26 protein-coding genes, 2 tRNA genes and 1 pseudogene are annotated in these 41,961 nt (G+C 64.7%); 8 read left to right on the top strand and 21 right to left on the bottom strand.

The genetic code is table 11. From position 1 onward, the window contains the following. Positions 1–518: 518 nt before the first annotated feature. From PO768_RS12695 to PO768_RS12675, 4 genes and pseudogenes are all read right to left on the bottom strand, one after another. Positions 519–1,451 carry an ABC transporter permease gene (locus PO768_RS12695; RefSeq protein WP_272646355.1) on the bottom strand — a complete coding sequence of 311 codons (933 nt, stop codon included), beginning with the start codon at positions 1,449–1,451 and terminating at the stop codon, positions 519–521. Beyond that, positions 1,441–2,517: an ABC transporter permease gene (locus PO768_RS12690; protein ID WP_272646354.1), complete on the bottom strand. Its 1,077-nt coding sequence runs from the start codon at positions 2,515–2,517 to the stop codon at positions 1,441–1,443. Before PO768_RS12690 ends, PO768_RS12695 begins: the two co-directional genes overlap by 11 nt. Further along, positions 2,507–4,214 (bottom strand): annotated as a pseudogene (locus tag PO768_RS29270) (ABC transporter ATP-binding protein). Before PO768_RS29270 ends, PO768_RS12690 begins: the two are co-directional and overlap by 11 nt. Then, positions 4,211–5,218, bottom strand: coding sequence for a BMP family protein (locus PO768_RS12675; RefSeq protein ID WP_137942631.1), 1,008 nt, complete (start codon positions 5,216–5,218; stop codon positions 4,211–4,213). The pseudogene PO768_RS29270 and the gene PO768_RS12675 overlap by 4 nt, the downstream one beginning before the upstream one ends. Before the next feature lie 173 nt (positions 5,219–5,391). Here PO768_RS12675 and purB point away from each other — a divergent pair, with 173 nt between their 5' ends. From purB to PO768_RS12660, 3 genes are all read left to right on the top strand, one after another. After that, positions 5,392–6,771: an adenylosuccinate lyase gene (gene purB / locus PO768_RS12670; RefSeq protein WP_272646352.1), complete on the top strand. Its 1,380-nt coding sequence runs from the start codon at positions 5,392–5,394 to the stop codon at positions 6,769–6,771. Between the two features lie 13 nt (positions 6,772–6,784). Further along, positions 6,785–7,612: an orotidine-5'-phosphate decarboxylase gene (gene pyrF / locus PO768_RS12665; protein WP_272646351.1), complete on the top strand. Its 828-nt coding sequence runs from the start codon at positions 6,785–6,787 to the stop codon at positions 7,610–7,612. Between the two features lie 141 nt (positions 7,613–7,753). Further along, entirely contained in the window at positions 7,754–11,038 is a 3,285-nt protein-coding gene (locus PO768_RS12660) for a PAS domain S-box protein (RefSeq protein WP_272646350.1), read from the top strand. 15 nt (positions 11,039–11,053) lie between these two features. Here PO768_RS12660 and PO768_RS12655 read toward each other — a convergent pair whose 3' ends face one another. The 9 genes from PO768_RS12655 to PO768_RS12615 all read right to left on the bottom strand — a co-directional run bounded on the left by PO768_RS12655 (position 11,054) and on the right by PO768_RS12615 (position 31,283). Then, positions 11,054–11,434, bottom strand: a complete 381-nt coding sequence (locus tag PO768_RS12655; protein WP_336297767.1) for a tetratricopeptide repeat protein — start codon at positions 11,432–11,434, stop codon at positions 11,054–11,056. Between the two features lie 73 nt (positions 11,435–11,507). Continuing rightward, positions 11,508–11,912, bottom strand: coding sequence for a hypothetical protein (locus PO768_RS12650; RefSeq protein ID WP_272646349.1), 405 nt, complete (start codon positions 11,910–11,912; stop codon positions 11,508–11,510). Positions 11,913–12,022: 110 nt separating this feature from the next. Next, positions 12,023–12,097 (bottom strand) — tRNA-Thr (locus PO768_RS12645). Positions 12,098–12,102: 5 nt separating this feature from the next. Then, positions 12,103–12,178, bottom strand: a tRNA-Gly gene (locus PO768_RS12640). A gap of 672 nt (positions 12,179–12,850) precedes the next feature. Continuing rightward, entirely contained in the window at positions 12,851–25,414 is a 12,564-nt protein-coding gene (locus tag PO768_RS12635) for a calcium-binding protein (protein WP_272646348.1), read from the bottom strand. A 2-nt stretch (positions 25,415–25,416) separates the two neighbouring features. Then, positions 25,417–26,136 (bottom strand): hypothetical protein, encoded by a 720-nt coding sequence (locus PO768_RS12630; protein WP_272646347.1) that lies wholly within the window; start codon positions 26,134–26,136, stop codon positions 25,417–25,419. A gap of 127 nt (positions 26,137–26,263) precedes the next feature. Then, positions 26,264–27,583, bottom strand: a complete 1,320-nt coding sequence (locus PO768_RS12625) for a glycosyltransferase family 4 protein (RefSeq protein WP_272646346.1) — start codon at positions 27,581–27,583, stop codon at positions 26,264–26,266. 26 nt (positions 27,584–27,609) lie between these two features. Then, positions 27,610–29,055 (bottom strand): HlyD family type I secretion periplasmic adaptor subunit, encoded by a 1,446-nt coding sequence (locus tag PO768_RS12620; RefSeq protein ID WP_272646345.1) that lies wholly within the window; start codon positions 29,053–29,055, stop codon positions 27,610–27,612. After that, positions 29,052–31,283: a type I secretion system permease/ATPase gene (locus tag PO768_RS12615; protein WP_272646344.1), complete on the bottom strand. Its 2,232-nt coding sequence runs from the start codon at positions 31,281–31,283 to the stop codon at positions 29,052–29,054. Before PO768_RS12615 ends, PO768_RS12620 begins: the two co-directional genes overlap by 4 nt. A gap of 644 nt (positions 31,284–31,927) precedes the next feature. On the opposite strand from PO768_RS12615, the gene PO768_RS12610 reads away from it, so the two are divergent. The 3 genes from PO768_RS12610 to PO768_RS12600 are packed head-to-tail and all read left to right on the top strand — an operon-like array spanning position 31,928 to position 33,647. Then, a complete protein-coding gene (locus PO768_RS12610; protein ID WP_272646343.1) occupies positions 31,928–32,383 on the top strand; it encodes a hypothetical protein in 456 nt (151 codons plus the stop codon). Further along, positions 32,380–33,174 carry a StbB family protein gene (gene stbB / locus PO768_RS12605; RefSeq protein ID WP_272646342.1) on the top strand — a complete coding sequence of 265 codons (795 nt, stop codon included), beginning with the start codon at positions 32,380–32,382 and terminating at the stop codon, positions 33,172–33,174. Before PO768_RS12610 ends, stbB begins: the two co-directional genes overlap by 4 nt. Next, positions 33,174–33,647 carry a hypothetical protein gene (locus PO768_RS12600; RefSeq protein ID WP_272646341.1) on the top strand — a complete coding sequence of 158 codons (474 nt, stop codon included), beginning with the start codon at positions 33,174–33,176 and terminating at the stop codon, positions 33,645–33,647. The genes stbB and PO768_RS12600 overlap by 1 nt, the downstream gene beginning before the upstream one ends. 210 nt (positions 33,648–33,857) lie before the next feature. Here the strand turns inward: PO768_RS12600 and PO768_RS12595 are convergent, their stop codons facing one another. From PO768_RS12595 to PO768_RS12585, 3 genes are all read right to left on the bottom strand, one after another. Continuing rightward, positions 33,858–34,916, bottom strand: coding sequence for a FecR family protein (locus tag PO768_RS12595; protein WP_272646340.1), 1,059 nt, complete (start codon positions 34,914–34,916; stop codon positions 33,858–33,860). A gap of 62 nt (positions 34,917–34,978) precedes the next feature. Continuing rightward, positions 34,979–35,464 carry an RNA polymerase sigma factor gene (locus PO768_RS12590; RefSeq protein WP_272646339.1) on the bottom strand — a complete coding sequence of 162 codons (486 nt, stop codon included), beginning with the start codon at positions 35,462–35,464 and terminating at the stop codon, positions 34,979–34,981. A 17-nt stretch (positions 35,465–35,481) separates the two neighbouring features. Then, positions 35,482–36,270 (bottom strand): transposase, encoded by a 789-nt coding sequence (locus PO768_RS12585; RefSeq protein WP_272646338.1) that lies wholly within the window; start codon positions 36,268–36,270, stop codon positions 35,482–35,484. A gap of 63 nt (positions 36,271–36,333) precedes the next feature. On the opposite strand from PO768_RS12585, the gene PO768_RS12580 reads away from it, so the two are divergent. Both PO768_RS12580 and PO768_RS29210 read left to right on the top strand, forming a co-directional pair. Then, positions 36,334–36,594, top strand: coding sequence for a helix-turn-helix domain-containing protein (locus PO768_RS12580; RefSeq protein ID WP_336297766.1), 261 nt, complete (start codon positions 36,334–36,336; stop codon positions 36,592–36,594). Positions 36,595–37,441: 847 nt separating this feature from the next. Beyond that, complete coding sequence (locus PO768_RS29210) at positions 37,442–38,620, top strand: TIR domain-containing protein (protein ID WP_336297765.1); 1,179 nt, start codon at positions 37,442–37,444, stop codon at positions 38,618–38,620. 269 nt (positions 38,621–38,889) lie between these two features. Here the strand turns inward: PO768_RS29210 and PO768_RS12565 are convergent, their stop codons facing one another. The 5 genes from PO768_RS12565 to PO768_RS12545 all read right to left on the bottom strand — a co-directional run. Then, on the bottom strand, positions 38,890–39,261 hold the full coding sequence (locus PO768_RS12565) for a DUF7673 family protein (RefSeq protein WP_272646336.1): 372 nt from the start codon (positions 39,259–39,261) through the stop codon (positions 38,890–38,892). Positions 39,262–39,266: 5 nt separating this feature from the next. Next, positions 39,267–40,160: a relaxase/mobilization nuclease domain-containing protein gene (locus PO768_RS12560; protein ID WP_272646335.1), complete on the bottom strand. Its 894-nt coding sequence runs from the start codon at positions 40,158–40,160 to the stop codon at positions 39,267–39,269. Between the two features lie 177 nt (positions 40,161–40,337). Beyond that, a complete protein-coding gene (locus PO768_RS12555) occupies positions 40,338–40,505 on the bottom strand; it encodes a hypothetical protein (RefSeq protein WP_272646334.1) in 168 nt (55 codons plus the stop codon). A gap of 41 nt (positions 40,506–40,546) precedes the next feature. Beyond that, the gene (istB, locus tag PO768_RS12550; protein ID WP_272646333.1) at positions 40,547–41,359 is read right to left on the bottom strand and encodes an IS21-like element helper ATPase IstB; all 813 of its coding nucleotides are present in this window, start codon (positions 41,357–41,359) and stop codon (positions 40,547–40,549) included. Further along, a partial coding sequence (locus PO768_RS12545) for a Mu transposase domain-containing protein (RefSeq protein ID WP_442953222.1) occupies positions 41,352–41,961 on the bottom strand: 610 nt, incomplete at its 5' end. The genes PO768_RS12545 and istB, both read right to left, overlap by 8 nt.

Genomic DNA, 41,961 nt, shown 5'->3' with positions numbered 1-41,961 from the left:
GCTGAGTACCCCGCGCATCTCAGCCTCTCCGGGCTGTGGACTTACACCACGCGCCGGGACATCACCACCCAACGGATAGCATTCATCTGCCGAGCACGAATGCCCACTACGGACGCGGCTGCATACCGAGGCAAATAAACCGTGTTGAACTGAACCATCACGCCGTCCCTGGCCCCCCGTGTTGGCCTTTTGTGCTCGGAACCTTTTGGGGGATTGGATCGCCCCGGGCTCGCTGTTTACGAGCATTATGGTTCGGCATTCGCGAGCATAAAGCCCGTGCTTTCACGGTGTGTCGTGCGCGGGAGCTTGTGGGGTGACGCGCCGTGGCGCTGCCGGCGCTGACCGTGCCATGCATGGCCCGCCCCCAGCACAAGCGCATCCCGCACGGCCCGGCTGCCGCGTTTTGGGAAGCGGGAAGAAGGGGGCCGTTGATCTCATGGCGGTGCCTGCGGCTGCGCCGGGGTGCGGAGTTCATGGCCGGGCGCCGGCAGGGTGCGCTGGCTGTTCAGGTTCCAGCCTCACCGCTCCCCCTTGCGATACGGCTTCATCAGCGCCTGCGGATAGGCCGCCTTGCGGGCCACCAGCACCAGGGCGACGATAGACAGCAGATAGGGCAGCATCAGATAGAGCTGGTAGGGCAGCACGGCGCCGCCGCTGCTTTGCTGCAGGCGCAGTTGCAGCGCATCGAAGAAGGCAAACAGCAGCGCGCCCAGCAAAGCCTTGCCGGGCCGCCAGGAGGCGAACACGACCAGGGCCACGCAGACCCAGCCGCGGCCGTTGACCATGTTGAAGTAAAAGGCGTTGAAGGCCGCCAGGGTCAGGAAGGCCCCGGCCACGCCCATCAGCGCCGAGCCGGCCATGATGGCGCCAATGCGCAGTCGCACCACCGACAGGCCCTGGCCCTCGGCCGCAGCCGGGCTCTCGCCGACCATGCGCACCGCCAGGCCCAGCGGCGTGCGGTTCAGGCCGTAGGCAAGGACCGGCACCAGCAGCAGGGCAAGCAGGGTCAGCGGCGTCTGCGCATTCAGCACCGGGATCGGCAGCCAGGCCTCCATCGTGGCGAAGGGCTGGATCGTCGGCGGGTTCTCGACCTTGGGGAAGCTGACGCGGTAGGCATAGCTGGCCAGGCTGGTGGCCAGCAGCGTGATGCCCAGCCCCGAGACATGCTGCGACAGCGACAGGCTCACGGTCAGCCAGCCATGCAGCAGACCCAGCAGCGCGCCGACCCCGGCCGCGACCGCCACGCCCAGCCACAACCCGCCGCCCTGGTAGACCGTCAGCCAGCCGGCAAAGGCGCCGGCCACCATGATGCCCTCGATGCCCAGGTTCAAGACGCCGGCGCGCTCGCACAGCAACACGCCCAGGGTGCCGAGTATCAGCGGCGTCGCGATGCGCAGCACCGCGATCCAGAAGGCGCTGCCGGACAGCAGCTCGAGGATCTCAGCGCCCATCGCGACTCCTCAGACGGAGGCGGTAATTGACCAGGAGGCTGCTGACCAGCATCGCGATCAGCGCGGTCGCGACGATCACATCGGCGATATAGGTCGGCACGCCGACCGCGCGGCTCATGCTGTCGGCGCCGACCAGCAGGCCGGCGACAAACACCGCCGACAGCAAGGCCCCGAGCGGATTCAGGCCCGCCAGCATCGCGATCACGATGCCGCTATAGCCATAGCCCGGGCTCATGTCCAAGGTCACATAGCCGGTGCGGCCGGCCACCTCGATCGCGCCGGCCAGGCCCGCCAGCGCGCCCGACAACAAGGCCACCTTGATGCTGACCCAGGCCACCGGCATGCCGGCAAAGGCGGCAGCCTGGGCGTTGGCGCCGACCGCGCGGATCTCGAAGCCGGTACGGCTGTACTTGAACAGGGCCCACAGCAGCAAGGCCGCCGCGATGGCCCACAGCAGGCCGGTGTGGACGCGGCTGCGCTCGACCAGCTTGCTCAAGGAGAGCGACTCCTGCAGGCCCACGCTTTGCGGCCAGCCCATCGCCAGCGGGTCCTTCATGGCCCCGTCCAGCATCCACGAAACAAACAGCAGCACGATGAAGTTCAAGAGCAGCGTGGTGACCACCTCGTCCACGCCCAGCCGGCTCTTCAGCAGCGCCGGGCCCAGCAGCAGCAAGGCGCCGGCCAGCGCGGCGGCCGCCATCATCAGCGGGAACAGCAGCCAGCTCGGCCACTCAAGACCTGACCCGCCATGCAGGCCACCGACCAGCACCGCCGCCAGTGCGCCCATATAGAGCTGGCCCTCGGCGCCGATGTTGTAGAGCCGCGCCTTGAAGGCCACGGCGGCGGCCAGCCCGGTGAGTATCAGCGGCGTCGCGCGGGTCAGCGTCTCGCTCCAGGCAAAGCGCGAGCCGAAGCCGCCTTCCAGCAGCAGCGCATAGGCCTGGCCGACCGGTGCACCGGCCCAGGCCACCAGCAGCGAGCTGACGGCCAGCGTGATCGCCAGCGCCAGCAGCGGCGCGGCCAGGCGCCAGGCCTGCGAAGGGAGTGAACGTTTCTCAAGCCGCATGGGCAGTCGCCTCTCCCGCTGGGCTGCCGGCCATCTCCAGGCCTATGCTGGCCAGGGTCCAGTCGGCACGCGGCTTCGCAACGCCGAGCCGGCCCTCGTGCATCACCGCGATGCGGTCGGCGATGGCAAAGATCTCGTCCAGGTCTTCGGAGATCAGCAGCACCGCCGCGCCGGCCGCGCAGGCGTCCAGCAACTGCTGGTGCACATAGGCGACCGCGCCGACATCCAGGCCCCAGGTCGGCTGGTTGGCAACGATCAGCCGCGGCCGAGTGCCGGCCTTGCCGGCCTCGGGATCGCCGGTCAGCGCGCGGCCCAGGATGAGTTTCTGCATATTGCCGCCCGACAGGCTGCGGGTCAGCGTGTCCAGGCCGCGGTCTTCGAGGCCGCGCACATCGAAGCGCTGCACGATGTCCTGCGCATGAGCGCGTGAGCGCTTGCGCTTCAACAGCCCCCAGCGCGAGAAGGTCGGGGCGCGGTACTGCTCCAGCAGCGCGTTCTCCCACAGCGGCAGGTCGCCGACCACGCCCGCCGCATGGCGGTCCTCCGGGATGCGGGCCACGCCGGCGGCCAGCCAGGCTCCGGGCCTTGGGGCCAGGTCTTGCCCCAGCACCCGCAGCTCGCCGGCCTCCAGGCCCACGAGCCCGTGCAGCAGATCGGCCAGCGCATGCTGGCCATTGCCGGCTACACCGGCCACCGCCAGCACCTCGCCGGCGCGCAGTTCCAGATCGACGCCGCGCAGCCCCGGCTTGGCCGCGAGCGTGGCGCCGCGCAGGCGGCAGACGATGTCGCCGGGCTGCGTCGCCGCGCGCTTGGGGCTTGGCACCGCGCGGCCCACCATGGCCTCGGCCAGATCGGCCTTGGACGCGCCGGCCGCATCCAGCTCGGCGATCAGCCTGCCGCCGCGCAGCACCGCGATGCGGTCCGAGACCNACGATGTCGCCGGGCTGCGTCGCCGCGCGCTTGGGGCTTGGCACCGCGCGGCCCACCATGGCCTCGGCCAGATCGGCCTTGGACGCGCCGGCCGCATCCAGCTCGGCGATCAGCCTGCCGCCGCGCAGCACCGCGATGCGGTCCGAGACCGCCAGCACCTCGTCGAGCTTGTGGCTGATGAAGATGATGGCCATGCCTTCGGCCACCAGCGCCTTCAGCGAGGCGAACAGCGACTGGCTTTCCTGCGGCGTCAGCACCGCCGTGGGTTCGTCCAGGATCAGGATGCGGGCGCCGCGCACCAGGGCCTTCAGGATCTCGACGCGCTGGCGCTCGCCGACCGAGAGGTCGGCGATCAGCGCGTCGGGATCGACCTGCAGGCCGAAGCGCTGCGCGGTATCGAGCAGGCGCTGGCGCTGCGCTTGGCGCCGCGCGAAGGGCAGCCACAGCGGCTCCAGGCCCAGCATCACGTTGTCCAGCACCGTCAGGCGCTCGGCCAAGGTGAAGTGCTGGTGCACCATGCCGATGCCGGCGGCCAGCGCCATCTTGGGCTGGCCCGGCGGCAGCGGCCGGCCGAACACCGTGATCTCGCCGGCGTCGGCGACGTAATGGCCGAACAGGATGGACACCAGCGTGCTCTTGCCGGCCCCGTTCTCGCCCAGCAGGGCCAGGACCTGGCCCTGCTCCAGCGTCAGCGAGATGCCGTCATTGGCCAGCAGCGCGCCGAAGCGCTTGCTGATGCCGCGCAGCTGCAGCGCCGGGAGCGTCACTTGCTGGTCGATTTCGGCTGGCTGTCGTCGACCTTGACGACGAAGCTGCCGTCCAGGATGGCTTTTTCCTTGGCCCTGACCTTGGCGACCACATCGGCCGGCACCTTTTTCTCGAAGGTGCCCAGGGGCGCCAGCTCGCTGCCCTTGTGCTTCATCATCGAGTAGGGGCCGTAGTCCTCGGCCTTGAAGGCGTTGGCCTTGACCGCCTTGATCGCGCGGTCGATGCTGGGCTCCATATGCCAGAGCGCCGAGGCGACCACGGTGTCGGGATACTGGGCCTGGGTGTCGATCACATTGCCGATGGCCAGCACCTTGCGCTCCTTGGCCGCGTCGCTGACGCCGAAGCGCTCCGCGTACATCACGTCGGCGCCCTTGTCTATCATCGCGAAAGCGGCCTCCTTGGCCTTGGGCGGGTCGAACCAGCTGTTGATGAAGCTGACGGTGAACTCGGCCTTGGGGTTGATCTCCTTGGCCCCGGCCATGAAGGCATGCATCAGGCGGTTGACCTCGGGGATGGGAAAGCCGCCGACCAGGCCGATCTTGCCGCTCTTGCTGACGCCGCCGGCAATCATGCCGCTGAGATAGGCCGGCTCCTGGATGTAGTTGTCGAACACCGCGAAGTTGGGCGCGGCCGGCTTGCCGCTGGAGCCCAGCAGGAAGGCGGTCTTGGGATAGTCCTTGGCAACCTTGCGTGCCGCCGCCTCGACCGCGAAGGCCTCGCCGACCACCAGGCCATAGCCCTTCTCGGCGTACTGGCGCAGCACGCGCTCGTAGTCGGCATTGCTGACGTTCTCGGAGAAGGCGTACTCGATCTCGCCGCGCGCCTCGGCCGCCTTCAGCGCCTTGTTGATGCGGCTGACCCATTGCTGCTCGACCGGCACGGTGTAGATGCCGGCGACCTTGAGCTTGGCCTGCGCCGCGGCCGGCAGGGCCAGGGCGGCAAGGCTGGCGGCGGCCAGACCGAGGGTGAGGCGGCGCAGGGCGGAGCTCGGGGCAGATCTCATGGCGTGTTTCCTTGATGTTGAGGTCGACGGGGGCGAAGGGCTCGTTGGCATTAGGCAAGAGGCGTGCCGGCCTGCCAAGCATGGTTTGCCAGAAGGATTTCGGCCGGCTCGGGCCGGCCGGATAAAATCTCCGGGTTTGCCCTCAGCTCTCGCGGCCAGCCCGCGCACACGCCATGACCACGCTCTCCGCCTTCTCCAGTATCAGCGCCCTCTCGCCCCTGGATGGCCGCTATGCCTCGCGCGTGGCCGCTCTGCGCCCGCTGCTGTCCGAATTCGGGCTGATGCACCGGCGCGTGCAGGTCGAGGTGGAGTGGTTCATCGCGCTGTCCGATGCCGGCTTCGACGAGTTCAAACCCCTGTCCGAGGCCGCGCGCGGGCTGTTGCGCTCGCTGGTGACGCGCTTCTCGGAGGCCGATGCCCAGGCCATCAAGGACATCGAGAAGACCACCAACCATGATGTCAAGGCGGTCGAGTACTGGCTGAAGTCGCGCTTCGAGAATGCGCCCGAGCTGAAGGCCGCCGGCGAGTTCGTGCACTTTGCCTGCACCAGCGAGGACATCAACAACACCAGCCACGGCCTGATGCTGAAGGCCGCACGCGCCGAGGTGCTGCTGCCCACCGTCGACCGCATCATCGCCAAGCTCGGCACCATGGCCCACGCGCTGGCCGCCACGCCGATGCTCAGCCGCACCCACGGCCAGACCGCAAGCCCGACCACGGTGGGCAAGGAGATCGCCAACGTTGTCGCCCGCCTGCGCAACGCCCGCGCGCGCATCGCCGACGTCAAGCTGCTGGCCAAGATGAACGGCGCGGTCGGCAACTACAACGCCCATCTGTCGGCCTGGCCCGAGTTCGACTGGGAGGCCTTCAGCCAGCGCGTCATCGAGCAACAGCTGGAGCTGACGTTCAACCCCTACACCATCCAGATCGAACCGCACGACTATATGGCCGAGCTGTTCGATGCGGTGACCCGCACCAACACCATCCTGATCGACTGGTCGCGCGATGTCTGGGGCTATGTGTCGCTGGGCTACTTCAAGCAGCGCACGGTGGCCGGCGAGATCGGCAGCTCGACCATGCCGCACAAGGTCAACCCGATCGACTTCGAAAACGCCGAGGGCAATTTCGGCCTGGCCAATGCGTTGCTGAGCCATCTGAGCCAGAAGCTGCCGATCAGCCGCTGGCAGCGCGACCTGACCGACTCCACCGTGCTGCGCAATATGGGCGTCGCGCTGGGCTACGCGGTGCTGGGCTATGAGTCGCTGCTGAAGGGCCTGGACAAGCTGGAGGTCAACGAGGCCGCGCTGGCCGAGGACCTGGACAGCGCCTGGGAAGTGCTGGCCGAGCCGATCCAGACCGTGATGCGCCGCTACGCCCTGCCCAACCCCTACGAGCGCCTGAAAGAGCTGACCCGCGGCAAGGCCATCACCCGCGAATCGATCCGCGAGTTCATCCACACGCTGGAACTGCCCGAGGCCGAGAAGACCCGGCTGCTGGCGATGACGCCGGGCAGCTATACGGGCAAGGCGGCCGAGCTGGCCGGCAAGATCTGAACGAGGCCATGCGATGAGCTTCATCAGCCAACTCCAGCAGGCCACGCGCCTGAACGACTCCCTGCTGTGCATCGGCCTGGACCCGGACCCGGCCCGCTTCCCCGGCGCCTGGAAGGGCGATGCCGGCCGCATCTACGACTTCTGCTCGGCCATCGTCGACGCCACCAAGGACCTGGTGATCGCCTTCAAGCCGCAGATCGCCTACTTCGCCGCCCATCGCGCCGAGGATCAACTGGAGCGGCTGATGGCGCACATCAAGCGGGTCGCGCCCCATGTGCCGGTGATCCTGGATGCCAAGCGCGGCGATATCGGCTCGACCGCCGAGCAGTACGCGAAAGAGGCTTTCGAGCGCTACCAGGCCGACGCGGTGACGCTGTCGCCCTTCATGGGCTTCGACTCGATCGAGCCCTATCTGCGCTACCCCGACAAAGGCGCCATCCTGCTGTGCCGCACCTCGAACACCGGCGGCAATGACTGGCAGATGCAGCGCCTGGCCGATGTGCCGGGCCAGCCGCGCCTGTTCGAGCATCTGGCCGCGCTGGCGCAGACCGCGTGGAACAAGAACGGTCAGCTCGGTCTGGTGGTGGGCGCCACCTATCCGGAGGAGATCGCTCGGGTGCGCGAGCTCGCGCCGACCCTGCCGCTGCTGATTCCCGGCGTCGGCGCCCAGGGCGGCGATGCCGACGCGACCGTGCGGGCCGGCCTGCGCAGCGACGGCCTGATCATCGTCAACTCCTCGCGCGCCGTGCTCTACGCCAGCGGCGGCGACGACTTTGCCGCAGCGGCCCGCCGCGCTGCGCAGCAGACCCGCGAGCAGCTGAACCAGGCTCGCCCCGCCTGAGCATTAGTTCGCGTTTACCCCGAACTGCTGCGATAAGCCCACGCATTCGGGGGCTGACCGGGTATTCAGGCCGCCGGGTTCTGGCGGAGACTGCGCTCTTCGTCGAAGACCGGCTTCGGCGCGAGCGGAGCGAATGGCGTTGTGAGCAAGGAAACCCTGGACGATTTGAGCAGCCTGGTCGGGCATGATGTCGGCCCCGGCGACGCCGCTGCCGCGCTGGAGCGCAGCGTGCGGCGCCATTCGATGCGCTTGTTCCTGGCCGCCTGCGCGCTGATCTGCGGCCTGGCCGGCAGTCTGCAATGGTTTGGCCGCCTCGGTGGCGAGCCCTTCAACGGACTGATCCCGCCGCTGCTGACCTGGGGCACGGCGGCGCTGGCGGCGCTGACCGTCTGGCAGCCGCCGCAACGCCAGGCCAAGGCCTTCGCGCTGCTGGTGATGAGCCTGGTGATCGCCTCGGCCGTCGCGCTGGCGCTGTCGCGCCAGCTGGGTCTGGCCTCGATCTCGCTGGGCATCATGAGCCTGATGGTGGTGCTGGCCACCGCGCTGCAAGGCGTGCGTGCCGGCCTCTTCATCTTCGGCATCAGCCTGCTGGCCGTGGCCGGCCTGGTGTTCGCCGAGCTGGAGGGCTGGGGTCCGGGCGCGGCCGCGCCTGCCAGCCTGCCCGCCCGCCTGGCCACCCATCTGATACTGCTGGGGTCGGGTCTGGTGATCGGCCTGGGCTGCATGCGCATGCTGCGCCGCTCGATCCAGGCCGCCGGCGAGCGCAATGCCCGCTTTCGCCATCTGCTGAGCATGGCGGCCGACTGGTACTGGGAGATGGACCGCGAGTTCCGCTTCACCCATCTGGCCGAGGACAAGCCCGGCTCCTCCGGCCTGGATCTGGCGGCACGCCTGGGCAAGGCGCCCTGGGATGTCGAGCATCTGGGCCTGTCGGACGAGGATCTGGACGCGCACCGCGCCGACCTCGAATCGCACCGCGCCTTTCATGGCGTCGTCGCGCGCCGGCGCGGTCCGGACGGCGCGGTGCGCTTTGTCTCGATCAGCGGCGAGCCGCGCTTCGACGCCCAGGGGAGCTTCCGCGGCTACTGGGGCGTGGGCCGCGATGTGACCAACGAGGTGCAGGCCGAGCAGGCCGTGGCCGCCACCGAGACGCGCTACCGCGAGCTGTTCCGCCGCTCGCCCAGCCCGCTGGTGCTGCACCGCTGGGGCCGGGTGCTGGACGCCAACCCGGCGGCGATGGCCATGTTCGGCTACACCCAGCGCTCCAGCATGATCGGCCAGGATCTGTTCTCGCACTACGAGCCGGGCGACGACGAACGCGCCCGTCAGCGCGCCGCCAAGATCGAGGCGATGGCGGTCGGCGCGATGTTGCCGATGGCCGAGTTCAAGCTGCGCACCCTGTCGCGCCGGCGCCGCCTGGTACAGGCCACCAGCGTGCGGGTCGATGCCACCAGCGGCCCGGCCACCCTCTCCTTCTTCATCGACCAGACCGAGGCCTCGCGCGCCCAGGACGCCTTGCGCCGCAGCGAGGGTCTGCTCTCGCATCTGGTCGCCACCAGCCCCGATGTGATCACGCTGACCGAGATGAGCTCGGGCCGCTACGCGATGGTCAACAAGACCTTCGAGCGGCTCTCCGGCTACAGCGCCGAGGAGGTGCTGGGCCGCACCTCGGACGAGATCGGCATCTGGCAGGACGTCGAGGAACGCGCCCGCGTGATCGACGGCGTGCGCCAGCACGGCAAGGTCAGCGAGGTGCCGGTCAACTTCATCACCAAGTCGGGCGAGCCGATCGCGATGGTGCTGTCGGCCGCGCCCTTCAATATGGACGGCCAGGCCTATCTGGTCGTCAACGCGCGCGATGTCACCGAGAGCGAGCGCACCCGGCTCGTGCATGCGGCGATCCTGCAGAACGCCTCGATCGGCATCACGCTGACGCGCGACCAGCATTTCGTCCAGGTCAATCCGCTGATCGAGGAGATGTTCGGCTGGCCGCCCGGTGGCCTGCTGGGCCAGCATGGCAGCGTGGTCTGGCCCGGTGTCGAGGCCTATGCGGCGGTGGGCGAGGAGCTGGGCTCACGCCTTGCCGCCGGCGAGCAGGTCGAGATCGAACGGCCGATGCGCCGCCGCGACGGCTCGACCTTTCTGTGCCGGCTGCTGGCCAAGGCGGTGGACCCCAACCACCCGAGCCGCGGCGGCACGATCTGGATCATGGAGGACGTGACCGAGAAGCGCCGCGTCGAGGCCGCGCTGGCCCAGGCCAAGGACGAGGCCCAGGCCGCCAACCGCGCCAAGAGCGCCTTCCTGGCCAACACCAGCCACGAGATCCGCACCCCGCTGAACGGCCTGCTGGGCCTGGCGCGCATGGTGCAGCAGCCCGACCTGGACGAGGCCACCCGGCGCCAGTATCTGGACCAGATGCTGGACAGCGCCGAAAGCCTGTCAGGCCTGATCTCCGACATCCTCGATCTGTCCAAGATCGAGGCCGGCCGCCTGACGCTGGAGTCGCTGCCCTTCGCGCTGCGCGACCTGCTGGGCACGATGCGTCTGGCCTATCTGACGCTGGCGCAGGCGCGCGGTCTGTCGTTCCGCATCGATGTCGACGAGGACGTGCCGGCCTGGGTGGTCGGCGACCCGATGCGCACGCGCCAGATCCTCAGCAACTATCTGAGCAACGCCCTGAAGTTCACGCAGGCCGGCGCGGTGGCCGTGCGGGTGCGCCGGCAGGACGAGGAGCGGCTGCGCATCGAGGTGACCGACACCGGGCCCGGCATCGAGCCGGCCCTGCACGAGCGCCTCTTCCAGCCCTTCACCCAGGCCGACGAATCGACCACGCGGCGCTACGGCGGCACGGGGCTGGGCCTGTCGATCTGCCGCGAGCTGGCCGAGCTGATGGGCGGCACGGTGGGCGTGGACAGCACGCCGGGCCAGGGCTCGACCTTCTGGGCCGAGCTGCCGCTGCCCGGCGCGCCGACGCCGATCAGCACCACCTTGCGCGAGGCGCGCGACAACCAGGACCTGCAGGGCCTGCGCGTGCTGATGGTGGAGGACAACCCGGTCAATATGATGATTGCGGTGGCCTTGCTGGAGCAGTGGGGGCTGGAGGTCTCGCAGGCCAGCGACGGCAGTCAGGCGGTCGAGGCCATCAACGCCCAGGCCAGCATGGGCAAGCCCTTCGACGCGGTGCTGATGGATGTGCAGATGCCGGTGATGAGCGGCCACGAAGCGACACGCCAGGTGCGGCGGCGCTTCCCGGCCACCGAGCTGCCCATCGTCGCACTGACCGCCGCGGCCCTGATCTCGGAGCGAGACGAGGCCTTGGCGGCCGGCATGAACGACTTCCTGACCAAGCCGATCGACGCGCCACGGCTGCGTGCGACCCTGGTGCGCCTGATCGGCCACAAGGACAACGACCAGCACCGCAGCTGAGCGGCACGCGATACTTCAGCCGGGCGGCGGCGCTGACAGGCGTTTGAGAAAGACGCCCATCTCGCGCCCGGCCTGGTGATCGCCCTGGCGCTGCGCCAGGGCCAGACCCTGTTGCCAGGCCGACCCGGCCTCCTGCGCCCGCCCTTGCGCCAGCAGGGCCTTGCCCAGCAACTTCCAGGCGGCCGTGTAGTCCGGCTTGTGCTCGGTCGCCTTCTGCAAGTGCTCGGCCGCCGCCGCCGCATCGCCCTCATCGAGGCAGGCCTTGCCAAGACCGAAGCGCAGCAGCGCATCGTCGCGGCCGCGCGCCAGCAGCGCTTGAAGGCGGGCACGCAGCGTATCGGGCGGCGGCGCGCCATGCGACGCGGCGAGCCGGTCGAGTTTGTCGGGGTCACTCATCAAGCAGGCCCTCCCAGGCATTGTTCGGGCCGGATTATGCAAGGCTCGGCCTGGACGGCGCCGCGCCGAGCGCTCAAACCAGCGCAGCGGCTGCCGGGTCGGGCTCGGGATGGAGGCCGGCGCACAGCAGGGTTGCCAGTTGCTCGGGCACATCGTTGTCAAAGCTCATCAGCAGCTCGGACGGCTGAGCCGCAGCGGCCGCGCCCAGGAGATCGGCAATCCAGGCCTGCAGCGGCTCGCTCGGCGGCCGCTGGAGCCGTTCCGCCACCCGGGCCACGGTGTCGTCGCGCAGGCGCGCCGAGCTCAACACCTGCCAGGCATAGTCGACCTCATAGCGCTCGACCGCATCCCTGAGGCTTTCGCCGTCCAGCCGGGACTCTTCGGCAAACTGCTTCAGCGTGCGGGTGCACAGAACGGCGATCAGCCGGCTCAGCAACTCGGCCTGCGATGCTCGCATGGCGCTTGTCTGGATATTCATCGTCGGTTCCCTGCTCAGAAAGAAAGCCCACGAGAGTTTGATCGGGCCGACGATCCATGGGCGGACCAAGGGACCACATCGCCAACCGTGCAGCAAGACCGCCGAGGTCCTGGTGCCCATGACGCGGATCGAACGCGTGACCTCTCCCTTACCAAGGGAGTGCTCTACCACTGAGCCACATGGGCAAATCTGGAGCGGGATAAGAGACTCGAACTCTCGACCTATACCTTGGCAAGGTATCGCTCTACCAACTGAGCTAATCCCGCAGTGCGATGTCCGACGCGCCAGAGCAGGCGCCAAACAAACAAAAGCCCATCGCTGGGGATGGGCTCTTGCTGTGCTCTTGCACGATGTCTTGGTGGCTGGGGCGGAATCTAACGATTTCTTCCAGACCGCATCAACCAACTTTTTGCCACTTCGCCATTCTAGCGGGTACCCAAATGGGTACCTCAGACTGGTCGGGAGATTCGGAGCAGTTTCTGGAATCCAACCAGGGACAACTCGTACTCTCAGCCGCAATTTTACACCGTTCCCAGCACGGGCGGGGCGCCCGTGATTTCATGCCGTGCGCTGCAGGACAAGCGGCTGAGCGGGTACGCAGTCCATCTGACCTTGTGCCCTCCGAAGGCAGGGGTTGCTGGTTCGATCCCAGCCGGGCGCACCATATAAATCAAAGACTTAGGCTGCCAATGGTGGCCTTTTTCGTTTCCGGTAGGCCAAAAGTAGGCCAAACAGTGCATCGCCAACCTCGTCTTGAAGAGGTCAGATCAGCGCGGTCAAGCCTCCGAACGCTGGGCCTGTGTCGCCAAATCTGTCGCAAAGATCTTGGCAATGCATACCCGCACGAGCGCACGAGGCATTCCTGCCTCGTGACACCCAAGGGTGATGCACCACACAGCCAACTTCTCGCGCTTCGCCACAGAACTACATCAGCTCACTCAACCAAAGGCCGAGACTGCGATCTGCAACTGACGGCTCGATTCCTCGTACGGCACGGATTGCGCACTGGCTCCCGCAGGATTGAACGCAGCCATCGCTCCGACCAAGGATTGCGCCTGAATGTCGGTCAATATCGCCCCACCCGAAAAGCGGAACTCTTCAACGCGGTTCTGCGAACCCAGGTACCAATCCTGAATCGTCAACGCATCTGGCGAGCCCAGAATACTGGCGACCAGCGCATTACCACTGCGAGTGAAAGCCACATCCGACTGGGCAATCCCCGCGCCGAACAGAACCGCATCCTTGACACCGACAGTGGCGTCGTTGTCAGTCACACGGTCGGCGCCATAGCCACGCCCGAAGACGTAGCTGTCGGCGCCGGTACCACCGATCAGACTGTCGTTGCCGGTGCCGCCATCCAGCGTGTCGTTGCCAAGGCCTCCGTCCAACACATCGCCCATCTCGGCACCCACAAGCCTGTCATGACCTTCATACCCGAAGATCCTGTTGACACCCTCCCTGTAGCCGATGATGGTGTCGGCGCCTGAGGTGCCATGAGTGATCGCGCGCGCCTTGATGTCGCCGACGTACCAAGCTTCGTCGTCACCGAAGTCGTTGAAGTAGATGGCCTCAATCGCATAGGCTGCCGAATTGACGGCATCAAAGTAGCCGTCGACCGTGACCTGATCTCCGATGTTCCCATGCTTGATGACGAGATCGCGCCCGCGACGCTCGACCGCTTTCACATCCGTGGACAGCACGTCAAAGAAGCGAAGGATGTCGAACGAACCTGGCGCTGTGTCGTAGTCGATCACGCGATCTGCCCCGTCGCCCCGGCTGAAAATGTAGTTATCCCGTCCCGCCCCGCCGTTCAACAGGTCGTTGCCCGGACCACCGACCAAGTAGTTAGATCCGGTGCCACCAATTAGGCTGTCCGCCCCCTGCTGACCGACTAACCAGTCCGCGCCCTCGCCCCCTTCGAGCGAGTCGTCTCCCATACCGCCATCCAGCATATCAAGGCCCTCTCCGCCAAACAACGAATCGTTGCCAGCGCCACCCATCAGACTGTCATTGCCTCCAAGCCCGGTCAACGAGTCATTGCCATCGCCTCCGTCCACGATATCGAACCGTGCTCCCCCAACGAGCGAATCATTGCCCGCAAATCCGTTGATGCTATTGGAGGCATCGTTGTAGCCCGAGATCGAGTTGGCGGCCGCGTCGCCGTTCAGGTTCGCAGTAAGCCGTGAGGCCACACCCGCAGCATCCACGACCGTGCCGTCGCTGTACCGGAACTCCTCAATGCGATAGCTCGCGTTGGTGAACCAGTCTTTGATCGTGATCTGATCACTGGTGCCAGACACCGACACCACCATGTCGACTCCCACGCGGGCGAACTGTGTCCACTTGATGCCCGCCTCGAATTGGACGACATCCTTGTTGCCGGCAGTGGTGTCGTTGTCGTAGAGGGTGTCGCGGCCAAAGCCGGACCGGAACACATAGGTATCGTTGCCCGGCCCGCTCCCCGGCATGCCGCCGCTCAGTGTGTCGTCACCTGCACCGCCTTCCAAGGTGTCATTGCCTGCGCCCCCCTCCAAAGCGTCGGTCCCCGCGCCACCGTCCAACACATTGGCCACAGCATTGCCAACCAGGCGATTGGCCAGACTGTTTCCGGTGGCGGCGTGAGCGTCAGCAAAGTTGAGTCCCAGCGTCAAGTTCTCGACATTCGGCAGGGCTGCCAAGCTGTAGTCAAACGGTGCATAGACCGTGTCGATGCCCGCGCCAGCGTCTTCGACGATGACATCCCCCTTGCTATCAATGACGTAGAAGTCGTCGCCGCTGCCGCCGATCAAAGAGTCGGTATCCGTGGTGGGCTGCCAGTTGACGCCCCAGGGCTTGTGTCGCCAGTCGGCACCGGCCATCAAGGTATCGTTGCCGGCCAGGCCCCGGATCTGATCGTCGAGTTCGGCGCCTGCCAGCACATCGGCACCGTCTGTGCCAACAATGGGCGGAGCAACCTCCCGAACAGGACCTGACGCCAAGCCCTCCGTGTTCAAGTACGCGCGCAGCGCAGCGGGCGACAGGCCATCCAGTGCCGTGCCGCGACCGTACTGCAGGGCCAAGCCACCGCCCCAGGCCTCGTTCGCACTGTGGAAGACCCGCTGACTTGCCAACTGATCGGCGATAGGCCAAGCCAGCTGCTGCTCGGGTTTCGCCGCCAAGAACGCACGCATGGCGCGTCCGAGGTCATACACAGCAACTCCGGTGCCATCCACGACTTGCAGCAACACCTGGCCATCGCTGCCGGCGGCCGCCCTGTAGACATGCAGTCTCAAGCTGTCTGACTCACCCAAGCCGAGTGTGACGAAGTACGTTTTCTCCCAATCAGCAGTCCTGTCCACGTCGATGATCTGAACATCAGACAACTGGATACCGCCCCCAAGCGACACAACGGTCGGAGTCGCCCAATCCCCCGGCAACAACTCGTCAGCCCCGTCGCCTCGGTTCATCAGCATCAGCAGAGTTCCGGAGAGGTCCGAATAGCCCTCGACCCGATCATTGCCTGAACCGCCAAGGACCACCCTGACCGAGCCCGCCGAGCCCTTGGCCACGATCGTGTCGTCATCGGCCCCACCGCTGAGCAGAGATCGGCTGCTCGGCGAGCCCGAGACGGAGAGATAGTCCACGCCGGCACCGCCACGCAGAATGTCGACGCCACCTTCATCAATGAGAGAGTCGTCGCCGTCCTGACCTTCGAGTAGGTCGTCGCCAGCGCCCCCCGCAAGTTGGTCGCTTCCAGCTGCGCCGATCAGGGTGTCGTTCCCGGTGGCACCATAAAGCGTGTCATTGCCGCCGCTGCCCGTCAGCTTGTTGTCAACGCCATTGCCGTCTACATCCTTGCCGACGCTGCCCGTGAGCACGAACTCCTCGACATGCTCGGCCATCGTGTAGGCGTCCCCTGCTCGCAGGAAACTCAAGCCCGATGTGATGCGGTCATAGCCCTCGAACTCCTTCTCGATGATTTGATCGCCGAGACTGGCCACAAGGTAGCTATCGTCACCGGAGCCACCCAGCATGTAGTCGTCATCAGCCCCGCCATCGAGAGAATCGTCGCCGAGTCCGCCTTCGAGCCAATCCTCACCGCCGTTGCCTCGCAAGGTATCGTTGCCAGCCATGCCGATCAGCCGATCTCCAAGGAATGTTCCGTTCAGTGTTTCGTTCCCAGAAGTGCCGCGAATCGTCCGCGTCAGGCTTTGGAACTGTGCTTCGGTCCACACAGTACCCGAGCCCGCGAACTCGACGCGCTGCAGGGGAGTGAGCGGCGCATCTGCCGGGTTCTCATAAAGAAAGTAGCTCTGGACGATGACCTTGTCTGAACCTCCCGCGATGCGCAGCTCCAGGTCATGGCCGACACGAAAATAGCTGACATCAGCTGGCGCGATGGCGGCCGCGAAACGCAGCGTGTTGATGCCCCGCGATGCGCCCGCCATCTCGATCGTGTCGATGCCATCGCCGCGACCGAACTCAACAAGGTCGTCCCCCTCGCCGCCTTCCAGGGTGTCATTCCCGGCTCCGCCGATCAGCGTGTCATTACCGCCGTAGCCATAGAGTTTGTCGTCACCTCCGTGACCGCGGATGAGGTCCGCTGTCTCGTTACCGTGCAGGCGGTCGTTGCTGCTGCCGCCATCAATCAGCCGGGAGCGACGCTCCAGCTCGGCCCGATTCCACACGGTGCCGTCGACGAAGCGAACAGTCTCTACTGAGTCCGCTCCCGACACGAAGAAGTCGGCGACGAAGACGCTGTCTTCGCCGGCCAGCCAGCTGAGACTAAGACCACTCCCGCTGCGTCGGACTTGCAGCATTTCGACCGTCACCCCTGCCGGAAGTCGTATCTCGTCAGCAATACCGCTCTCATCCCGCACATGGTGATAGCCGTTACCTACCTGGTACTGATCGCTGCCAGATCCGCCGCTCAACAAGTCGCTGCCACCATTGAAGTAGCCACCAACCAAGGTATCGTCGCCGTCGCCACCGAAGAGCTGGTCGTTACCGGCTCCTCCGATCAAGCTATCGTTGCCAGCCTGGCCGTACAGTTCGTCGTTGCCGTCACCCGCGTCAACGAGGTCATCACCCAGGCCCGCGTAAACAGTGTCATTGCCGGCGGCAGTACTCAGCGTATCTGCCCCATGTGTACCGACAAAGCTATCGCCTCCCGGCGTGCTGACATTCGAATTTCCCATGCCCAAGCGGGCTATGACGAATGCGGCCGGCACGGTTTCGCCACTCGCCAAAACCAAGCCCGCAAATGCCCGATGAGGTGTCGTACTCGTTGCATCGGGGAAGAGATTCTCGATCGCCAGAGAGTCATTCGATGCCAACGTCAGGACCAAGGAGGTTCCGTTACGCGCAATGGTCAGATCGGACAGGGTCACACCTTCCCCCAACTGAACCTTGCTTCCGTAATCGGTGCTGTCGGCCTTGAGTACGTCTGAGCCTGAGCCCAGTCCGAACTTCAAGGTCCCGGACGAGAGTCCCCAGATCGTGTCGTTGCCGGCACCGCCGTCCACAATCATGTCGGAACTGCCTGAGCTGAAAACGATGACATCATTGCCTCCACCACCGGCGATCTTCAAGTACTTGCCGCTGGCTGCAATCCGATTCGCATCTTCACTGCCGATGAGCGTCACGCCGTTGCTCTCAATCTCAACGTTCTCGACATTGGCGAATCCACTCGCGAGGTTGATCGTCAGCCCGCCGGCATTGACCAGCCGCAGCGTGTCGACGCCTTCGCCCGCCGCCTCGACGACCATGTCTCCTTGCGTGGCATCAATCACGTAGGTGTCGTCGCCCTTGCCTCCAATGAGTAGATTGGCACTGCTATTCTCGGATCCATCCAATCGATTGGCGCCATCATTCCCACGGCCCGAAATCGCAACTGAGCCTATCAACTTGAGGTTCTCGATATTGGCATCGAGTTGATAGTCGATGGATGAGTTCACTGTGTCCCCATCCCCAATAGACCAATCAGTGACGACATCACGGACGTTCTCGACGACGAAAGTGTCGGCCTCGCCTGCGTTGCCAACCATCGTATCCGCGCCGAGACCGCCATCAATCCAGGTGCCCGACGAGTTCCATCCTGACGACTGATGGTCGATGTAGTTGTCCAGATCATTGCCCTCCAGAATCATCTGAATGGGCTCGCGGGTGTAACCATCGAGCCAGGCGACATCGACAATACTGATCAAGCGCTCAACATTCGCTGTCAGCTTGTAGTTGTAGCTCTTCACATAGACGGTGTCGTATCCGCCATTCGCCGTTTCAACGATGAGGTCATCGCTGCCCCCGATGCTGGGACGCAGCGTCGACTGATAGTTGTCGATCTCATAGGTGTCGTCACCCGCTCCCCCGATCAAGGTATCGGCCCCACCATTGCCGTTGAGCACGTTATTGCCGGCATTGCCTTTCAGCACATTGCCCGAGGTGTTGCCGGTGGCGTTGATATGGAGCGGCCCTGTGAGTGTCAGGTTTTCGACATTCGCTGACAGGCCGAAGCTCACGGAACTCATCACCGTGTCCACGCCCTGGTTGATCCCTTCCACGATCACATCAGCGACGCTGTCGACAACGAAAACATCGTTGCTCGCGGAGCCGCTCTGGGTATTGGCGCGCCCGTTGGCAGCCTTCACCGCTATCGTCGCAGCATCCCAGACCGTCCGATCATCAAACTCAATCGACTCAAGGGTGTTCTGAGAATAGATGAAGTGCCCCGACACGCGCAGCTGCGTCGCTCCGTTGTCGATCACCAACCACAGGTTCGCCCCGTCGCCATACAACTGAACATCTGTGGGGGCAATGCCCGCAGCGAGCTTGAGGCGGTCCATGCCGCCCGCCGCGTCGACAATGATGTCGCTGCCTGCAGCGCGACCAAACAGATAGGTGTCGTTGCCGCCGCCACCGATCAGCGAGTCATCGCCGGCACCGCCCTCCAGCGTATCGTTGCCATCGGCTGCCGTGGCAGCGTCCTGCCTCTCATCGGCGTACAAGGTGTCATTCCCGGCACCGCCGCGAATCACATCATCGCCGAGGCCCCCGTCGATTCGATCAGGGCCGCCCAGACCGTCTATCGTCTCGCCCCATCTGTACCCGGAAATGGAGTCCCCGCCCTCGCTTGCCTGATACCCGTGCCGACGCGCAATCAGGTCTGCGGCAGACCAGACCGTTCCGTCAGCGAACTCAATCTTCTCGATCTGGTTCGCACCGCTTTGCGCAAGCAGAAACTGCTTGAGAATGATCGCAGAGTACTGGCCACGGACCGAAAGCCACAGGTCGTCATAGCCGCCCGTGAGGCTGTTGTACCCTCTCATTGCGACAAGATCAGCGGGATTTACGCTTGCAGGCAAGCGGAGTACGTCGATGTCACCCGCGGTCTCGCCGGCCTCCGAGATCGTCACGTCCCACACAGGCCAATCGCTAAGCTCGTATGTATCGCTGCCAAGGCCGCCCGACATGGTTTCGCCGTTCTGGAGCACGTCGTTACCATCCTCGCCCTTGAGCTCGTCAAGTCCGTCGCCACCCTCCAGGCTGTCATGGCCGGCACCACCGTATAGGCTATCGGCATCATCCCCGCCTGCCAGCGCATCGTTGCCGAGTCCGCCATAGAGCAGGTCACTGCCTTCGCTACCGAACAGCCCGTCGTCGCCTTCGTCTCCATAGAGACTGTCGTTGCCAGCCCCGCCATCCAGAGAGTCTTCACCGCCGTCTCCGAGGAGATTGTCGTTACCGACCCCGCCATCCAGCAAGTCATTGCCGAGGCCGCCAGAGAGGAAGTCGCTGTCGGCGTCGCCACGCAAAATGTCATCACCGTCGCCAGCACTTAGATTGTCGTCGCCGCCGCCGCCCTCCAGCGAATCATTGCCGCCGTCGCCCCAGAGCCAATCTCGGTCTTCATTGCCAAGCAGTACGTCGTTACCCTCCCCTCCATACAGATAGTCATTGCCAACCCCGCCGTCCAGCCAGTCATCGCCGCCATCGCCGCTGAGCTCATCCCGGTCCTCATTGCCGAGCAGCACATCATTGCCACTACCGCCATTGAGTGAGTCGTTGCCTTGAGCGCCGGTCAGGGTGTTGTTTCCGATATTGCCGTGGAGCACGTTGCCCAAGGCATTGCCGGTGACGCGGTAGTCGCCCACACCTTGAAGGCGCCCGGTAATCTCGTTAGGCGCGAGAACAACGTCGCCAGCAGCAGATGTCCTGCCTTTGATGGCAGCCCGGAACTGGTCACCGGTGTAGCTCACGCCAGCAATCACCAACTGGCTCACCTCGACCAGCGCCAATTGCACGCTGTCGCCATTGCTGCCGTAATAGAGCTTGCCGTCAAGGTAGTACAGGCTGTCGAGGCTGGCGTCATGGATCACCAGCACGCTGTCGCCGCCGCTTTCAACCAATGTGTCGTGGCCATCACCGATCGAGAAAACGTAGGTGTCGGCGCCCGCTCCCCCCGCCACGGTGTCGTCACCATGAACGCCGGAGAGCGTGTCATTCCCGCCGCCGCCCACCAGGCTATTTCCAGCGCTGCTACCGGTAAGCTGGTCGTTGCCCGAGCCGCCGGCAGCGTTCTCGATCAGTGAGCCGAAGCCGATAAAGGATTGCCCCTCCGCGAGGATGCTGTCGGCTTTGGCGCCGCGATGATTCCAACTTCCAGGAGCCAGATTGATGGTCACGCCCTGCGTCTCGGAACTCGCATTGAAGGTGTCGCTTCCTGCGGCGTCGCCAATGAAACGGTCAGTGAAGTTGTAGCTGTTGTCAGCCGTATTGCGGCTGCCGGCCACGCCATATAGGTATTGAAGGGCCGCGACGTCAAAAGCTGCAAGCTCTGTGGCGTAGCCTTCGCCAACACGGGTGTAAGACATTACCGAGTTCACGCTGTTGTTCTCAGCAGAGGGCAGCAGCGGGGCTTCGAACGGGTGCTTCAGGCCCAAGGCATGGCCGATCTCGTGAAGCAACGTTTTGAAGCCCGGCTCGCCGGCTTTCAACGAGTCACGCGTTCTCGTCACACCGAACTCATCGGTTCGGGTCTGAGCGTAGAACATGCTGTTCAGATGGATCTCGCCGGTCGCGGCTTCTGCATAGCCGGCAAAGGCTCCCATGCCCACCGACCTCAAGTCATCCAGCATGAACCTCAGGTCCACGCCATCACCATCGGCAGTCTCGGAGAACTGGAGGTCCACGACCGCACTGAAACGAGCCAGAGCATCGCGCACGGCCTGCTTCTGCTCGTCCGTGAAAGGCATAGCCCCACTGATTTCACCGCTGAAGGTGCTGGCAAACGAATAGCTCAGCGAGTTCTTACCTGCAGCCTTGACCTCCTCACGACTGAGCAAGGCGTTCACGAAATACAGCGACTCAAGGCCAGCGAATGGATCAGGCGGCAACTCACCAGGCTCGGGCGCGGGTGCCATCTCAAGAATATCCTTGATGCCCCAGACCGTACCGTCCTCAAAGCGGATCTCGGCCACGCGGGCGTGAGCCCCACCCTGGTCGATCATCAATGATCCCGCGCCCTGATAGCCGAGACCGAAGGCATTGCTGCTGTAGAAGCCCTGCACCCGGACCGAGTCGGAGGCGCCGTAGTCTACGACCAGATCCGCCCCGTCTCTACGTACGGTGCGGACCTCGCCGCGTGCGAGCTTGAAGACAATACTGTTGCGCGAGCCGTCCGAGCCATCGTCCTGCACCGTGTCCTGGCCATCGCCAACACTGAACACGTACATGTCGCCCAGGCCACCGCCGTTAAGCACATCGTTCCCCGCACCGCCTTCCAGAACGTCGGCTCCGTCCTTTCCCTTGCCTCCACTGTCGCCGTACAGATTGTCGTTTCCGCTCCCGCCACGCAGGATGTCGGAACCGTCCCCGCCGGTGAGCACGTCATTGTGGTCGCCGCCATCCAGGATGTCGTCACCGATATCGCCGTCAAGAATGTCGTCTCCGGCCTGGCCATAGACCGCATCGTCGCCCTGTTCACCGTACAACGTATCCTTGTTGTCCCCACCGTCGAGATAGTCGTCGCCCTTGCCCCCTATCAGCAGGTCGGAGCCACTCTCTCCCCATAGGTGGTCGTTATCGAGCCCGCCATACAACGAATCGTCGTCGGTGCCACCGAACAGGAAGTCATCGCCGTTGTTTCCCCACAGCTTGTCGTTTCCCGAGTCGCCGTAGAGAAAATCACCGCCCATGAGGCTTTCATTGGTGCCGGTGGGGTACCAGTTCAGGCCTTCCAGATAGCCGGAATCGCCGAGGAGACGATCCGCTCCGGTGCCGCCATGCAGCACATCCGCACCGTAACCGCCACCCAGATAGTCGTCCGCTTCACCACCGTCAAGGAAATCCCGCCCCGCGCCTGCCGAGAGTTCGTCCTTGCCATCGCCGCCATAGAGCTCGTCGTCACCGTCGTAGCCCACGAGGAGGTCCTCATCGGCCTCTCCGTAGAGCTTGTCATTTTCATTGGCGCCGTAGATCACGTCATTGCCGGTGCCACCCCACAACTGCGCACCTTGGCTACCGGTACCTGGTTTCAACAGGTCCTTGGCATTGCCAAGTAGCAACGAGCCCGAGAACGCATTGCCCAGGTCGGCTGAGGGCGCCGATATGAGGGACTTGCCCCGGGTCATATCCATGTACTTGCCGCTCAGCAGCGTCACATCCAGTGCGGGTTCCAAACTGACGGCGGCTTCCCCCACGTTGTAGAAGTACATGTAACCTTCGTAGGTTGCCGTGACACTCTTCTTGCGCTCAAACTTCAAGTCAAACGCCGCCAACGCCGGATGTGGGATGTAGATCCGCGTCGTCGGGCTGCTGAGCAGGTAGTAGTAGAACCGGGTGCTCGTATCGGTGCCGCCCCCGACCCACGAACCTCGCTCAGCACCGGGCTGTGAAAAGAGTGCCGGTTCACCGGTATCGGGGCGAACGCCGCCCACCACATCAAAGTAGAAACCGGCACGGATGATGTCATCGCCGCCACCGCCATAGGCGACATCCTTGCCATCGCCAGTGAGCAAAATATCGGTGCCACTGCCGCCGTCAAGCCAGTCGTCACCTCCTCGGCCATCAAGGATGTCGTTGCCGCTCCCGCCGGCCAGCACACTCTTGGCATCGGTCCCGTGCACTATGTCATTGCCCTGTCCGCCATCACCAGCATCATTGACAATGAAGTCCACGTAGTTGTTCTCGGCCAGCGAGGTGACGGGCGCCGACGCCACTACGGGCTTCTGTGCCTCTTCGGCCTGGCCGTTCAGCGTGATGCCGAATCGGCCCGGCTGCCAGTTCTTAAGGAAGATAGTGTTCTGGGAATCGCCAGCCGCGCTGATCGCAAGCATCGTGGTAGACCCAAGCGCGTACTTGCGGATCTCGACCCCGCCTGCGCCGATCCAGGCCAGCTTGCCAGTGTCGTAGCTGGCGCTGCCCAGGGTGGTACCGCCTATGGTGATTCCATTGCTCCCATCGGCGTCCTCGATCAGGTCGGTGCCAAAGTCGGTGCTGTCATAGATGTAGGTGTCGTCCCCCTGACCGCCGCGCAGCAGGTCAGCACCGCCACCGCCGGTGATGATGTCATTGCCGCCGCCCGCTTCAATGAGGTCCGCGCCGTCTTCGCCGGGGCCACCCGCGCCGCCATCACCATGGAGGATGTCGGCCCCATCGCCACCCTGGAGAAAGTCATTCCCCTTGCCGCCGGCCAAGGAGTTCAGTTGCGACTGCTTGCTGCCCAGCAGCACATCGTTGCCGCCACCTCCGTCCATGAAGACGAAGCCGGTGCCGCCCCTGACTTCGAGCTGGTCATTGCCGGCGTCACCGTTGAGGTGGTTGGTATCACTGCCCCCTTCGTCGAAGACAACGTCGTTGTCGGCGCCGCCGTGGAGTTTGTCGGCGCCGGTGCCGCCGCTGAGGAAATCGTTGCCGGCGTCGCCGTGGAGTTCGTCGGCATCGGTTCCACCTAGCAACACATCGTCGCCGACGCCGCCGTGCAATGTGTCGTTGCCTTGGCCGCCATGTAGCGTGTCGGCGTGCTGGCCCGCGCCTAGCGGGCCCGAAGTGCCGCCGTCGCCTTCCAGAAGATCGGCGCCAAGGCCACCCTCAAGCCAGTCGTTACCCGCACCTGCCTGCAAGGTGTCGCTGCCGGCGTCTCCATAGAGCCGGTCGATGCCGTTGCTGCCAACGATGAGGTCGTGCTGACGTGAGCCAAAGCCATACACTCGCTCCTTCAAGTTGTTGAGCGTTGTCGCATCGAGCGTCGCTGGAACTACGCGAAAGCTGACTCCGCTACTCCAGTCCTTGAACGTACCCATGAAGGTCGCGGAGCTCGAAGGTACGAAATCACCGTCTATTGGAGTACCTGGCTTGAGCAACCAACTCAGCATCGCGGCACGGTCGTCGATCCATTGCTGGCTCAGGTTACCGGTGCCACTAACGGGATCAACCAGCGACAGTGCTGGCTCGGCCGGAGCTTTGGTTTCGAGCAGGACGGGGGAGAGGCCGGCCAAGGCGGCACGGGCGTTGACGTCAGTGCGGGCAAGGACACGAAGCTCGGCGGCGGTGTGGATACGAGCGGCACCTGTCTTCAGCTGCGCTGCGGTCCATTGTGCAAAGAAGCTGCTCGCGCGGGCATCGAAGGTCTCCTCCGTGGTGGTGCCGATCCGCGCCTGACCATCGAGCGAGCCATGGAGCATGTCCAGGAAGCGCCCTGGGTCTGCGTCGGTGATGACCTGGAAGGAGCTCTTGACCGTGCTGTTGGTGGTCAGATTGACCGCCCACTGGTTCCATGAAAAAGCAATACCGGGCGTAGGTTTCAGCGCGCTGATCGTCGTCCACATCGTTTTCAGATCGCGAACAATCTGCGCCGGTGAGCCGGGCACTGCAGCGCCGGCCAAACCGGCCACCATGGCACGGTGGGCAAACACAGTGTCACGAAGATCACTGAGGGTGTCCATAGCTCCATCTGCGCCTCCGTGGTCGATCAGCCGTCCTGCTTGGTCCGAGCGGAGCAGGCCAAACAACAAGGCGCCGGACCAGCCGGAATTCTCTTCGTCGAAGTCAGCGGAGTCGCCATCGACTCGGCCGGGCAGTCCGCCATTTGGAGAGAACAGGACTTCACCAACTGCCGTGGCATCTGCGCTGGCGATACGGCCAATGTCGGGCACTCGCCCTATGGGCCAATTCGGGGATTCACCAAGCAGGTCCTTGATCAAATTGCCTGCAACCGCGTCAGAGGCGCGCTGCATATCGAAGTCGGTGATGACTTGCCCATAGCGCAAGAGTGCTTGCTTGTCGGTGTACTTTCGAATCAGGGCTGACATGGATCCGCGCCCCGCGTTTGCCTCGGTGGCGCCTCGTAGCCAAAGCAGGGTCGAGTCGGTCGCTTCGACGCCCTTGCTCACCAGTAAGTCGGCCAGCCACTCGTAGATGGGCGCAAAGGCACCGATCGCATTCGGATCGGCCTGTTTCAGGGCAACAGCAGCGGCGCGCTTGGCGGCCAGTTGGGCCTGTTCGTCATCGGTCAGGAAAATTTCCATGGTCACACCTTCTCGGTCAACTCAAGAACTCGGATCACTTCGTCGTAGATCTCGGGCCAGTCTTCGCAAATGTTTCCGGATCGAATAAGAATCTCGACCAGAATTCCCTCTCGCCAAACAAAACCACCTCCGCCTCCAGCGTTCTGAGGGTCTGCAAGATCTGTTCTGCATCGAAGTACTGGAGGCTGCCCCTCCGGATCGCGCCGATCAGTGGCTACGTACTCGGTAAATACGAAATACTTGGAGGGAACTCCGGTGGCTCGATCAACATCGCGGTACTCCAATCGGTCCAGCCCAGGCCGAAGCGTGACTCGGTTACTGACTCGCCCTTCACGTGCGGCTATCTCCAGGCGTCGATGTCCACGCGGCTCTGGAGGAATGTCGTGGGAACGGATCTGCAACTGGACAACCCAGTCGTTAGGATCGTGCTTGGTCGGGTCTCGGCCACTTGTGGTCCTGCTAGGCCACCGGAACTTCATTCCGAAGTGCGCGTCGTAGTCACGCGGCACCAAGAACCAATGGTTATTCCATTTGCGAAGCGCGTGCTTGGTGTAGTCGACCTTCAACCCCACCGGGGGCTTCTCGCCACAGCTGGTTTTATCGCGACACAACTCCTCCTGTCGCTCAGCCTCGGCCTTCAAGCGGGTAGCTATCTTGGCTTCTTCCTCCGCGCTGGGCTTGCAACCCAGCAAGGCGAACAACATCAGCGCGAAGCTTCCCATGAGCAGGTGCGGTCGAAACTGTGATCGAGGATGTGTGCTCATGGAAACAGACCTGCGACTGCAGAAGACGAAAGCGATATGCGTTGAAGGCGTCGATACGCAGCTGTTCCTTGAGAATTCATATCTTTCATACCCGCCGACTTTCCATTTCTGCAATATCGTCCCGCAGCACTTGATGAGTTGACGCGCTCACCCGGTCCTGATCAATTTGATGGGCAAGGAATGCCCGCGCCCAAGGCGCAACACCGCTCATGAAACTTGCTTCCCCGGAATCCCTGGCAAACCCACTACGCACCATTCTTCGGGCCTCGGCTCGCATGCCATCTCGCCGCTCAACCAACCCATGCACGATCTGGTCTGCCAACCGCCGCTCATCCCCAAACGGCTCCATCACCCCATTCACCCCATCCTGCAAGACCTCCCGCACCGGCGCCGTATCCGACCCAATCACCAGACACCCCGACGCCATCGCCTCCAGACAGGACCAACTCAGCACAAAGGGGTAGGTCAGATAGACATGCGCGCTGCTCACCTGCAGCAGCCGCTTGTAATCCCCATAAGCCAGCTTGCCCACAAAATGTGTCCGCTTAGGGTCAAGTCTTGACCCCACCTCAGCCAGCATCTGCTCGCGCCAGTTCTTGTATCTCGGGTCCTTGGGCCGTGAGCCATAACTGACCTCGTCGCCACCGACGATCACCGTGTGGCAAGTCTTGTGCTCCGCCTGGATCGCCGGCAGCGCCCGCATGAAGCTATGAAAACCTCGATAGGGTTCCAGATTGCGCGCCACATAGGTGACCACCGGATCGCCCGCCTTCAGCACCAGACCGCTGGGCAGCTTGATCCGGGCGTTCGGGTCCGGCCCCAGGTTCTCGGTATCGATGCCCTCATGGGCCACGGTGATCTTGTCGAGGTAGGCCTTCGGGTGCTGGGCCTTCTGCCACTGCGTCGGGCTGATCGCCGCGTCGCAGTTCTCCAGATTCAGAAGATGCAGCGCGTTCCAGCTGCGGACGCGCGCCAGGTCGTCGAAGGAAACCGGAAACTCGGGATCGAAACCGATGTCCGCACCCTGGGCGTTGTAGAACCACTCGGCATAGTGAACCAGCCGGGCATCAGGAAACACATCCTTGGCATACAGGGTCTCGCCCCAGCCGGGATGCGCGAGGATGGCGTCCGGCCTGAAGCCCTGAGCTTTCAGCTTGAGCAGCACCCGCGCCACCGCCTGTCCATGCAGCACCGCGTCTTCCATCCGGCGCAGGTAGTGGTGCTGATCCTTGCTGACGCCGCGATGCGGCTTGTAGCGGATCAGCCGCAGCTCGGATACATCCGGCAGCCCCGGCGCCGTGTCGCGCCCAATACCGACCACCTCCCAGCCCGGCCGCCTGGCCCAGTCGGCAGCCATGTGCTTGAACTGGCCGGGGAAGTTCTGATGAATGATCAGCAAGCGCATGGTGCGGGCGAGCGAGTGAACGCGCGTCAGCGCTCTTTGAGGCTCTCATCCACATGCTTTTGCACAGGACTGAGCAGGAAGTCGATCACGCGGCGCTTGCCGGTCTTGATCTCGGCCGTCAGGTTCATGCCCGGCGCCAATCGGATGGTCTTGCCGTCGACGGCCAGGGTGCTTTGCTTGAGCACCAGGGTCGCCGGGAAGATCGCGCCGCGCTTCTCGTCATTGACCGCATCGGCGCTGATGCTCTTGACCTCGGCCGCCACCGTGCCGTAGCGAGTGAAGGGGAAGGTCTCCAGCTTGATCTCGGCCGCCTGGCCCTCCCGCACAAAGCCCACGTCCTTGTTCTCCAGAACCACCTCGGCGGTCACTTCGGCATCGTCGGGCACCAGCACCAAGAGCACCTGCGCCTCGGTGACCACCCCGCCGGCCGTGTGCACCGCCAGCTGCTGCACGGTGCCGGCCACCGGCGCGGTCAGCTGGGTGAGCGCATTGCGCTTGTCCGCCTTGCTGGCCTCCTCGCCGAGCTGCCGGGACTTCAGCTGGGCCTGGGTCAACAGCTCGCGCAGGGCCCGCTGGGTCTCGGCACGGTAGGCACTGCGCGACTGCTCGCTCTCCTTGAGCGCCGCCTGTGTCTCGCTGCGCCGGGCCAGCGCCGTGGCCAGGTCGCGCTCCAGCTCGATGCGTTCGCGCCGACGATCCTGGCCGGCGTGGCCGGCCATGAAGCCCTGCTCGGCCAGGCCCTGGTAATCGCGCTCCCGCTGCTGGGCCAAGGGCAGAGTCGTCTGCAGTTTGCTGACCTGCTGCTCGACCGTGGCGATCTCGGCACGGCGCCGGGCGATCTCGGCATCGAGCTTGGAGAGCTTGGCGCTGATATCGGCCCAGTCGCTGGCGAGCTGGGCTTGGGCGGCCAGGCGCTCCGTGGATGTCAGGTCTTGCGTCTCCGGCAGGCGCGGCATGCCCCCACCGTCCAGGCTCGCGAGCAGGGCCTGTGCCCGCAGCAGATCGCTGACGCTGGCCCCGCGCTCCTGGCCCACCCGGTTGGCATCGGCCTGGGTGGCGGTGGCGTCCAGCGCGATCAGAAGCTGGCCGGCCTGCACCTTGTCGCCATCCTTCACATGGATGGACTTGACCACGCTGGTCTCCAGCGGCTGGATGGTCTTGCTGCGCTCGCTGACGATGATGCGGCCCTGCGCCACAGCGACGATGTCGATCTTGCCGAAGATGGCCCACAGCAGGGCGATCACGAACAGACTGCAGATGACGAAGATGGCCCGGCGCGGCGCCGGATGTGGCGGGGTCTCTTGCAGCGCCAAGGTGGCCGGCAGGAAGGCCCGCTCGTCGGCCAGGCGCTTCGGGCCAGCGAGCTGATCGCGGTGCGCCCAGGCGGCCTTGAAGATGGCGCCGTAACGAGCCAGCAGCTCGCGGGCCGGATGGCGGGCGGCGGTGCCGGTGCTGTCAACTGCCGCGCTCATGCCTCGGCTCCGGTGCCCGCCTGCATGCGCCACAGATAGGCATACAGCCCTTGCGGCTTGGCCAGCAGCTCCTCGTGACTGCCCGCCTCGACGATGCGGCCCTGGTCCATCGCGAGGATGCGGTGGGCGTGGCGCACGGCGCTCAGGCGGTGAGCGATGATAAAGACGGTGCGGCCCTGGCAGATGGACTTCATGTTCTTCTGGATGATGGCTTCGCTCTCGTAGTCCAGCGCGCTGGTGGCCTCGTCGAAGATCAGGATGCGCGGCTGGGTGAACAGGGCGCGGGCGATGGCGATGCGCTGGCGCTGGCCACCCGAGAGGCTGGAGCCCTGCTCGCCGACCACGGTGTCATAGCCCTCGGGCAGCTCGCCGATGAAGTCGTGGGCGCCGGCCAGCTTGGCAGCGTGGATCACCGCCTCCAGCGGGGCGGCCGGATCGGCGATGGCGATGTTCTCGCGCACGCTGCGGTTGAACAGCATGTTCTCCTGCAGTACCACGCCGACCTGGCGGCGCAGCTGGGCGGCGTCGATGGTGGCGATGTCATGGCCGTCGACCTGGATGCGTCCGCTCTCGGGCACATACAGGCGCTGGATCAGCTTGGTCAGCGTGCTCTTGCCCGAACCGCTGCGCCCGACGATGCCGATCACCTCGCCGGCCTTCACATCGAGGCTGATGCCCTTGAGCACCGGCTGGGCATCGGGGCGGTAGCGGAAGGTCAGCTGGTCCAGGGTCACCCGGCCCTGGATGCGCGGCAGCGGGCTGACACTTTGCGGCGGCAGCTCGGTGCGGGTGTTGAGGATGTCGCCCAGCCGGGCCATCGACAGCCCCGTTTGCTGGAAGTCGGTCCACATCTGGGCGATGCGCATGATGGGCTGTGCCACCCGGCCAGCGAACATATTGAACGCGACGAACATGCCCACGGTCAGCGAGCCCTCGATCACCAGATGGGCGCCGTACCAGAGCGTGGCGGCGTTGACGAGCTTGCCGATCAGGTTGACGCCCTCGTGACCGTACTGGGCCAGGGTCTGCGTCTTGAAGCTGGCCGAGACATAGGCGGCCAGTTGCTCGTCCCAGCGCCGTGCCATCTGCGGCTCCAACGCGCTGGCCTTGACGGTCTGGATGCCGGTGACGGTCTCGACCAGGAGGCTCTGGTTCTCGGCGCCCCGGGCGAACTTCTCGTTGAGCCGGCCCCGCAAGATGGGCACGATGGCCAGGCTGAGGATCAGGTACAGCGGCAGCGAGACCAGCACGATCAGGGTCAGCGGGACACTGTAGGCGAACATCACCGCAATGAAGATCACCGAGAACAGCACATCCAGCACCAGGGTCAGCGCGTTGCCGGTGAGGAACTGGCGGATGTTCTCCAGCTCGCGGATGCGGGCCACCGAGTCGCCGACGCGGCGGGCCTGGAAGTAGGCCAGCGGCAGGTTCAGCAGGTGGCGGAACAGCCGCGCGCCCAGCTCCACATCGATGCGGCTGGTGGTGTGGCTCATCACATAGGAGCGCAGCACGTTCAAGACGCTCTCGAACAGCATGATCACCACCAGGCCGATGACCAGCACATCCAGCGTGGTCAGGCCCCGGTGCACCAGCACCTTGTCCATCACGACCTGGAAGAACAGCGGCGAGACCAGGGCGAAGAGCTGCAGGAACAGCGAGACCATCAGCACCTCGCCCAGCAGCTTGCGGTGCTTGACGATGCTGGGGATGAACCAGCTGAAGTCGAACTTGGCCAGCGCGCCGGTCAGGCTGGCACGGCTGGCGATCAGCACCAGCTCTCCGCTCCACTGCGTGGCAAAGACATCCATCGGCTCGATGGTCGGTCGGGCGGGCTGGCCCTCGGCGGCTCCGGCCGGGTCCATGAACAGCACGCGCTGGCCGTCGCACTGGGCCAGCACCACGAGGCGGCCATCGTTCAGATAGGCCAGCGCCGGCAGCGGCAGCAGGCTCAGGCGGTCCGGGCTGCTGTGTGAGGACTTGGCCTTGAGGCCTAGATGCCGGGCGGCCAGCAGCAGATCCTGGCGAGAGACAGGGTCGGTATCACCGAGGCCCAGTTCGTGCCGCAGTGCCGAGGGATCGGCGGCCACATGGTGCAGACGGGCGATGATGGCCAGGGCGGCCAGGGTCGAGTCCGGCTGAGGAGGTGCTGCGGCTCCGGCAACGGCATCAAGCGACGCGCTCGACCCGTTCTCCGGCATGGCGCTGGATGCGTCTGCCGTGATGTTCATGGGACTCCCTGGGCCGCTATCAGCGGCTATCTGTTCTTCTTCACACAACTTAACAGTTGCGGAAGATGGTCGGCGAAACGTTGAACTTCAGGGAATCCCTCTCCTGGGGGGCGGAGGCTTCATCAATCAGTCACGCTTCTTGGTTCAGCACCGCTTCAAACGAGAAACTGCATCGGTATCACCCAGACCCAGTTCGTGCCGCGAGGCCGATGGATCGGAGGCCACACGACGTAGACCGCAGCCACTGATGATGGCTCGGGACCAAAGCGTTGCAAGTGAGCTTGACGGCGGCCTCATCCAGGTTTGTGAGCCGCCGGCACAGCCCATCGCGACGGCGGCGCTGGCCGCCAAATGCTGGCGGCCAGCCTATCCTGCACTAGGTGTCTTTTGTTATACGTTGATTCGGATTGAAGGCCGTTTTCCGCCCCAAAGGCGACGCATAGCCGCCCCCCTAGGCAGCCGCAAGGCGACCGAGCCGACGGGAACCCGGCGCCCATCCGCCGCAAAGCCGACGCCCTCGCCGCTGACCCGCTTCGCAGCCGCCCCAGAGCAGCCTCAAAGGTGCTGATTTTTCGCAGAATTCAGCACGCGACCACGCCCCAACCGCGCCTAAGTTTGTTGCATCACCACCGCGAGGCACTGCCGTGGAACTGCAACCCAAACGCCCGCCCGGTCGCACCGACCGTAAAGCCGCCCGCTACAGCGCCGACATTGCCCGGCTTCGCAGCGCTGGCTACACCTATGAGGCGATCCGAGAAGCGCTGGCCGATGTCGGCGTCTCGGTGAGCACCAGCGCCCTGCGCCGCGAGGTGCGCCGGCTACACCAACGCCCGCCCCAGATCCCCTCGCCTCCGCAGCGCACGCCGGTGGCGCACGCCGACGCGGTGCCCTCGCCTTCTTCGCCCTCGCCATCAGCGGCCGGCTCGCCCCTGCGGCCTTCTCAGGTCGCGCCGCTCCCGCGTGCGCCGCCTCCGCAGATCCCACCGCCCGATGAAGGCCAGCCGACCGCACCGCTCGTCGAGCACACCCGCGCCGCCGCCGAAGCCTTCTTCACCACCCACCCCAGCCGCCTGCTTCACCCCCACAAGGACATCCCATGAAACTCGCTGTCATCAACTTCTCGGGCAACGTCGGCAAGAGCACCGTCGCCCGCCACCTCCTGGCCGCACGCATCCCCGGCTGTCAGGTCATCGCCGTCGAGAGCATCAACGCCCAGGACACCCCCTCGATCACGATCCGGGGCCGTCAGTTTGCCCAGCTGCAGGACGCCCTGCTGACGGTGCCCGACCTGGTCGTCGATGTCGGCGCCAGCAATGTCGAGGAACTGCTGGGCGTGATGCGCCGCTACAAGGGCAGCCACGCCGACTTCGACGCCTTCATCGTGCCGACGGTGCCCGACCGCAAGCAGCAGCAGGACACGGCCGCCACGCTGGCGGAGATGGCGCGCATCGGCGTGCCGCCCGAGCGGCTGCGACTGGTCTTCAACCGGCTGGAGGACGACGAGCCGGTCGAGCGCGTCTTCGAGACCCTGCTCGCCTACTGCGCCGCCTCGGGCGTCGTGCAGCCGCGCCTGGGCGCCTGCTTGCCCTACAACGAGGTGTACGCGCGGGTGCGTGGCACCGACTGCTCCTTGATCGAGCTGGCCGCCGATCCCACCGACTACAAGGCCGCCATCGTCAGCGCGGACAGCCCGGCCGAGCAGGCGGCGCTGGTGCAGAAGCTCGCCAACCTGCGGCTCGCCCAGGGCGTCGTCCCTGAGCTCGACGCCTGCTTCGCAGCGTTGGAGCTCGTGGAATTGGGCCAAGCGGCCCCCAGCGACCAGGCGGCTCTGTTCGCCCCTCGCCGGCCTCGCTCGGACGCCGCGTCCGCTGCAGCAAGACGGAGGGCATGATGGGCACGTCCACCGCCCGCGAGGCGCTGATCATCGAGGCCATCGGCGAGGTGGCCCGGCTGATCAACCAGGTCGAAGCCTTGGCACCGGAGATGCTGAAGACCGGCCAGACCTTGCGCAAAAGCGACGCCCAGTTGCACCAGACCCTGGCCGGCTTCGAAGCCCGCTTGACCGCCATCTCGGAGCGCGCCAAGAACCAGGCCGTGCAGGATCTGCAGACCCACTTGCAAGCCTCCTCGAAGCAGGTGGGGGTACAGCTATACGGAGCCCTGGCTGCGGCGGCGCAGCAGGCCTTTCAGGGCCAAATCGGCGCCACCGTGAAGGGGCAACAGGTCGTCCTGCAAGACCTGCAGGCCCTCCTCCAAGGGCTGACCCAGCAGCGCGCCGAGCGCTGGGTCCCCTGGGCGACGCATGCGTCGGCCGCCGTCCTGGCCTCCATGCTCACGCTCCTGGTGCAATGGCTGGGGCGGTGAATGCCCCGGCGACTCTGAGGCCGGCGTGACACGCACGCTGGCATGGCGCGACGGTGGAGCCGTGGCGATCAGCACCCAGGCGGCCCGGCTTCGGGCGTGGCGGGTGCCAGGGGTGCCGATCTGGCAAGCCAGTTCGGCACGCGGGCCCTTGCCGCGCCAGCGGGAAGGATGAGGCCCGCGCTCCCCTGGCACGGGTACGGGCCGCCTGGACTACCTCGGCAGCAGTTCCACCCGATCCGGAAGTTCTCGAACCCGCAAGTCGTGCAATTTGGCCACCGCCTGCGCAAAGCCCGCGCTGTCGCCGGTCTTGAAAAGGCCGCTGATCCGCAGCACCGCCAGGCTGGGGTCCGCCATGATGGGCGTCGCGCTGTAGCGGTTCATCTCGGCCAGCGCTTGCGGCAGCGACGCGTTGTCGAAGACCGCCTCGCCGCGCTTCCAGGCCAGCACCTGGTCCATGCGCGGCCGGTCCCGTTGGGGCTGCGCTGGTGATGCCCTCGAAGCGTTGCCACCAGTGCCTTGATCGCCTCGCACGCGCAGCCGCTCGCCGGCCGCCATCACGATGGGAGGCACGATCTTGGGCGTTTGGGTGCGGCGCTCGGCCTCGCGCACCACCACCTGGCCTTCCACCAGCGTGACGTCGAGCGCCTCACTCGCGCCGGCAATAGACGGTGTCAGCCGCACGACGAAGGCCGTCCCGGTGGCGGTGACTTCCGTCCCGGCGGCCTGCACGACAAAAGGTCGGCTCGCATCCTTGGCGACCTCGAAGAACGCCTCTCCGCCTTCCACGCGCACGCGGCGCTGGGTCTGGTCGAGTTCCACCTTCACCCGGGTCGAGGTGTTCAGCGACATCCGGGTGCCATCCTTCAGGATCACCAAGCGCTGCTCGCCGATGCCGGTGTCATAGCTGTCGATGTCGCGCCAAGGCTGGCCCACCAGCATAGCGACCACGAGGACCGCCGCTGTGAGCGACAGTGCGAGCGGCCAGGGGCGCGGCCAATGCCATTCTTTGCGGCTGGCTCTCGCGGGGCTGGCGCCCTGCCCTTCCCCACCTTGGCCCTCAGGCCTGCTGGCCGCCGCTGCGCGAGCCACGGCGGCCCGGTCGACACCCGCCGCCTCCATCCACAGATCCGTCCCGCGTTCGAACGCCAGCCGGTGTGCCGCCGAGCGCGCCTGCCAGGCTCGGCACTCGCGTTCCATGTGATTCGATCGATCCGGCCCGTGCAGGCGCGCGATCCAGACCGCCGCCTCGGCCGCGATCTCTCGCGTCACGACGGGCTCGGCCCCCTGCCCTTGCTTCTGCCCGTCCCGCCCCTCCCGCCCCTCTGCGCCATTCACGTTCGCCAGTCCTGCATCCCGGTGATGAGCTGCATCGTAGCCTTGGCGATGTGCTTCTCCACCGTGCTGATGCTCAAGCCGTGCTGATCAGCGATCTCCCGGTAGGTCAGCCCGTCCAGGCGGTGGGCCAGGAAGATGTCCCGACTCCTCTCGGTCAGCCGCCCCAAGCAATAGTGCAGCCGCGCCAGGCGTTCACGCCCCAGCACCACGGCCTCGACAGGCGGCGAGTCATCGACCAGGATCACCTCTTCGAGCACCACCTGCTCGCCGTGGGTGACTCGGCCCCGGTGCTCATCGATCGCCAGGTTCAGAGCGGTCTGCATCAGGAAGGCATCCGAATTCACGACGACCTGCTCACGCTCGTAGCGGGCCAGCCGCACCCAGGCTTCCTGGACGATGTCTTCGGCATCCTGAGTCGAACTGCCGCGCCGCCGCAGGGCGTTTCGGACGCGTGCGAAGACCGGGGGTAGATGCTTCTTCATGGTGAACCCTCCCAGGGTCAAAGGCCGGGCTCCACAAAGCCGGCCGAACTAGAACCGACAAGGCGCAACCGAGGCCGCACCACCTTCGACAGCTTGGAGAACTTGAGCCGCTGCTCTTCCCGAGACAGGGTCTGGGCGACGAACGACACCGCAGACGCGAGATCAGCAAAGGGACCATGGCGAGCCACAGCCCGGCGCAGGCCATGACCCAGTTGCTCCAGGTACTCATCGCCCGCACGCACCAAGGCCCGGCGATGGGGGCGAAGCGCATAGAACGGTCGAAATTGCTCGAGCGCCTCGGGCCAGTTCGGCGACAACACGGTCGACGTGCCCGCCCCTGAAACAGCCAGCAGGCGTTCCAGCGCGAGACGCGCCGCACGAAAGCCCGATGCCTTACGGACTGCACGCCGTACTTCGGCGCGAAGAACACTGACGCTGGAAATGGCCGGCACGAACATCTGGTCGAACACCCGAGGGAACGGCGGTAGCACCTTGATCCCCGGGCACATGGTCCGAGCATCAGGGTCCGACGCACACACCAGCGAAATCTTGTCGACGCCCCGACTATCAAGGTCCTTCCAGACGCCCTGCCAGACCGCACGGCCTACAGCGACTCCAGGCCACGCGCCCAGCACTTCCCAGTCGCCGTCCGCAAGCGTGCCAACCGCCCAGCTCACAGTCAGCTCGTGCATGGTCCCATTCGCCGACACTACCTGTGACTGCTGCTCTCCAAAGTGTCCGCTGAAGTAGTGCCAACAGAGCGCCATTGGCGCATGTGAGTCGACGCTGGTCAGGTTCTTCGTCATCGCATGCTCCTGAAAACCGAGAGGGATGAAGGCGTCAAGTCAATTATATGAATTAGTGTTTATGTGAATTGGAGCATAGCACTGACAGTAGCATGGGTGAGCAACGGCCTAGCAAAACGATTCGGAAAGTGTGTGCGAGAGCTTCGTACTGAGGCGGGCCTTACCCAAGTCGAGTTCGCTGAACGATGCGGCTTCTATCAAACGTACTTGAGCCGAGTAGAGACCGGCCAAGCGAATCCGACGATCAATGCCATTGAAGTCATCGCGAACGGTTTGGGCCTGAGCGTGTTCGATCTCTTTGATCGATTGCGCAGCGTCAAATAGGTCGGCTAGTACAAGGGCAACTGCCAGCGTTGCCGGCTGCACCTTGCCATGACAGATTTGAAATTTCTGCCGCGCCCGGGAGGCGGCCAACTACTCGGATGCCCGTTTCAGGCTGATCAGAGACCTTCACCGACGGGTGGCGAGCACCAGCTCCGCAGCAACAAGCGGTCAATCGGAGTCCGGCTGACTATGTGCGGAACGTGTTCACCCGAATGAACCACGGCCAAGTTGTTGATTGGTCGGTTCGCACGATCGCCCTCGCGTCATGAATCAGCAAAGTACGCATATAGACATCGCCGCGTTTGCTGATGGGCGACCTTAACGATTGGTTTCGTGCCCCAATGTCGCGAGTGTGCCTTGGCGGCACGACTTTCCGCCTCTTTGACAAGAGCGAGACTGCGTGCTGAGACGCGGTACGGATGGGCTGGGCCTCGTAGACTCGCATCTTTGCACGGCGCGACTTCATAGACTTTCCGCTCGCCTAAAGGCGAGGGTTTGAACGCCGAAATTGACAATCATCGTGGACGATGCTGATCGATGAGCTTACTGAAGGATCAGGGCAGGTCCCAGGACTCATAGCCGGTCGCCCTGGCAAGATCCAAGTCAAGCAACATGAATTGCCAGCAGCCCGTGAGGCATGTTATCTGGCCAAGCAAAGGCAAAGAGTTGGAGCGAACGTGGTTTTGCCGGATTGGATAGATAGCGACTGCGACAAGTTCTTGCTTCTCGGCAGCTTGAACGCAAGTCGTCAGGGCAGGGCCGCTGCCAACGCAGCTTCTTACGCCTAGCGCTGAGTCAATGATTACTAAATAAAAAGTTTGATCGCAAAGTATCGGAGGAATTTCGAATGCTGAAAACACAGTCAAATCAGTATGACGCCTTTATGAGCCACAGTTCACGAGATAAGGCTGTGGTGGAGGACCTTGCTCATGCTCTTCAGTCTCGCGCCCCAATACGCACCTTCCTGGACCGTTGGCACCTCACTCCAGGGGAACCATGGCAGGAAGAACTAGAGGCCGCCTTGAGCAACAGTAAATCATGCGTCGTCGCGATCGGTCCCGGTGGACTGGGACCTTGGCAGAATGTCGAGATGCGCGTCGCCCTGGAGCGAAAGGTCGCAGGCAAAAAAGGTGGTGTTATCCCGGTTTTGCTGCCAGGTGCAAACGGAAACGATATAGATGCGCTTCCATTGTTTCTGAAACGACTTCATATGGTTGACCTGCGCGGCGGCTTGTCTGATGAATGGGCGCTAAATCAGCTTGTTTGCGGCATTCAGGGCCGACCACCCGGCCCGGATGCAACCGTGCAGAGCCGCCCAGTCGTGTTTCAAATTGTCATCTCGGCGAAAATCGGAGAGGCCGATTTGCCTTTCCTTCAAGCGTTGACTGAGCATCTCCGAGAAGTCACTGGCGACACCCGTCTAACTATTGTTAAGGTCGAATCTGGCTCAATAGTTCTAACACTCACTGCAGATAGCAAGTCATACGAGCTTCTGCTAGCGCTCTTTCAACAGGGGAAACTGGCTCACCTGGCTGGATTTTCAGTTGCCTCAGTGAGGCTTCGTTCAGAAAGTGGCGCACCTGATGGAACTCCAAGTCCGGGAGCCGATGCCATCTCCGTGTCACATGCAGCCCCATCAAGTCGTCGCAGCGTGAAGCTATATGTCGGAAATCTTTCCTATAGCGTACGCGATGACGCACTGCAAAAGGTCTTTTCTTCTCTTGGCAGCGTGAGTTCTGCAAAGGTAATGATGGATCGGGACACGGGTCGTTCCAAGGGATTCGGTTTTGTGGAAATTAGCCCAAATACCACTCTGCAAGACGTGCTCGACGCGACAAACGGCCAGCCACTTGAAGGTCGAACAATGGTCGTCAACGAAGCCCGTCCGCGTGAAGATCTCCCGGGCAGCTTCCGCTCCGGAGGGGGCGGTGGTTTCGGCGGAGGTGGGAGAGGCTATGGCGGTGGTCGAGGTGGTCGAGGTGGTCGTTTTGGTGGCGGAGGGTATGGAGGCGACCAGTCCGCTTGAGGCGAAAGCTGGTTCGCGCTGAGGTGACTCCCTTCTTGATCTACGACGTTTGAAGAAGCCTATGGTCAGTTCTACGGCAGAACACCTTGTAGTGATGCCATTCAAGCGATCGGCCATCGCCGGACCCGACGACTGCTTGATGCCTGGTAGCGTGAGTGCGGCTGGCTGCGGTCGCCGACGGCAACCGCTGCAAAGGCGCCACGGGTCAGGCACTTCATGCCCATGCACTGCCCGCGCTTCCATTTCCCCTGATCGCCAGAGCCCGGCATTCAGTCGTCCGGCCAGCAAAGGCCCCAGCGCTCGATCACCCCTTGCACCCGGGCATCTCCATCCGGGACCAGCGCGTACAGGTCGGCCCGGCCCCATCTCAGCGCATCCAGACAAGACAGCATGTCGTCACTGATGGCGATGTCAACGGCGCGGAGCTCGAAGGGATCCAGCGCAAAGACCTGCCCGTTGTATGTCGCAGCCAGGAAGCGTGCGACACGGGCGATTTGACCTGAGTCGCGCTCCTCGGCCAACCTGAGCAGCCGCGCAAGAGCCTGAGCGCCTGCTTCCGTCGCCTGCCAGGATCGCGAGTCACAGGCAGCGGTCTCAGTTCCGTTATCGATGTCGGTTGCGTGTAGTCCAGGTCGCTGCATGGCGCTCACCTCTCAATCTCTCGGCCTTGCCGGCCTTTGGAATGGATCGGCTCAGCATGAGACGGCCCTGACCGCTCCAGTACCTCGCGCCGCAGTTGCTGGCCGTGCTCTTTCGCGAAGGCGGATTCCGCGACGAAACTGCTGATGCGCTGCGCCAATTCGCGGTCGTCAGGCTGATCCGATGCCCTGAGCGCAGCCACAATGTGAGCCCAGGCCTCCAATGCACCGACTCGGCTGCGCTGGTAAGCCTTGCCCGATTTCGTCGGCTCCGAGGCTTTGCGCAGGCGGCCGTCCTCCCGGGCCTTGCGCTGCCACAGGTTGTCGTAGCGGCGCACTGCCCCTCGGGTGGCCTGGCGCGTCGCTTCGGCCTCAACCCCATAGCCGCGCAGCCGCTCCGCGAAAGTCTCGCGCCAGCGCTGCAGATCCGCCTTGCGCGGATTCAAACGCCTGCCGCTCATGGACTCAGCACGCACGCTCAGATGCACATGCGGGTTCCCCTGGTGCTCATGCAGCACCATCACATAGAAGTGGTCCTTCAGCTCGGTCTGCGCGAACTCCCGCGCGGCCATCAGGACGATCTGCGCATTGGTGCCACGTGGCATCGACAGCATCAGGTTGAAGGCTTCCCGCCGAGGGCTGGTCTCCTCGATCAGCGAGCCGCCCAAGCGCCATTGCTCGGCCAGGTCGTGCAGCGCTTCCTTGCCCTGCTGGACCATACCTCGGTCGTCCTCAAAGGTCAGCTGCCCGTTCTTGCTGATGTAGCGGAAGTGGGCCGCGATGGCGCCCATGCCACGGCCACCACCGGTGACCTTGACCATGACCTGCGGTGCCCGCCGGGTCACGGTGGCCTCGATGCGCCGACGGATCACCGCAGCCTGGCGGTGCAACAAGACATTCAAGCGCGGCTGCGGTGCCACATTGACGATGCGGTTGCCGGGTGTTGCCGCTGGTGTAAATCCGACTCTATACGCTGGTGAGGAGTCGGATTTGATCGCAGACGCCAGCATGTCACTGGTCGCATATGCAGATGTTGGGTTTGGGGCGACCGATGCTGCCGACCAGCGCCGCGGCAGCGCTCAGAACGGTGCGCCAGGATCGAACTCGGGCGGCGAGCCTGTGGGCATGACTTGCTCGCGCCAGGCCTGCTGCATCTGCGGGCCGTAGAGCAGCCACAGCGCCTCGCGCATGGCCTGCAGGCATTCGGCGACCGCGAGTGCCTGCTCGGGCGTCCAGTGGGCTGGCACCACCATCCCAGAGACCACTGTGGATGATGGCGAACGTCTGCTCATGAGCGGTGCTTGGGTGATCGCGCGGTGCTGGCCTTGGCGGACTTGGCTGCCCGCTCGGCCAGGCGCTGTGCCTCGCGCTCCTGGGCTTCTTTGGCGCGGTAGGACTGGCCGTCGATGCGCACCACTTCGGCACGGTGCATCAAGCGGTCGATCAACGAGACCACGCAGGCGGCATTGGGGAAGACCTCGCCCCAGTCGACGAAGGCTCGGTTCGTAGTCACCACCGTACTCTTGCATTGGTAGCGCCGACTGACCAGCTCGAACAGCAGGTCCGCGTGCCGATTCGAGTACGACAGGTAGCCCACCTCGTCGATGAGCAACACGTCTGGGGCGGCGTAGTGGCGCAGCTTGCGGCGCAGACCCGAGTCGCTGTCGATGGCGGCCAGTTCGCCCAGCAGCTGCCCGGCCGTGGTGAACAGCGCCGTGTAGCCGGCCAGCACCGCCTGGTAGCCGATGTTGCACGCGCACATGGTCTTGCCCACCCCGTTGGGGCCGACCAGGACGACGTTGCTGGCGTCCTTGACGAAGGCCAGGGTCATCAGCTCTTCGACGGCACTGCGGTCGATGCTCTTGGGCCAGGCCCAGTCGAAGTCGACCAGCGGCTTGAAGCGGCCGATGTGGGCGTCGCGCAGCCGCCGCTCCAGGCTGCGGCGGCTGCGCTCGGCGGCCTCCCAGGCAAGCATCTGCGCCACCCAACTGGCTTGCTCGGGCTGAGCCATCACCTCGCCCCAGTGTTCAAGCAGGCCATGCAGGCGCAACGAGGCGGCTTGCTCACGCAGAGCGGCCTGTGGTGTCGTGAGGCTATTCATCGGATTCCTCCGGTGCGGTGGTGGGCTGTCGGTCGATCTGCTTGTCGATCTGCTCGTCGATCTGCCGGTCATAGGAGCGCAGGTCATGGGTGCGCACCGGCGCGTCGCGCTTGGCCACGTGCTCGGGCAACACCAGGGCCACCGGCGGCGGCTCGCCGCTGATCACCCGGGCGCGCTCTAGCGCTGCGCGCACGGCGTTGGGGTGCGCAACGTCGCGCTCGAGGGCCTCGATGATGGCCGTCTGCAGGGCGCTGGCGCCCCAGCGCTGCAGCAGGCGCATCAACGCCGCAGTGATCGAACCCAGGTTCTCGCCGCGCTCGCCGGCACGCCGCAGCAAGACCGCGCTGGCCGGGGCGGCCTGGGCCAAGCCATCGCAGGCCCGGTGACCACGCGCCGCATGCTTGGCTGCGTGCAGGCGCTCGATATGGGCGTGATCCTCGATCTGGGCGTGGCTGTCCCAGCAGCGCTGGTGGCGGGCCAGCTCGGTGACACCGTCGAGCACGCGCACCCAATGCTCGTCGGCCAGCACCGTCAGCGTGCGCTGAACATGGGTGTGCGGCACCGAGTAGTCGTTGGTGTCGAAGCTGTCAGTGATCGGCATA

The organism is Paucibacter sp. XJ19-41 (assembly GCF_028462495.1).
Taxonomy (GTDB): Bacteria; Pseudomonadota; Gammaproteobacteria; order Burkholderiales; family Burkholderiaceae_C; genus Roseateles_E.
This window is presented reverse-complemented; position numbering and strand designations above follow the sequence as displayed.

Coding starts and splice junctions, on each gene's coding strand:
- PO768_RS12695 (WP_272646355.1), bottom strand. CDS start 1,451: ATGGGCGCTGAGATCCTCGAGCTGCTGTCCGGCAGCGCCTTCTGGATC.
- PO768_RS12690 (WP_272646354.1), bottom strand. CDS start 2,517: ATGCGGCTTGAGAAACGTTCACTCCCTTCGCAGGCCTGGCGCCTGGCC.
- PO768_RS12675 (WP_137942631.1), bottom strand. CDS start 5,218: ATGAGATCTGCCCCGAGCTCCGCCCTGCGCCGCCTCACCCTCGGTCTG.
- purB (WP_272646352.1), top strand. CDS start 5,392: ATGACCACGCTCTCCGCCTTCTCCAGTATCAGCGCCCTCTCGCCCCTG.
- pyrF (WP_272646351.1), top strand. CDS start 6,785: ATGAGCTTCATCAGCCAACTCCAGCAGGCCACGCGCCTGAACGACTCC.
- PO768_RS12655 (WP_336297767.1), bottom strand. CDS start 11,434: ATGAGTGACCCCGACAAACTCGACCGGCTCGCCGCGTCGCATGGCGCG.
- PO768_RS12650 (WP_272646349.1), bottom strand. CDS start 11,912: ATGAATATCCAGACAAGCGCCATGCGAGCATCGCAGGCCGAGTTGCTG.
- PO768_RS12635 (WP_272646348.1), bottom strand. CDS start 25,414: ATGGAAATTTTCCTGACCGATGACGAACAGGCCCAACTGGCCGCCAAG.
- PO768_RS12630 (WP_272646347.1), bottom strand. CDS start 26,136: ATGGGAAGCTTCGCGCTGATGTTGTTCGCCTTGCTGGGTTGCAAGCCC.
- PO768_RS12625 (WP_272646346.1), bottom strand. CDS start 27,583: ATGCGCTTGCTGATCATTCATCAGAACTTCCCCGGCCAGTTCAAGCAC.
- PO768_RS12620 (WP_272646345.1), bottom strand. CDS start 29,055: ATGAGCGCGGCAGTTGACAGCACCGGCACCGCCGCCCGCCATCCGGCC.
- PO768_RS12615 (WP_272646344.1), bottom strand. CDS start 31,283: ATGAACATCACGGCAGACGCATCCAGCGCCATGCCGGAGAACGGGTCG.
- stbB (WP_272646342.1), top strand. CDS start 32,380: ATGAAACTCGCTGTCATCAACTTCTCGGGCAACGTCGGCAAGAGCACC.
- PO768_RS12600 (WP_272646341.1), top strand. CDS start 33,174: ATGGGCACGTCCACCGCCCGCGAGGCGCTGATCATCGAGGCCATCGGC.
- PO768_RS12590 (WP_272646339.1), bottom strand. CDS start 35,464: ATGAAGAAGCATCTACCCCCGGTCTTCGCACGCGTCCGAAACGCCCTG.
- PO768_RS12585 (WP_272646338.1), bottom strand. CDS start 36,270: ATGACGAAGAACCTGACCAGCGTCGACTCACATGCGCCAATGGCGCTC.
- PO768_RS29210 (WP_336297765.1), top strand. CDS start 37,442: ATGCTGAAAACACAGTCAAATCAGTATGACGCCTTTATGAGCCACAGT.
- PO768_RS12565 (WP_272646336.1), bottom strand. CDS start 39,261: ATGCAGCGACCTGGACTACACGCAACCGACATCGATAACGGAACTGAG.
- istB (WP_272646333.1), bottom strand. CDS start 41,359: ATGAATAGCCTCACGACACCACAGGCCGCTCTGCGTGAGCAAGCCGCC.